We start from the raw sequence: 57,671 nt of genomic DNA, 5'->3' as shown, positions 1-57,671 counted from the left end.
GTAAGTGTGATACATGTTTAGTAGACAATGGCGATGGTAGTTATAGCTACACCTATCAGACTAATATTGCGAATATAACAGAGCCTTTAACCGTCACTTATAATGCAGACGCGACTCAAAGAGCTACGTTAGAACTTGAATTACCGCAATTAGCGGCAAATGCTCACTTAGATTGGCAACCATCAACAGGTAAAACAGAAGGCATTCAAACTCGCAATGTCGTTTCAATCCAAGCTTGTTACACCTGTCACCAACCTGAAAGTCTAGAATTACACGGTGGCCGTAGAGTTGATATTGAGAACTGTGCATCTTGCCATACTGCGACCTCAGGCGATCCAGAGTCAGGTAATAGCATTGAATTCACTTACATGATCCATGCTATCCACAAAGGTGGCGAACGTCATACCTTCGATGCAACAGGTGCAGAAGTACCAGCTCCTTATAAAATTGTAGGTTATGGTGGTAAAGTCATTGACTACGGCAATGTCGGTTTCCCATTAAAACCTGCGGTTGAGTGCTCAGCTTGTCACGTTGAAGGAACTGGTGCGCCAGCCAATGCTGATCTATTTAAAACCGATTTAAGCAATCAAGCCTGTATTGGTTGCCATACTGAAAAACCATCTTCACACCACAGCAGCACAGATTGTACGTCTTGCCACAATGCTACCGAGCCTTACGGCGGTACTGGTAGTGCGGTTAAGCGTCATGGTGATGTACTGAAAGCCTATTCTGAAACTAAAGCCATGGGCATCAAATTCAGTAATGTTGGCGTAAATGACACTGGTAAGATCACCTTTGATGTACAAGTTGTTGATAAAGATGGTAATGCTATCGATAAAGCCTTTGTAAACCAAGATTCACGTGTCGTAGTTGCATGGGATTCTGATAAAGATTACCCAAGCTATGCTGATGCATCTTACAGTGCTCGCCGTATTCAGTTGAAAACGGGCGTCTACAATGAGGCAACGAAAGTTTACTCTATAGTAGGAAGCAGTTTTAATTTACCTGCCGATGCAAACGGTAAAACATTCGAACTCTGGTCAGCATTAGAAGTATGTTTCAACAATGGTGGCTACGGTGTTGCAGATGTGGTTATGACTGATTGTGCTACAGCTGATGTACGTAAGGTTCCTGTCAAAGAAGCACCATATCACTTTGTCTGGAAAGATACTGGTGTTGATAGCTCTGCAACAGCCAAAACCCGCCGTGAAATCATTGACCCAACTAAGTGTCAAGGTTGTCACAATCAAGAAATCCACCATTATGACAATGGTGTAAACTGTCAGACTTGCCATACTTCGGATAAGACCTTGAAGACAGATTCAAACTATCCAGGTGGCAAAATTCCAACTAGCTTTGCTTGGAAGGCCCACGAGCGTGAAGGCCATTATCTGAAGTATGGTGGCGTTCAATCAGGTACTGTACTAAAAACTGATTGTTCAACCTGTCACACAGATAAAGGTATTACCTTAGGACGTGCTCCAGAACGTGCATGGCGCTACGGTGATATCAATAACAATGGCGCTGATATATGGGTATCCTCTGATGCTGGCGCTTGTTTAAGTTGTCACCAGAAATATCTGTCTGATTCTACTAAATCTCACATTGAGACTAACGGTGGTATCCTAAATGGTACCAGTGCAGCCGATGTTCAAACTCGTGCATCGGAAAGCTGTGCCGTTTGCCATACACCAACTCAATTACGTGAAGTTCACGGTAATTAGTCATAACACTTAATAAAGTAAAGTGACCATTTTAGAGAGAGGTTAACACCTCTCTCTTTTTGTTATTGCAACGCCAAAAACCGCTGTTTTTTTGATCTAAAATCATTTTTCCCACTTGGTTTAACTACCTCTTTAGAAATAGAAAGATCCAAGTCACACATTAGCAAAGGCCTTGAAGATTTTAAGTGCATGTTAGGTTAGCCTTTCCTTGGGGAATTCTATTTCCAGCATCAACTTAAGTCGCCTCTAGTGACCAAAAACACAGACATAGAATCTGTCGGATCTAGAACATAAAAACTTAAGCAATGCCAAACCTATGCAGGGAAAAAAATGATGAACGCACAAAAATCTAAAATCGCACTGCTGCTGGCAGCAAGTGCAGTCACTATGGCCTTAACGGGTTGTGGTGGCAGCGATGGTAAAGATGGTAATCCCGGTGAACCTGGTGGCGAACCCGCTCCAGCGATTCAAACCCTTAATTTTACCTTTAACAAATCAGTTGTGACTAACGGTGTGCCTAGTGTTGAGTTCACCGTCACCAACGAAGATGACTTACCTGTGGTGGGTCTGCAAAAGATGCGCTTCGCCGCAGCACAGCTGATCCCGCAAGGTGCTACGGGTGCGGGCAATGCCTCACAGTGGCAATACTTTGGCGATGAAACCTGTGATCTTGCCACCACTTGCCCAGGCACTTTTGTTGACCAGAAAAACGGTCACTACAGCTATACCTTCAATATGAACCTGACCGCAAACACTAAGGTCACCTACAATGCACAACTAGCCCAACGCGTCTTGATTCGTGCCTATAACACTCCATTGCTCGATGGTACTCAAGTCCCTAACAGTAATGCCTTTGTCGACTTCACCGCCGATACGGGTGCCGCCCCCACATACAGCCGCAAAATTGTCGCCACTGAAAGCTGTAACACTTGCCATCAGGACTTAGCTAATGTGAAGCATGGCGGTGCTTACTCAGATGTAAACTACTGCGCGACTTGCCACACCGCAGGCAAAGTGGGTGTAGGTAAAGAGTTCAATGTTCTCGTTCACGCTAAACACAAAGACCTGACCTTAGGTTCATTGGAAAGCTGCCAAAGCTGTCATGCTGCAAACGATGCCGCGCCAGATTGGGGTAATTGGTCACGTATTCCAACTGCCGCTACCTGTGGAAGCTGTCATAGCACAGTGGACTTCGCCGCAGGTAAAGGCCATTCACAACAGCTGGATAACTCCAACTGTATCGCCTGCCATAATAGCGATTGGACTACAGAACTTCACACTAGCAAGACCGCGGATAAAAAAGCAGTTATCGCTCAGTTAGGCATGTCAGCCACACTGGCGGGTCAAGCCGATGACACGGCAATATTAACCGTATCTATCCTTGATAAAAACGGTCAAGTCATGGATGCCGTAGCAGTTCAAGACAAGATTAAACGCTTAGAAACTATCACCAACGTCGGCCCTAACTTCCCAATCATGGGTTACAACAAGAGCCCAGGTAGTGGTGCGGCAAAAATCGCAAAAGACTTAGTCAAAGATGGTGCACTGCAAGAGGGTGTAACCTTAGTTGATGGTAAGTTCGTCTTCACCACACCTGCACTGCCCTTTGGCGCGGGAGATACAGATACCGCCTTTACCTTTATCGGTCTAGAGATGTGTAACTCTGGTACAAGCCTAAGCGCATGTACCGCTGATAGCGCAACGACCAGCATGAAAGCCGAGTTAGCGTTTGGTACTAAATCCGGTAATGCACCTAGCATGCGCCATGTAAACTCGGTTAACTTCAGCACTTGCCAAGGTTGTCACAGTGATAGCTTCGAGCTTCACAAGGGTCACCATGCTGGCTTTGTGATGACAGAACAAGTATCACATGCCAAAGATACCAATGGTAACCCCATAGTCGGTGTGGATGCTTGTGTGGCCTGTCATACCCCTGATGGTACCTATGCGAGCGGTGCAAACAAAGGTGGTTTCGAGATGAAACTGCATGTGGTTCACGGTGAGCAAGGCGTGATCAAAGAATGTACCCAGTGCCATAACGACTTCAACTTAGATGCATTCAAAGTGAAAGGTGCACTGGCAACATCGGCGGGTAAATACACCACCCCAATCACGGCAACTTGTACTTCATGCCACGCGCCAGAATCGATTGGCCACGGCTTAGAAAACATGGGCGCGATAGTGAATGGCGACTATGTTCAAGCCAACCAAGCGGCACAGTCAGAAACCTGTTTCTACTGCCATACCCCAACAGTTGCAGATCACACTCAAGTGAAAATGTAATTTGCCCAAGCAGGGGGAGCTCGCTCCCCCTTTCTGGAATTTTGTTGGGACAAATTGGGAAGCCTATTATGAAGAACAGCCACAAAATGAAAAACCTACTGCCGGCATTGGTCATGTCGATGGCAATGTCTGCCGTCATGGCATTATGCATCGCACCGAGTGCTCACGCCTCGAAGTGGGATGAAAAAATGACCCCAGAGCAAGTGGAAGCGACCCTAGATAAGAAGTTTGCTGAAGGCAACTACTCACCTAAAGGCGCCGATTCTTGCTTGATGTGCCATAAAAAATCCGAAAAAGTCATGGACCTGTTCAAAGGTGTCCACGGTGCCATTGACTCCTCCAAGAGCCCAATGGCAGGCCTACAATGTGAGGCCTGCCACGGCCCTATGGGTCAGCACAACAAGGGCGGCAACGAGCCCATGATCACTTTCGGTAAGCAATCGACCTTAAGTGCCGACAAGCAAAACAGCGTGTGTATGAGCTGTCACCAAGACGATAAACGTATGTCTTGGAATGGCGGTCACCATGACAACGCCGATGTTGCTTGTGCCTCTTGCCACCAAGTACACGTCGCCAAAGACCCAGTGTTATCTAAAAACACTGAGATGGACGTCTGTACCAGCTGCCATACCAAGCAAAAAGCGGATATGAACAAACGTTCAAGTCACCCACTCAAATGGGCGCAAATGACCTGTAGCGATTGCCATAATCCCCATGGGAGCATGACAGATTCCGATCTTAACAAACCTAGCATCAACGAAACCTGTTACTCCTGCCACGCCGAAAAACGCGGCCCAAAATTGTGGGAGCATGCACCCGTCACTGAAAATTGTGTCACCTGCCATAATCCTCACGGTAGTGTGAATGATGCCATGCTGAAAACCCGCGCACCGCAGCTGTGTCAGCAATGTCACGCCAGTGATGGACATGCCAGCAATGCCTACTTAGGTAACACTGGTTTAGGTTCTAACGTCGGCGACAATGCCTTTACGGGTGGAAGAAGCTGCTTAAATTGCCACAGTCAGGTCCATGGTTCTAACCATCCATCTGGCAAGCTATTACAGCGCTAAGGAGACGAGAAAATGAAATTTAAACTCAATTTGATCACTCTGGCGTTATTGGCAAACACAGGTTTTGCAGTGGCCGCCGATGGTTATGGCATCAGTAATGCCAATACCGACAAAGTCAAACTCTCCGCCTGGAGCTGTAAAGGTTGCGTCGTTGAAACCAGCACATCCGGCACCGTCGGTGTGGGTGTGGGTTATAACAGTGAAGACGATATTCGCTCGGCCAATGCCTTTGGTACCTCCAATGAAGTGGCGGGTAAACTCGACGCCGATTTAAGCTTCAAAGGGGAAAAAGGTTACCGTGCCAGCATTGAAGCCTATCAACTGGGCATGGATGGCGGCCGTTTAGAGGTGAATGCGGGCAAACAAGGCCAGTACAATATCAATGTTAACTACCGCCAAATAGCCACCTATGACAGCAACAGCGCGCTAACGCCTTACTCTGGTGTCGGTAGCGACCATTTGACCCTGCCCGATAACTGGATTACCGCCGGTTCGAGCGGCCAAATGCCACTATTGATGGATAGCCTGAACTCACTGGAGTTATCACTCAAGCGTGAACGCACTGGCTTAGGCTTTGAATACCAAGGCGAATCCCTGTGGAGCACCTATGTAAATTATATGCGTGAAGAAAAAACCGGTTTAAAACAAACCTCAGGTAGTTTCTTCAACCAGTCGATGATGCTCGCCGAACCTGTGGATTACACCACAGATACCATAGAGGCTGGCGTTAAGCTTAAAGGCGATCGTTGGTTCACTGCACTTAACTACAATGGTTCTATTTTCAAAAACGAATACAACCAGCTCAATTTTGATAGTGCATTCAATCCAACCTTTGGTGCCCAAACCTCCGGTGCTATCGCCCTTGACCCAGATAACCAGTCGCACACAGTGACATTAATGGGTCAATATAACGACAGCACTAACGTGTTATCGGGTCGCATACTGGCAGGGCAAATGAGTCAAGATCAGGCCTTAGTCACGTCAGGCTATGGCTATCAAGTGCCCACAGAAGCCGTGGATGCCAAAGTGGATCTGCTCGGGATGAACCTCAAAGTCGTCAGCAAAGTGAGTAACTCACTGCGCTTAACCGGTAGTTATGACTACCACGACCGCGATAACAACACCCAGATCGAAGAATGGACCCAGATCAGTATCAATAATGTCAACGGTAAGGTGGCCTATAACACCCCTTACGATAATCGCAGTCAACGCTTCAAAGTGGCCGCAGATTACCGTATTACCCAAGGCATGAAGCTAGACGGCGGTTATGATTTCAAACGTGACGAACGTGACTATCAGGACCGTGAAACCACGGATGAGAACACTGTTTGGGCACGATTTAGAGTCAACAGCTTCGACATGTGGGACATGTGGGTTAAGGGCAGCTACGGCAAACGTGATGGCTCGCAATATCAAGCCTCTGAGTGGACATCGTCTGAAACCAACAGTTTGTTACGTAAGTACAACCTAGCGGATCGTGACAGAACCCAAGTAGAAGCCCGCGTCACTCATACGCCGATTGACAGCCTGACCCTCGACTTCGGTGCCCGTTATGCCTTCGATGATTATACCGACACTGTGATTGGTTTAACTGAGTCAAAAGACACCAGTTATGATGCCAATATCAGTTATATGATCACCGCAGACTTACTGGCAACGGCCTTCTACAACCACCAAACCATTGAATCTGAACAGGCGGGAAGCAGCAGTTACAGCACCCCAACTTGGACTGGCTTCATTGAGGATAAAGTGGACGTCCTTGGCGCAGGTATCAGCTACAACAATCTGCTAGAGAACAAGTTACGCCTAGGACTGGATTACACCTATTCAGACTCCGACAGTAACACCCAAGTCAGACAAGGTATCACAGGCGACTATGGCGATTATTTTGCCAAAGTACATAACATTAACTTATACGCTCAATATCAAGCCACCGACAAAATGGCGCTGCGCTTGGATTACAAAGTTGAGAACTATAAGGACAATGACGCCGCCAATGATATCGCCGTTGATGGGATCTGGAACGTCGTAGGTTTTGGCAGCAATAACCATGACTACACGGCGCAGATGATCATGCTCAGTATGAGTTACAAACTCTAGCGCACGGTTCGCTGCAAGCCAAAAGCCCGCTGCTGCGGGCTTTTGTTTATTTAAGGATTATGCCAGTACAAAAGCTAAATTCTTGAATAAGATCAGACTCTGGTGCAAAAATCCGCCCATAAAAAGCTTATTCCTTGAATTTTAAATCACTTTAGCGGATCTTAATTCAATCTTTTCGTTAATCGTCTAAAACCATGTCGAATCATTTTTCGCACGCTCAAACTCAACGTTTGGCATCTATACCCGCATTACTCGGGCTAAGTTTACTCCCAGTGCCCGCCATTGCCTTCGATCCCTCGGGTGGCACCGCCAGCCTATTTGTCATTTTAGGCCTAGGTGGCTTTACCTTAATCAATCTTCTTTTACAGGGATTATTTTTCTTTGCCGGCTGCTATCGCAGCCGTACATTTGCCAAGCGCCATGTTCTCAGTGCCTTACTTGTGCCGCTGATTGCCCTCGCCCTTGCCATCTATGACCACAGGGGCTGGAGCGATTTCGCCCTCAATGTCGGCATTATCTGCATAGGCACAGGGCTGATCCTATTGCCACTGCAACTCAATCAACTCGATAAAACCGCCCATGCTAAAGCCGACTGGATCCTCAGCCTTGGGGCGTTAACAATGTTAGGCCTAAGCTATATCATTGCCCCTCTAGCACTTTTTACGATTATCGTTGCCCATATTGGCTTAGCCTCTACACCGAAACAAATACCTAAGCTTTTAAATTATTTAGCTTTAGTGAGTGGCTATGGCCTATTTGGCTACTGGCTATACCAAACGCTAGTCTTATTCCAATCCTAACTGGCTTACCTATTCATTATGGTGAAACAAACACAAAAGCGACCGCCGGATCCTATAGGCTTAACCGCCATGGACACGCTATTGCTAAAAATCAGGGCCTGCACACTCTGCCAGGCCCATTTGCCTTTGCCAGCTAAACCTATTTTGCAAGCCAGCAACCAGGCACGGATCTTAATTGCTGGCCAAGCACCGGGGATTAACACTCACCATAAGGGCATTCCTTTTGATGATGTCAGCGGTGAGCGGCTACGCAATTGGCTAAATGTCACCCGGGAGCAATTTTACGATCCCGCCCTATTTGCCATAGTGCCAATGGGGTTTTGTTTTCCGGGAAGCATAGAGAAAAACGGTAAGAAGCAGGGCGATAAACCACCGCGCCCCGAATGCGCCGCTATTTGGCATAGGCAACTACTGGCGCTGATGCCACAAATAGAATTAGTCGTGATCCTCGGCCAATACGCCATCGATTACCACTTAACCGCTAATCAGATTGATACCGCCGCTTTAGATACCCAGACAAAAATAAGCCCTGATGCCACGACTAATACTCAAGCAAAAACGAAGGCAAAGAGCATCACAGTGACTCAGGCAACGGCGCAGTGGCAGCAATATTGGCCTAAGTTTATCGTGTTACCCCACCCTAGCCCACGCAATAACCTCTGGCTTAAGCAGCACCCCGAGTTTGAACGCGATATGCTGCCAAGGCTGAGGCAAAGGATCGCGACATTGCTCGAGGTTTAACTTTCCCTATCTAACTAAAAAGCCTCGAGCTATTAACTCGAGGCTTTAGTCTTAGGCTAAGTAAAATCAACCCATTATTGGCAAATCACACCCACAGATGAAAATGCAGAACTCACATCGGCAACCGAGTAACCATAATCACTTGCCGCAGTTTGCACACCACAGGCAGCCTGATTAAAGTTTGATGTTGGATTCCAATACAGCTGGTTTGCTAATACAAATACATCGAACGCTTTACGGGTATTCCAGCCACTTTTGCTCGCTAACAGATAGAATGCTTTGTTATACACGCCGGATGAGTAATGCACATCCATACTGCTGGTATAATCGGCAGCATCACCGATAGAGCGACCATCCAGTGTGGGGTCATTCATATAACGTAGCGCCCCCGAGCTTTTAACTATGTCATAGCCCACCTTCCAATCGTTACTGCCGCGCATATAATACTCAGCCGCTTCACCCGCCATATCAGAAAATGCTTCGTTAATCCCGCCCGATTGGCCACTGTAATTCAAACCTGAGTTTTGCTCAGTAAAGCCATGACTCACCTCATGGGACGAGACATCTAAACTCACCAAGGGATAGAAATAACTGGCTCCATCCCCAAAGGACATGGCCGCCCCATCCCAGAAGGCGTTTTCATAGTTGCGACCATAATGCACCCGCATTTCTAACTGGAAAGTCAATGGTGCTGTGTTATACCAATCCTTATACATGTTGAAAATAACCCCACCAAAGTAGTGGGCATCGTTTAGCGGAGAATAGGCACCATTAGTCAACTTGTAGGTATTTTCAGGGCAGGTAAAAGAGTAAGTCGTGCCACGGCGAGTGGCATTCGCCATGTTGACTGTCTTCACATTGGTATTTTGCATAGTGCAAACACCATTAGACTCACTCACCTTAAGCGCACCAAAATCGCTACCGTAATAGTACTGGCCAATCTTACTGTTACCACCCGGTCCAGTTGCATCAAAAGGAATGCTGGTACCGCCACCCGAACCACCGCCGCCGGGCTTACCCCCTCCTTTGGCGGTCATGATCTCGTTCCAATGCCTAATGACATCACCCGTTTGTGCGTCCACAAAACCCGTGGGGCGCAAGAGAGTGTCATTTTGATCACTCAAATAAGAAACGCGATAAACCAGTCTAGGAATTGAATCTTCCATTAAAATAACCAGTTGTACGTCTTTTTTGCCTGATGCTGCAGACCCAGGGTACAACTTATTCAAGGCAGCAATTGCTTGCCCTTGGGTGATCCCCGCTTCCACGGAAAAATCATCCCCAATTTGCGCAACGTCGCCCATGGCGGTTTGCGCTAATCCCTCATGGCTCACAACCAAATGATGCCCGTAGACCAATACATCATTGTAATATTGTTGTTCTTTGGTTTTTTTCTGCCCGCGAGCCGTAGTAATCGCCTTAGTTTCTTTGAAACTATGCCCTTGGCTTAATCCTGCCGCAGACTGAAGCGATTGACCATGATTGACTTTTATTTCAACTGCTTGTGCTTGTAAGCTACTCGCTATGCAAATAGCCAGAGCCGAAGGTAAGGTATAGATCTTCATTATCATGTCCTTTGTCATTTTCCGATGCTGGATAAACGGCACTCAGCGGATACAAAGTGTCACAAATTAAACAGACTTACAAATTATTTTGTTACATTTGAGTTAAAATTTAACAAAACAAATACAAGCTAAGTATAGAAGATTATAAAAATACCTGCTTTTTTAAGGTGCTTGCTATTGACCTCGTTATCAGTAAATCTAGCCGTGCAGCGTTTATTAATAGATTGAAATCTAAGGTTAGTTATGTACGTTTTAGATCAGCAAATCGCCAAACAAATTGTGAGTCGCACGATGAAAATTATCGGCCACAATATCAATGTGATGAACGGTCAAGGGGTGATCCTAGGTTCAGGCGATCCTAAACGTATTGGCTCAACCCACGAAGGCGCGCTGCTGGCGATTGCCCAAAATCGCAATGTGGAGATCAGTCAGGAAGTCGCCTCAGGGCTGCATGGCGTTAAGCCCGGCATTAATTTACCCTTGCATTATCAAGGACAAATCATAGGTGTTGTCGGTATTACCGGTGATCCGAGTGAACTCACCCATTACGGTGAATTACTCAAAATGACCGCCGAAATGATTGTCGAACAAGCCAACCTGCAGGATAAATTGCAGTGGGAGAATCGCCAGCGTGAAGAGTTTATTCTGCAGCTTATCAAGGCGCAAACCGCCGACGATGAGCAGCTTTACCGCTGGGCCAAACAGCTAGAGATAGATATCAGCCTGCCACGGGTGGCGGCTATAATTGAAATCAGTGAAAAGCATCGACAGCCCATTGTAGAAACCAATAACCCTGTAAATAAGCTAAGCGGCGCTGAGCAAAGCAATGATGGGCAAAATCCCCGCGTGAGCGAAACGCTAAAGCAAGTGCTGCATCTACTGCAAAATCCGGATCGTGGCAACTTAATCGCCATGACATCCATGTCGCAGTTAGTGATCCTAAAGCCGGCTTTTTTAGATGGGAAACAATGGGATCCTGAACTTGAAAACCAGCGCATCGATAAGCTGTTGCAGCGCTTACCCGCCCAAATGGATTTAAACTTTAAAATTGCCTTGGGCCACTTTTTCCCCGAAAAAGGCGGGATAGCGCGCTCCTATCAAACGGCTCAAGAAACCTTAGCCCTAGGCAAGCAGCTCAATGCAGAAGGGAATAAATACCTGTTTGAAGATTATTCCCTGCAAGTGCTACTCGCTGGGCTTAAACATGACTGGCGTGGTCAGGCGCTGGCAACGCCCTATCAACAACTCACCAAGGCGGATAAAAACGGCCAGCTACGCAAAACCTTAGCCGCCTATATCACCCACTTTGGTGATGCGCAGCAATGTGCTAATGCCCTATTTATTCACCGTAATACCTTAAGATACCGATTAGATAAAATTCAACAACTCACTAAAACAGATATCCAATCCCTGCATGGGCTATTAAGCCTGTATCTGGGGCAATTGATTGATACTTCAACTAGCTCAACTTAACACTCGAATGGCTTAACAACTGACCAGATTAGCCATAAAAACAAACCAGCAGGTGATGGCGCTGGCGTTATTTCCGCACCATTGAGTAAAACTTGGCATTTATTAACAGATCGATTGAAAGATTTATACCGTATTGCCTTTCCTATAGTTTCTGATAACCGTTTTGCGTCGACATGTCGAACGCTCGACCCAGTCCATTGAAAGGAATTGCAATGACACCATTCCAACTGACTTTACTCGCCAAAGCCTGCATCATCACAGGCTTAGCGCTAACTTCACCCACATTAGTCGCGGCAGAGAAAACCATTCCTGAGCTAGTCGATGCCGTCAATGGCACGCCCGATGCGGCAAGTCGCGAGGCGGGTAAAAAAGTGAAACTGCGTAATCACACTAAGGGATTTTGCACCTCAGGCAGTTTTAAACCGGATCCGCAATTGCAACAAACACTGGCGATTCCGTTTTTTAATCAAGATGCCATTAAGGTTACAGCCCGTTTCTCCCTCGGCGGTACGAATCCACAGATCTCAGATAAAACTCCTGGGCGCTTCATGTCACTCAAAATAGATGGCGATAAAGAAAACCTTAACTTTGTCACCACTAACGTCCCCGTTTTCTTCGCCAGTAATCTAGAAGAGTTTTTTACCTTTCAGACCAAAGTGAAACAGGGCGCTGAAGGCAAACAGTGGCTTATCGACAATCAACCGAGCGCTAAAGCCTTTTTCGACTATGTCAAACAGCTGCCTCCCAGCCCAAGTTTTGCCAACAGCCGCTATTACGGCGTGAATAGTTTCCTGTTTAGCACCCAAAAAGGCAGCACTCAGCAAGGTGATACGGTTGCAGGTAAGTGGATTTTTGAACCCGTCGCAGGCACAGCTGCGCTATCAGCCAGCGAGCTTGCTAATCTCAGTGATGATTTTTTAAAGGCGGAATTACTCGAGCGCATTAAAACCCAGCCGGCACAATGGAACCTCTACATTCAACTGGCTGAAACGGGCGATGAGATTAATGACCCAACCGTGATTTGGCCTGAGACTCGCCAGCGTTTGCTGGTCGGCCAAGTGATAATTAACGGTGAGCGAGATAGCGATCCCCAAGTGCAACAGTGCGATAAAGGCATTTTCAACCCGCTGTTATTACCTAAAGGCATTGCCGCATCTGCCGATCCTATACTCAATGCCCGCACCGCAGCCTATGTCGAATCCTTTATTCGTCGTCAATAAAGATGTCGAGTTAAGTCCCTCCTGTTTAGGATTGGCAAATAGCCCTATTTGCCAATCCTTACCGACAAGCCCCCTTATCGACAAAACGCCTCCTCTTACATTCGAATTCACCTGAGCATTTTTGTGCGTGAGCACAAAAATGGCGACTTATAACGCGGTAATTCCGTGGATTTAGCCAAAGCTATTCAAGCATGCCTGCACAATAATAGGATGACTTTAAAATAGGATAACCTTAAAGCAGCCCTCATTTGGACTCAGGCCCAAATAAGCACTGCGCCCTACAATAGTAATCAAAAAACTCACTTAAGAGCTCACTTAAAAACTTCAGCCAAGAACTGAACGGGACATAATATGAACTTAGTGCTTATTCTCATCGGCGTGATTGCATTTATTGTTATCGCGACCTCAAAATTTAAACTCCATCCCTTTTTAACTTTAATTCTGGCCGCCTTTATTGCGGCCTTCGCCTATGGTTTACCGAGCGGAGAAATCGCAAAAACCATTACCACAGGTTTTGGCGGCATCTTAGGTTATATCGGCCTAGTGATCGTCTTGGGGACTATCATAGGGATCATTCTGGAAAAGAGCGGCGCCGCCATTACCATGGCAGATGTGGTGATCAAGGTATTAGGTAAACGCTTCCCGACATTAACCATGTCGGTCATCGGCTACCTAGTGTCTATTCCAGTCTTTTGTGACTCGGGCTTTGTGATCTTAAACTCGCTAAAACAATCGATGGCCAACCGCATGAAGGTCTCTAGCGTCTCCATGAGCGTTGCCTTAGCCACAGGTCTGTATGCCACTCACACCTTTGTACCGCCAACGCCTGGCCCTATCGCCGCCGCGGGTAACTTAGGCTTAGAGTCGAACTTGGGCTTAGTGATTGGCGTGGGTCTGTTTGTGGCCGCCGTTGCCGCATTAGCGGGCATGTTATGGGCGAACCGTTTTGCCGATGTTGAACCAGACGGTGAAGGCGCGCAGGAGCTTAAAGCGGAAGCGAGCGACTATGAAACTTTGAAAAAAAGCTATGGCACCCTGCCCAGCCCATTAAAAGCCTTCGCACCGATTTTTGTGCCTATCGTATTAATTTGTTTAGGTTCTATCGCAAACTTCCCTTCAGCGCCTTTAGGTAAAGCAGGATTATTTGACGCGCTAGTGTTCCTCGGCCAACCGGTTAACGCTCTGATGATTGGCCTATTCTTATCCCTGTCGTTATTAAAAGGTGAGAATAAGATCAGTGAATTTAGCGAGCGCATTAGCCAAGGTTTAGTCACAGCCGCGCCGATTATTTTAATCACAGGTGCGGGCGGTGCCTTTGGTGCTGTCTTAAAAGCCACGCCTATCGGTGACTTTTTAGGCATTTCACTGTCGGCACTCGGGGTCGGTATCTTTATGCCCTTTATCGTCGCCGCGGCGCTTAAATCAGCGCAGGGTTCATCAACAGTGGCGTTGGTCGCAACATCGGCATTAGTCGCCCCTATGCTCGGTGATATCGGCCTTGGCAGCGATATGGGCCGCGTACTAACGGTAATGGCAATTGGTGCCGGTGCGATGACGGTTTCCCACGCCAATGACAGCTTCTTCTGGGTCGTCACCCAATTTAGCCGCATGAGTGTGAAACAAGCTTACAAAGCACAAACCATGGCAACCCTTATTCAAGGTATCACCGCCATGTTGACTGTGTATGTGCTCAGCTTAATCTTGCTCTGATTGTGATTAGTAATTAGTGATTTAACCTTGATTCAAGCGTGTCCCTTGGGCGCAAACCGCGCCCATTTAGCTGTAGGATTTTTAATGAAAATAGTTATCGCCCCCGACTCATTTAAAGAAAGCTTAAGCGCACTCGAAGTGGCCAATGCCATCGAGCAAGGTTTGAGACAAGTGATCCCCGACTGCGACATAGTCAAAATCCCCGTTGCCGATGGCGGCGAAGGCACAGTGCAATCTATGGTCGACGCCACGGGCGGCAGTATTGTCAGCTTAGAGGTCATGGGGCCGCTCGGGCATAGAGTGCAAGCCCACTATGGTATTCTTGGTGAAGGTATTCTTGGTGAAGGCATTCTCGACAATAGATCAAATTCTAGCGCAAACAGTGGCTCAGCCACTGATATAAGTACTGGCGCGATTGCCGTGATTGAAATGGCCTCGGCGTCAGGGCTGCACCATGTGCCGAGGGAGCAACGTAATCCGTTGCTCACCACCAGTTATGGTACGGGCGAGCTGATTTGTGATGCGCTTAATCGGGGGATAAAGCACATCATTTTAGGCCTAGGCGGCAGTGCCACCAACGATGGCGGCGCGGGTATGGCCCAAGCGCTGGACATTTTATTGCTCGATAGCCAAGGGAAAACCTTACCCGCTGGCGGCGCGGCGCTGGCAGATCTTGCCCAAATCGATGTCTCAAACGCTCACCCGCTGTTACGTGAGTGCAGCTTCGAAGTCGCCTGCGATGTTGATAATCCACTGTGCGGCGAGCGTGGTGCCTCGGCGATTTTTGGTCCACAAAAAGGCGCAACGCCTGCGATGGTTAACCAGCTCGATACGGCGCTTGCCCATTATGCCGATGTGATTGCCCAAAGTGGCATTAGCGATCACCGCGATCATGCGGGTGCAGGCGCGGCGGGCGGTATGGGCCTTGGCGTAATGGCTTTTTTACATGCAGAGCTTAAACCCGGTGTCGAGATTGTAATGCAAACCGTTGGCCTTGCTGACAAAATCCGTGGCGCTGACTTAGTGATCACTGGTGAAGGCCGCATGGATGGTCAAACCGTGTTTGGTAAAACCCCGATGGGCGTGTTAAAGCAAGCCAAACTGCAGGGCATTCCCACTATCGGTATCGCTGGCTGCTTAGGTGAAAACGCCAATGCCATACTGGATCACGGTATGGCGGCAATTTTCCCTATCATCCCGCACTTAAGTCCGCTCGATGAGGTGCTGGCCAATGCCAAGCTAAACCTTAGTAATACCGCCCGAAATATCGGCGCGGTACTCATGTTAGGCCAGCGCTAATACTCAAGCTAATGCTTAAGTACTTCCCCAGTTTGAGGATTTAAATAAAGGCGCCATAACGGCGCCTTTGCTTATTTAGGCCGCAACGCTTTGGCAACCCAAAATTTTAGTGCTTGATGCCTAAAAGGCCTTGCAGTAAAGTGAGCTCCCTTTTTGGTATTCCGCTGATTGAACATTTTGAGAGTCACTGGTCCGTTATACTCTTCTAGCAAATTTGCGGTTTCACTATAAAAATTAATAGACGGCAAGCCCCATGACCCAGAAACTCCCTCGCCAAGCCACAGCATCCGAATCAAGTCTGCTGCGCATTTTTACTGCACCGGAAGATGCAGGATCAACGCTGAGTATTATCGAGCAGAAGCTCTCCGAGGACTTAGCAGGCTTTTTGGGTGACAGTATCGCCGCGCTCGAAAAACCCTTGTCGGAAATTGAAACCGATTTTCAAGCCTTTGAAATTCCAAGCCAGCCGCGTTTTGTCTCCGATTACACCGACGAAATCATGCAAAACTTGGTGGCGCATTCGGTCCATACGGCGGCACCCAGTTTTATCGGCCACATGACGTCGGCACTGCCCTACTTTGTGTTGCCTCTGTCGAAGATGATGGTGGGACTCAATCAAAATCTGGTCAAAATCGAAACCTCTAAAGCATTTACGCCCCTTGAGCGCCAAGTGCTCGGCATGATGCACCATTTGATTTACGCCCAAGATACGGATTTTTATCAAAGCTGGATGCACAGCGCCAATCATTCCCTCGGCGCATTTTGCTCCGGCGGCACGGTCGCTAACATCACGGCCCTGTGGATTGCCCGCAACCAACTGCTCAAGGCCGATGGCGACTTTAAAGGCGTCAGCCGCGAAGGCTTACTCAAGGCACTGCGCCACTACGGCTATGACGATTTAGCGATTTTAGTGTCGGAGCGGGGCCACTATTCGCTGGGCAAAGCCGTCGATCTGCTTGGCATCGGTCGTGACAATATCATCAGCATACCCACTGGCAGCGATAACAAGGTCGATGTCGCGAAAATGCGCCAAGCCGCCCTTGAACTTGCCCGTAAAAACATCAAAGTGTTGGCGATTGTTGGCGTGGCGGGCACCACTGAGACGGGTAATGTTGACCCACTGACAGAGTTAGCTGCGCTGGCAAAAGAGTTAAATTGTCATTTCCATGTGGATGCGGCTTGGGGCGGTGCGAGTTTATTATCCAATAAATACCGCCACTTACTCGCAGGTATCGAGCTTGCCGATTCGGTGACCATCGATGCCCACAAGCAAATGTATGTGCCTATGGGCGCGGGCATGGTGTTATTTAAAGACCCTGAGTTTGCCCACGCCATTGCCCATCACGCCGAGTATATTCTGCGCCGTGGTTCAAAGGATCTCGGCAGCCAAACGCTGGAAGGCTCACGCCCCGGCATGGCGATGTTAGTGCACGCTTGCTTGCAGATCATCGGCCGCGATGGTTATGAAATCTTAATCAACAACAGCCTTGAAAAAGCGCGCTATTTTGCCGAACAAATCAAAGCCCATAAGGATTTTGAGCTAATTACTGAGCCAGAACTTTGTCTGCTGACTTATCGTTATGTCCCCGCTAGCGTCCAAGCCGCCATGCAAGTTGCTATTGAGCAAGGTGACACGGCAAAACTTGCCCGCTTTAATGAACTGCTCGATGGGCTTACCCAGTTTATTCAAAAGCACCAACGCGAACAGGGTAAGTCTTTCGTCTCCCGCACCCGTATTCAGCCAGCCCGCTATTTTAGGCAAGCGACCGTGGTGTTTCGCGTGGTGCTAGCCAACCCCCTCACCAGCCATGACATCCTCAATCAAGTGCTGGTAGAACAACGTGAAATCGCCGCGCTAGATAACGAGTTTTTACTCGCACTTATGGCGATGGTGGCTAAATAGCGAGTTGTGAAGAGTGAATTTTCCAATAGCGGCTTTCAGATAAAAAGGTTCAAATAGTAAAACAGCCGCAAAGATCTTTGCGGCTGTTTTACTACGCGACAAAAAATTAGCTGAACGTTAAAGTGACAAGATTAATCAGTCCTAGCAACCTGCATATGATTAAACACTTAATATGTCACTCGTTTGTACGCCGAATTCAACTGCTTCCGTGACTCGCCGTGAAGCCATCCATGGCATCCGCGGCACTGCCACGATCACATGGAGATAAAATAGCCTGACACGGAATGATGAACAGCCTCGGTAACAATACTCTTTCAAGGGGTCTTCGAGGCATTTTATCTTGTATTATGACTTTTCTGACGCTTCCTATTTCTCTTCATTTCCTCCTCTACGGCTTCTTTTACCTCTTTTACATCGGAAAAATGATTAAATTGATATTGAACTAACTTTTTATATGAATGGCTTCTGATGAGGTAAAAAGCGCTGAATAGCATCAAACTATTAATGGCAAAAAACATCAATAAGTAGGCTGTTTTTGCCATTAACAATGAAGGAATTGAGATTAATGATAACAGCAACGCGTAGTATTCCAGCACTTTCCAGCAAACAAAAGATCCTCTTGTTACTCCAAAGTTTATCATGCTGAATAGAATGACTATGAATGATATAATACCAACCATCCACTCGGGGCCAAGATCTAAGTGTATCGAAAAAACTGTGATGCAAGACATCGCAGTGCCTAGAGTCAACAACATAGTTACCACTAAAAAAACAGCTATTAATCTTTTAGGTGGAAAAAAACCAACAATCTCATCATCTTTATTTTTCAACATTACTTTGCCAACTCTTCGTAAATACCTACAGCAAGTGAATTAACATTCCCCGATAATGCGCTACTGGTAAAACTCATAGACGCACCAACAGCATCTTTAAGTTGAAACTTTAATGCTTGGGTAATCTGTATCCCAGAATAACGCTTCGGATAGACACCACTTCGAACTAAGCTCTTGAGCAAAGAATTTGAAACACCTGGCTGATTCATTCGAATAATCTCTTGAGTAAGCCTTTTTTTCTCACTTCTTGATAATCCTTGAAGTAGTGCCGTTGTGGTTTTTAGACTATTAGCTTGCAATAACTTAATTGTTTTCAATGTAATTGCGCCAGCGGCTGCAGCACCGGCAAGCGATATAACATCTACAGCGAAAGCTGTATTCGTATACCATTCTTGCGAATCTAGAGCATCGTTCTTAAGAGGTTCATTAACTTCGTTGTAACTCCGATAGACACCATTAGCACATTGAGCCAAGCTAGCAGTACTCGCAGCTACTGCTAGGTAAGTAATAGCACTGCTTGCACCGCCTGTTAATGGAATAGTAGCACCGCTGCCAAAAACAACTATCCAGCCTAAAATGGCGGCACCGCAACTTAATGCTGTTCCCGCTACTTCTCCAACAAGCCTTGATTCTCTGACATTTCCTTGGCTCCCTTTTAAATGGGATGCAAATTGCTGTTGCCCCATCATTTGGGGTGGCTCCCGCAATATGACTTTAATTGGAGATAATTGACAAACTGAGGTGAAAGGCCTTAACTCGACAATAGTATAGTTACTATCGATGTAAATAATTGATGCACCTTGAAGTTCTGGAATAGCATCTATTTTGTTAAATAACTTTTGCTGATCAATATAAGACGAAAGCTTAGTTTTCAGTTGTTGTTCATGAAAATGAGTGGTGCCATATAAAGCCATAGTAAGTTCCTTCTTCTGTTAAACAATCCATGTTCTAGCTGTGCTATCTTACAAAAAAGGTTCTGTAGGCACAACTGATTACAGAAGCTAGCGTGTACACGAAAAGAAAAGTTGGACAAATAAAAGATAGGACAGGCAGAAGTCTTTTGGAACAGCAGTACCCTTTTGAGATTCACAATCAACACCAAAACCACAGGAGTTAACCTTCCCCTCGGAGTTGCCGCAGGGCATTTGCGTTCGTTGCGTGAGCGAGGCATCGATGCCGAGATAGCGTCAGTCGAATCAGGGACGAGCGTCTGACGCGATAGCATAAGGACGCTTAATGCCCAAGGGGCTTTCAACTCCGTTAGGGCGTCTTGGAGCATCCAAGGAGGATAGGATGAGCAGTCCTCCTTGGTCGGGTGTGGGGTGAAGCCCCACGACTTTGATTTAGCCTTTAAAAATTAACCATCAATCATCCCCGAAACCACATAGGAACTAAGGCCTTACATGCGAAAGATAATTCTCCCACTGATCATGCTAAGTCTTGGCGCATAAAAAAAGTGAGAAAAAAGTGAGGACACCCACATATATTTAAGGTTAAAAATGAACATATGCCCTGATGTGTCGACTTGAAAATGGAAATTGATAGTGCAAAAACTGGCTAAAAAGGTACACAGGAATTAACGAAATTAAGCACTCTCATGGAAGTGACCGTTGGCGGCATGGATGCCGCCGTCGAGCCCTCAGGGATGACTTTTTATGATTTAAGCAGGGCGTGTCACTGGAATGAGAGTGCTTAATTGTAAAGACGGACTTATAGCCTCAAACGACACCCACATGTTTCTAACATGAAAAATGTACCTCTAAAGCATCAATTTGAAAATGGAAGATGGCAGTAGAACGTCAATAGATTTGACAAATTAAGACCACAGGACTAAATTTGGTCTAGCCCATTCTGCACTATTAGTTGAGTAGGTAAGCAATTTTCAAATATCGCCACCCTATATTGGAATCGAAATCAGAGCAACGAGAGGAAGGTTAGTTTTTGGGTGACACATAATAACTAACTGAAAAGGTGGGAAAAATGCATGACACCAAAAGCAATGTAAAACCCATTAGTTACATGAAGGCGAATGCAGCCAGATTACGAGATGAGTTAGCATTTGAGCCTATGTTTGTCACCCAAAATGGTGAAGAAACATTAGTGGTTCAAACCGCAGAGGCTTATCACTTAATGCAGGAACAACTCGCCTTTATGCAATTGGTTATCGACAGTGAAAACAGCATCAAAGCTGGAAATGTAATGAGTCTAGACGATATGCTGTCCGACCTATAGGACTACCAAGATGCATACCGCCATTGAGATTTTGTACACCGACAATTTTAAAGCTGACGCACAAGTGGCAATTACTTGGAAATCAAAGCTGATTGGTAAATTAGCAGCGAGGGATGCGATTAAAGGTCTGTTGCAAGATATAGATAACCAACTGCGATTGTTTCCAGAGTCGGGCAAAAAAATAGAATTTGTATCTATCAATGTGCACTATTTAGAGCTGCTAAAAGGTGACTACAGAGCCGTTTATAAAATAGATAAACAGCCAAGTGGTAAGCTAACCCTCTATTTATTAATGTTTTGTCATCAGCGAATGGATTATCAAACGCTAATGCGGCAACGCCATATAATGAAAGTAATTAGCCGCTAAAATCAACACCATAATTTTTCATGTGAGAGTGAAATTCGTTTTTTATAATCAACCTAGCCTATGCAGTAGATGCCGCCGTCGAACCCTCAGGAATGACTTTTTATTATTTAAGCAGGGCGTGTCACTGGAATAAGAGTGCTTAATTGTGTCACTGGATTTATAGTTTCAACATCAAAACATCGCTATATTAAGGATCACTATATCAAGGAGCACTATGTACTTTATTGCAGCTTTTGGACTAGTGATGTTGTTATTAAGCCTAGTGATGGCGGTAAAACCTGCTTCTTTCTCTAAGGGGATCATTTCATTTAGTGAGCAGCCCTATTTCCATATTGTGGAAGTGTTCAGCCGAATTGTTGCTGGTCTCATTTTTATTAACTATTCAGCCAACACCCGGTTTCCACAGGCTATCTTTGCGATAGGTATGCTACTAGTTTGTGTCGGAGTGGGCTTGGCATTCACACCACCCAGATTACATAGAAAGTTTGCCCTATGGTCGGCGCACTACTTCAAAAATAAATTCCGTTTAATCGGTCTCCTTTCAGTTCCGCTATCATTATTATTAATTTATTCAGCTAGTTGTACTTAAAATATGGTTACCTTCTAAATTTAATCAAGGATGAGTTAAGCGACACGGCAACGCACTCGTCCACAAGCCCTAAACCATAGGCAATAAGATGCTTCCCCAACGAAAGTGGTTATCCCGCTGTTTATGCTAAGCCTAGGCGCATTGCCTTTATTTGCTCAAGCACAGTACCGCCGATTGATTGGGTAAAGCGCAGAACAAAATCCAATATGCGCAATTTTGTACAAAAGCGCGAAGGATTTCTGGGTTACTATCAGGCTAAAACCGCCCATTCATCTATCCAATAAAGGAGGCTTGATGAACACAGAACATGCGGCCTACCAGATTGCCGATGAATTAGGTGGCCTCGAGTTACTCAATGCCCACTACCATAAACAAAATTTCAGTCGTCATACCCACGAAGGTTACACAGTCGGCGTGATTGAAACGGGTGCCCAGCGTTTTTATCGCACCGGTGGCAACCATGTGGCGCCAAAGCACAGCATCATTCTCGTCAATGCCGATGAAGTCCATAATGGCTGTAGCGCCACCGAGGGCGGCTGGTCCTATCGAGCCATGTATCCAGTACCCGCGCAGTTTGCCAATATTCACAGTGAGCTAGTAGCAAATAGCGGTGCGCCCTATTTCCCAGATCCCGTAGTGTACGATCCCGAATTAGCCGAACTGCTGCGCCTCACCTTTGCTACCTTAGATACATCGGATAATCGCTTACTGCGCGAAAGTTTAGTCTATTCAAGCCTGATGCAATTGATGGCGCGCCACGGCAAGCATCGTCCAAGTGACAACCTCGCGGCAATGGCGAAGCCTGCGTTAGCGCTGGTGAAATCCTTTATCGACGATCATCCCACAGCCGATATCTCCCTTGAAGAGCTGGCAACACTGGCGGGATTAAGCCCCTACTATTTACTCAAGCAATTTCAGCGTTATTACGGCTTACCGCCCCACGCTTACCAAATTCAGGCCAGAGTCAGGCTGGCCAAGGGAAAAATCAAGCAAGGCACACGGCTGCTCGATGTCGCCCTCGATTGTGGTTTTCACGATCAGAGTCATTTGAATCGGCATTTTAAAAAGACCGTCGGCGTAACGCCGGGGCAATTTGCCAAAGAAATAGGCCGCAATATTATCCAAGCCTAAACAACCACTTTAGGTTAATCTGCCATGCTCATGCTTGCTTACTATCCCTAATAACAGGCCTGCTAATAGCAGGTCTGCCATGACTAAACACTAGTCTCTAAGAAAGAGTCGTAACTGAGCGGAATAACTGAGCAAGCAACCTTATCCAAGCATTCATTGTTGAACCGCGACCTAGCGTCGCCACTATTTTTAGGAGCCAAAGTGATAACAGATAAACAAATAGAACCTGATGTTTATCCCGCGCATCCCACAAAAGCTAAGGCTTTTTTAAAAGGCACCTTGGCCATAATGCCACTGACGATAGCAGTCGTGCCTTGGGGAATTTTAGCGGGCTCCTTCGCTATTGAGGTCGGGCTCACGCCCATTGAAAGCCAAGCCATGTCGGCGATTATCTTCGCGGGCTCGGCTCAATTAGTGGCGCTCGGCATGGTCAAAGCCGGGATTGGCCTGTGGAGTATCTTGATTACTACCTTGCTTATCACCTCGCGCCATCTGTTATACGCCATGGCGATGCGCAGTCAAATCAGTCCCTTGCCATTAAAGTGGCGCCTGACATTGGGATTTTTGCTCACAGATGAACTATTTGCCATCGCCAATCAAGGCAAGCTACATAAGTTCGACCCTTGGTATGCCCTCGGTGGCGGCTTGAGTTTCTATATCGGTTGGAACCTAGCGACCCTACTTGGCATAGTGGCGGGCAATGCTATCGAGAACTTAGGCGAACTCGGGCTCGATTTCGCCATAGCCGCCACCTTTATCGCACTGGTCATGCCCACGGTAAAAAAGCCGTCGATTCTCGTCTGTGTATTAGTCTCGCTCACCCTTGCCGTGGTATGCGCCTTGTTTGAGATTCAAGCGGGATTACTGATCGCCGCCATAGCCGGAATGACAGCTGGCGTGCTTTACGCCAAAGTGACCCAGGAAGCGGAACGCGCACAACAATCCGCAAATCAGTTAGCAAACACACAGGCCCAAGCAAGAGCAGGGACTGAAAGTCAGACTGATACTATGACCGAGACGAAATCAATATCAGGAGAAAAAGCATGATTTGGCTAATGATCTTCTCAATGGCGGCGGTTGTATTTATCAGTCGTCATTTACTGCTCGAACCTAAATTACCGCTGCGATTAAGTAAGGGCACCCAAACTTTTTTAAGTTACTCAGCCCCTGCAGTCCTCACCGCTATCTTCGCGCCCATAGTGTTTGTGCAAGAAGGTCAGCTCGATCTGAGCTTAGATAACAGCTATCTTATCTGCGCCGTGGTCGCGACGATACTCGCACTCGCCACCCGAAATACCTTGCTAACCACAGTGTTGAGTATGGGGCTGTTTTTCGTTATTCATTAGTCATAACGATTGTTGGCGACCTAAGCTTCGACGTTAGTTTATGGCCCCAAATGGCATAGTAGAAAATCAAACCATAGCAAGGTAATAGTAAAACATACGCCATTTGACTATCGCCTTGGCTATGGGCGATATAACCATAAAGCAAAGGTAAAATCGCCCCACCAGCAATACCCATAATCAGTAGTGCCGAAGCCGTGGCAGTGAGTCGTCCAAGCCCTTGCAATGCCAAAGGCCACACGGCTGGCCATACTAAAGCATTAGCGAGCCCCAATAGCGCAAGATACAGCACGGGATCTGGCACAGGTAATACGCCTAACCAATCCAATAAGAACTGCGACACACTTTGACTTTGGCTATCACTAAACAGTATCCCTAATGTAAAGCTAAGTCCCGCTAACGCTGATCCTGTCAACGCCGTTTGCTGGCTAATGACTTTGGGGATCAGCAAAATCCCTAGCACATAACCTAAAACCATAAATCCCATAGTGTAGGAGGTCATCATTCCATAATGCTCGACCCCAAGACCTTGGCTAAATAGCCCGATACTGTCACCGGCTATCACTTCTACCCCAACATAACAAAAGAGAGTTAAGGCACCGAGGATCACCTGCGGATACTGTAAAATGGCTTTCCAATCGGCTTGAGAACGTTCAGCCTCCTCGCCTAAATCAGGCTCCGGCAAGGGTGAGAGCAACACAAAAAGCATCAAACCTATGAGCATCACCACCATCAACAGATAGGGCAGCACTAAGCGATTGGAAAGTTCGACCAACGCCAGTTGTCGTTGCTCCTCCGACAAACTCGCTAGCACCTGCTCACTATAGGGTTCCATGCCCGTTAAAATCCATGCAGTAAACAGGATAGGAACAATAAACCCCGCGCTTTTATTGACTATCCCCATCAAACTGATGCGCATCGCCGCACTTTCCCGGGGCCCAATACAGACGATATAGGGATTCGCCGCCGTTTGCAGTAACGTCAGTCCAGTCCCAAGAACAAACAGTGCTAACAAAAAGGTAGCAAAGTGGCCAACAAAGGCCGCAACAATAAAAAGCCCTGCGCCGACAGTCATAGTTGCCAGCCCTAGGGTCATGCCCATTTTATACCCCACCCGCGTGAGTATGGATGAGGTCGGCAGCGCCATCACAAAATAGGCAATATAAAATACAAAGGTGACCAAATAAGCCTCAAATTCATTTAATTCGCAGGCAATTTTTAAAAATGGGATCAGAGCACCATTAAGCCAAGTCACAAAACCAAAGACAAAAAATAAAATACCTATTAATAACATAGGAATAAAACTGCCTTGAGGTGGCGCAGATGCGGGTATATGGGCATGGTCGGATGTGAATTTCATCGGTTCACCTTATTGTTATTTTGCTTGTTGAATGGGCGATGAGTTGAGTACTTAGCTCACCCCAAATTAATGCCACTTTAATTATTGTTTTAATTGATATATCGGTAACTTACGCAAACCGAGCATGCTCGGCTTGATACTGCAACTCCCCAGCAATCCAGACCGCTAAGACCCTCTGCTCGTCATCGAGCCAGACCCAATCTGCCTGTTTACCTTCGGCAATATCCCCCAATTGCGGCCGCTGAATAAAGTCGGCGGGCGTGCGTGTCGCCATCTGCACTGCGTTGCTAAGGCCAAGATGGAGTTCGGTGGCGGCATAACGCACCGCGCTTGCCATATCCAGCACTGAGCCCGCTAAGGAGCCATGCTGATCCCTAAGCGTCATCCCTTCGCGAACCACTTTGCCATCGAAGAATTGAAATTCCGTTTGCTCGCTCCCTAAGGGCGACATGGCATCGGTGACTAAGATCAGGTGCTCAGTTCCCTTTGCTCGCCAGGCCACCAGCGCCGAGATGGGATGCACATGTTGACCATCGAGAATAATCCCGCAGTAAGTGTTTTCACTGGCAAATGCCGCGCCCACCATTCCTGGTTCGCGGGAAGTCAGTGCCGACATGCCGTTGTAGAGGTGGGTAAAACCCGATGCGCCGGCCTCAATGGCCTTAAAGACTGTGTCGCCGTCGGCATTCGAATGCCCAAGACTGACAATGGCGCCGGAGGCAACGAGGCGTTTGATTTGTTCTGGGGTGACAGATTCTGGCGCTAGGGTGATGAGCCTGACACCGAGATCTTGCCTTAAGTAAAGCTGCCACTCGCGCTCAGTGATGCTGCGTAAATGTGCGGGAGGGTGACAACCGCGTTTTGCGACCAACAAATGCGGGCCTTCAAAGTGGATACCGATAATCCCAGAAACTTGGCAAACAATCGCCTCGGCCACCGCATCGGCCGCCGCCTGCATCACCTCAATATCGTCGGTGATCACCGTCGGTAACATGGCCGTGGTGCCAAACTGGCGATGGGCCTGCATCATCAACCTTAAGGTTTCCAGCGTCGGTACATGATTGAACATCACGCCCCCACCGCCATTGACTTGAGTGTCGATAAATCCCGCCACCAGCGTGCCAGAGGTCAGTCGGTAGCATGGTTTATCCGATGTACACTCTGCCGATATTGAGGATTTAAGACCGCAAATAATGCCATCCGACACCTCAATCGCGCAGTGCTCAGTGAGTTTGCCTTGAGTTAGCACCTTAGCGCCGTCGGCTATCAGCATAAAATCCGTATTAGGCTTCATAGCTTATCCCCGCATCGAGTCCATGACCAAGCAACGCCGCACCGCGTACCCCGCTAGCGGAGCCAAACTCAGCCACCTTAAATTGCGGCAAGGTCACGCCATCGAAAAGATGCGCCTTGGTCGCCTCGGGTAAAGCCGCGAGAATATCTTCGACTTCGGATAGCCCACCACCGAGCACTATAATGTCGGGATCCATAGTGAGAATTTGCGATGCCATCACACTGCCAAGCACATCCATATAAGTGGTAAAGGTTTGCAGTGCGGGAGGTTCTTTGCGACGTAACGCATTAAGCCACTCAAAGGTATTGGCCGTTTGCCCTGCGATGTCTTGATAGAGTCTGCCAAGCCCTGTGCCAGACACATAGGTCTCAGCGCAGCCCTCAAGGCCACAGCCACAGGCATAGAGGGGTAATTGATGTTGAAGTGCAACTCGCGCGCTCACGGCTTGATGTCCAAACTCCCCTGCCAGTCGATTCGAGCCAAGATACAGTTTGCCGTCAATACATAAGCCGCCACCAGTGCCCGTGCCTAAAATGATGCCCAATACCCGTGAATAGCCTTGGCCGACACCGAGTACCGCTTCGGACAGGGCAAAACAGCGGCAATCGTTGCCAATAGCCACGGTTCGACTGAGTAGTTGGGCTAAATCATAGGCAACTCGGCGCTGATTTAGACACGGCACATTACTGGAAATCACAGTGCCATTCGCCTTTATCACCCCAGGCAGGGCGATGCCGACTGTGCCACGCCTGCCACATAGCATGTCGGCCTTTTCAACTTGCTCAGCTAACGCCGTCATAAATGCGGCATAGTCCTGCCGCGGTGTACTTAAACGCCACTTATCCTGTAGTTGTAATTGAGTATCGAAAATCGCCAACTCAATTTTAGTTCCACCTATGTCTAAGCCGTAATACATATGCTCACCCCTGATTCACTAGGGGATACAGACTCACCCCCTGCACCACTCGATTCACTTGCCCCGTTGGACAGGGATTATCGGGGGAAATACCCAACTGCATTGCTTTATAGAAGGCTAATATCTGACACCAGAGAATAAATGGTAGACCGAGCCAAACTTCTGCTAAGGCGCTGTTCTTGGCAAGGTATAACTCGGACAACGTCAGCACAGACAATGCCTGATTATCACGCTTAAGCTCCTGAATTAAGTCATTATCATATTGGCAACTATAGGGATTAGATGACGTCATAACGAACACTTGAGTGCCACTGTCTATTAAGGATTTTGGGCCATGACGAAATCCGAGTGGACTCTCAAAGGCGCTAATGATCTGCCCCGCGGTTAACTCGAGATATTTAAGCGCCGCTTCTTGAGCGATAGCTTTTAATGGACCGGCCCCCAAAAATACCACACGTCCGCAGGGCTGCTCGGCTTGGGTACGGATCTCAGTTAAATGCTCGGAGAGGATCCTATCTGCCATTTGACAGATTTGGGTGAATGCCTGCGGCTCTGGAGAAAAAATCAACAGTGTCGCCAAATACATGCAAGTAAAACTGCTGGTCATAGCAAAACTCACATCGTGGGTTTCATCGGGCAGCCTATAGAGATAGCAATGGGACTTATCGGTGCAATATTGGGCAAGCTTCCCTTGGCCATTGCAGGTAATCACCAAGTGATAACACTCATCGATCAGCTGTTCGGCCAAACTGACCGCCGCCATGCTCTCAGGACTATTGCCCGAACGCCCGTAGGAAATGAGTAAAGTGGGTATTTTAGGACACAGATATAATGCTGGGTGACTCACAAGGTCCGTAGTGCTGATAGCTTCCACTCTTTGGGTAGCTAGGGGCACATGTTGCTGAATATGGGCCGCCAGCGCTTCACCTATATAGGCAGAGGTTCCCGCTCCTGTGAGAATAATCCTCAGCTGCGCCTTAGCAAGAATCGGACTTAACCAAGCTGCTAATGAGCTATTATCAAGATGTTGCTCATTGACTTGATGCCACATCTTCGGCTGTTGGCTAATTTCCTTGGCTGTCCATATTGCACCATACTGAGTTAATTGTTCAGTGTTCAATAAAAGGGTTGTATCCTGCTGTTCGAAGACTGGAATAGAACTGGTTAACATCAAAATTTCATCCCTTCTAATATGATTTCATCACGGGAAGCTGGCAAGCTGCGGCATAATCGGCCAAGACTTCGGTAATTTTATGTAACACTAACTCACGGGCATTGGGGGCAATCTCCCCCGCTAGCACAGCCGTATATTGATTGGGCAAATATTGGCTGATCAGTGGTAGCGGAATGCTCTGGGCAAGGTTAGTGAGCAGACGCTCAACCTTGGCCTGTAAACTCGGCCAGTAATAGCGAATCCGATCACTAAAGCTGAATCCCAATTGCCACTTTAATGCCTCGTTATCGGCATAAAATCCTTGCCAATACTTAGGGTTATCCCGCATTAATTCGAAACAGCTTTGGCGTAGATTCGAACAGAGTTCAGCTTCACACAGCACATTTTCGATATGAGATAGGGCAAATAAGGCCTCTCGAAGTGCAAAGGTCAGCTGGGGACCGACTTTTAAAATCGCAAAATGCTGCTGCACTAAGGCCCGATAACCTTCGGATAGTTGATAATCAGTCGAATGGGCTTCAAACACTAACCTTGGATAGGAGCGAATAAACTCACTTTGTGCCATAGTGCCTGCGGGTTCAAAAAGATGTACCTGACTGTTATCAAACTCCACGCCAGGCTGTACCACTAGGGCAATCACTTTTTGCCACACTTCATAGCCTAAACCTGTCGCAATAAACGCTTCACGGTGGCAATGTAAGGTATGTTCAATGGCGCTCACTGGGGTGACAGCAAGTTCGGCCTCCATCTCACTCACGCCGCCGGGCGCCGGCACTTCGGTACCTATCACGTAGCAGAGTTGCTGCCCTGGAGCACAATGGGCTTCGGCCACAGCGCAAAGACGCGCCGCTCGCCGAGCAATGACTTCATCACTTAATGGCAACACATCATCGGCACAGGCCATGCTGGTATCGAGATGGATTTTCGTGAATCCCGCTTTCACAAACTGGATGATCAACACTTCGGCCAGTTGCATGGCTTCTTCGGCACCTTGCTTACACCATACAACTGGGCCTAAGTGATCACCGCCAAATAAAAGCTGCGATTTATCCACCCCAAGCTCCATGGCCATAGATGTCACAAAATCAATAAAATCCTTTGGATTCATTCCAGTGTAACCGCCAAACTGATTCACTTGATTCGCGGTCGCTTCGATTAATAGCGGAGTACTATTAGCTTTGGCCTGCAATAGAGCAGCCTGTAACACCAAAGGCTGGGCCGAGCAGACAGCAAAAATGCCCGCCTGCTGCCCTGCTCTATTGGCGTCAATGATAGCGTTAATCACTGACATAGTGACTTACCCCACAATGCCAAGTGGTTTTGCCGTTTGCCATACACCACGGGTAAAGTCAGGGAAATCCTTGGAATTACCGCGGTCACTCACCGATGCCACAGAGAGTGGGAAGACCGCCGACCAGGCGGCGCCGTCATACACATCTTGATCTAACGCCTCACCGTTCCGTAGGCAGTAAATCATCCGCCAACACATCAAGAAATCCATGCCGCCATGGCCGCCATTCTCCTCGGCCTCTTTCCCCATACGAGTCCATAAGGGGTGATCATATTTGGCGTACCAAGCGTCCATGTTTTCATCCCACTCGTGATAGCTGCCAGTGCCACCGTTTTCGAGGGCAATCCGATTTGGGAAGCCGGCAAACACGCCGTTAGTCCCTTGGATAAGATTATGGCGACTGTAGGGGCGCGGCGTCGTCGTATCGTGCTGCACCATAATGCTGCGGCCCTTCACAGTCTTGATCAGACTGGTATTCATATCGCCACCGATATATTTCAACTGGTTACGTTGATGATCCGCGGGGAATTCACGTTTAGCGTAGGCGGCGCGGCCTAATGAAGGAGAGCTAACAGAGGTGAGATAGTCTAAACGGTCACCGCGGTTAATATTCATATACTGGGCAACGGGGCCTAATCCATGGGTGGGATAGAGGTTACCATTATATTTGGCATGGTAAGCGGTACGCCAAGAGCCTGTTTTATGGTCAATTTCCTTCATCTGCCAGCGCAGTTCATGGATATAAGCCGCCTCACCGTGGAGCAGTTCACCAAACAGGCCTTGGCGCACCATGTTGAGCACCATGAGTTCATCACGGCCGTAACAGACGTTTTCCATCATCATGCAGTTACGTTGGGTCACTTCGGCGGTATCGACTAAGTCCCAAAGTTCTTCTATCGTGCCAGCCATCGGCACTTCAACGAAAGCGTGTTTGCCCGCTAACATAGCCTCTTTTGCCATGGGGTGATGCCATGCCCAAGGGGTCGCAATCACCACAATATCCACATCATCACGATTGAGTAGATCGCGATAGGCATGCTCGCCCTTGCTAAAATACACAGGTTTATCACGTCCATATTCGTTAATGGCCTTCTCTGCGCGGGCCAGCACTAAGGTATCGGTATCGCAAATGGCGGTAATTTTTGCGCCATCGATACGGCTAAAGTGATGCACAAAACCAATACCACGCTCACCCACACCGATTAATCCCACCCGCACTTCATCCATGCTAGGGGCCACAAGCCCCATCACGGATTGACCCGCTGCTTTAGGCGTTGTGCCTGTTGCACGTTCCGCTGTCGCGCAGGCCGCCAGAGCCGTTGCCGCAGCAGTCACCATGGAAGCCTTTAAAAACGAACGACGATCAAAACCCGACATAGTAATTCCCCGTTATAGATTCGCTTTCTCAATGAGGTGTAGTTGCACACCTTGTTTAGTTAATTCATCAACATAGCGCTCTGGGATCCCTGTATCTGCCACCAGCCGCGTGATACGACGACTGCTGCAAATCACATGGAATGCTTGTTGATCAAACTTTGATGAGTCAGTCACAACGATAATTTCACTCGCTATCTCACACATCACTCGATTGAGGCTGGCTTCTTTTTCAAAGTGAGTCGTTAAACCCGCCCGTAGATCGAAACCATCCACCCCTAATATCAACTTGTTAAAGTTGTAATCCCGCAAACTGTTCTCGGCGATATTGCCGTAGAACGAGAGCGACTTTTTACGCAAAAGCCCACCAGTCAACATCACTTCAACTTCGTCAGCCTTAGCTAATTCGGTGGCGATATTGAGCCCATTGGTCATCACAATCAGGTCTTTATGCTCCATCAGATTAGCCGCCACTTGTTGTGTGGTTGTGCCTGAGTCGAGCAGTAAACGGTCACCGTTATAAACCAATCCAGCGGCGACTTTGCCTAACTCTTGTTTCAATACCGAATGGCAGCTGCCCTTCTCCTTGAGTGACAGTTCACGGATCAATTCACTGTTGACCATGGCGCCACCACGGGAACGAACCAATAACTGTTTCTGATCTAGCATGGCTAAATCACTGCGTATCGTGACCTCAGATACCCCAAAATATTCGGCCAATGCGGCAACAGAGACCTTTCCCTGTAACTGCGTCATACGCACAATTTCCTGCTGCCTCTCGATCGTGTTCAAAGTGCTCACATGAATCCTCATTCTTTCGATTAACCGTCAACTGAAAGGTAACACGCGCAATACAACTTTCAAACACTTTCGAAATCAATTTCAACGAACAATCTAGTCAAAATATTAAATAACAATAAGTTAAGTAATTAATTCTGCTTGATTGTGGCGTTTGTGATTTTAATAATGCATGAATGTGAAATCATTTGAAAGTATTTTTACATTTTTTTATTGATCGAATATGGGAATTAACGCTATAAATAAGACTTCGAAAGGTTTGCGTAGTTTCTTTCGCTTTCGAAGCTGTATTAGAAGACACGGTAATGACCGTGCATCACACTCATGCGGGGATACTATGAAATTCTTAACCACACAACCTGCCGCAATCGCCCTAGCGATCGCAGCAGCACTGACAGCAATGAACAGCGCAGCCAATGAACAGGAGTCCAAACCGGGTACTGAAGCTAAAGAACAGCAAGTCCAAACCACGGAAACAACACAGAACAATGCTGCGCAAACCAATGACGCCGATGTTGAACGCATTCAGGTCACGGGGATCCGAAGCAGCATCAAAGAAGGCATGTTTTTAAAACAGAATGCCGTGAGTGTAGTCGACCTCGTTGTCGCCGATGATATTGGTAAATTTCCCGATGAAAACTTAGCCGAAGCGCTGCAACGGATCCCAGGGGTGACCATTACCCGTAATGGTGGAGAAGGGCAGAATATTCTGGTGCGAGGATTAGGTGATGGTTATAACGTCACAACGCTCAATGGCCGCAAATTAGCCTCTGAAAATGCTGGCCGCGACTTTAACTTTGACACTATCGCCTCAGAACTGGTGAATGTGCTAGCGGTATACAAATCCCCCGAAGCGAGACTCACCGAGGGAGGTATCGGTGCCATTGTCGATATCCAAACCCGCAAGCCCCTCGACTTAGACGGCCAAACTATTCAAGCATCGGCCAAAGGAATTTATGAATCCCGAACCGAGGATATTCATCCCCATGCCTCTTTAATCATTGGCGATAAAACAGATGATGATAGCTTTGGCGCCCTATTATCAGCGGTATATTCCCGTAAAACCCTAAGGGCGGATACTTATTCTGCCGAAGGCTTCTTCGATGAAGATGAGGGCTGGGGGGTTGATAGTGCGGGGGTTCCCGTCGATACCAATAACAATGGTGTAATCGATGCGGGGGAAATCTATGCCTCAAAAATCCCAAGTTATATGTACTTTGCGAATGCCCAGGATGTCCGTGAACGCTTAGGTGGGACACTCGCATTGCAATGGCGACCGATGGATAACCTTGACGTTAACTTTGATGGCCTCTATTCCCGCTATAATACCGATGGTAATAAATACCAAATCGGCTTTGTAAACTATGACGAAGAATGGACGCCAGGCACACCATTATTCACCGAGGCAGAATTCGATGACCAAGGTCGTGTCGTCAGCATGGATCAAACGGGTGAAAATACTATGGTTGAATTACTCAACCTAAGTACACCAAGAAAAACAGATACTTATCAAGTAGCTCTCAAAACTGATTGGTATGTACAGCCCCAGTGGTCTATCACGGCTGACCTTGCCTATTCCGCCGCAAAAAATGCCAATAATGGTGATAACCGCTTTGTGGTTGCCCGTGGCTTTGTCGATAGTATCGATATTGACTACACCAAAGGCAATATGCTGCCCGATGTCGTGATAAGCCCAGGCCTTACCCCTGAGCAAAAATATGGTGCCCATTACAGCCGCAACAGTGGCGTCGATGTGGATGATAAGGTCACGGATATTAAACTCATAAGCCAATATATCCCAGACGAAGGTATCATCAGTAAGGTCGATTTCGGCGTCAACTACGTTAAACAAGTGAAAAAGCAAACGGAATTTGCCTCTTCAAACTCAAGCCAGTTTAGTCGAGGGGGTTATTACCTCACCCGTGACGGTTATACCTTCGATAACAGCACTGTCTTTACCCAAGGTGAATTTGAACTATTCCAAATCCCCTCTAACGTCTTTGTGCCTGCAAATTTCGATAACTTCCTCGATGGTGAAAACAGCATTTCCCCCGAGCCTTGGCCAAGCTTTGACTATGACAAATTACTCGAGTACTACCGCAGCATCAATCAAGAAGCTGCCGACAAGAGTATTGTTGCAAGCCTCAATAAAGCGGGGAGCTATCAAGTCACTGAAGCGGTCAGCTCAGCCTATGTGCAAGTGAATATTGAAGAAGAAATATTCGACTTACCCTATTTACTCAACTTGGGGCTAAGAGCCAGCCAGACAAAAGTGACCTCCAACGGTTATGGCTATGATCTGTCAAAAGTAGCACTAGACAGTGCGGGGCAACCCATCAACAACGATTGGAAAAATGTTGTCGAAGTCGGTTATAACGACAGCTACAGCAACATTCTACCTAGCCTGAACTTCAAGCTGGATCTGCAGGATGACTTGTTGCTCAGAGTGTCGGCGGCTGAAGTATTAAGTCGACCTTCCCTCTACGATCTACGCGTATGGGCCGCACCAAATTTCACGACCCGTGAGCAAGGGTTACCCACTCTCATCCGTGGAAACCCAAGCGTTGCCCCAGAAAAAGCCCGTCAGGGGGATATTTCCCTCGAATGGTATTTCCACGAGAGCAGCTCTTTAAGTGGCGCTATCTTTATCAAAGATATTGAGTCCTTTATCACCGAGGATAAGAGCGTACAAACCATCGCAGGCAATGATTACTTCGTCACTCAACCCGTGTCCGGTAAATACGGCGCTAAAGTTCAAGGAGTGGAAGCCGCATGGCAGCAGTCCTTCGATGAATACCTACCTGAGCCCTTTAATGGCCTAGGTTTTCAACTTAACTATACCTATGTGGACAGCAGTTATGATGATCCAGAACTGGCCGAAAAGGGGTTGCCTTTTAAAGGCATGTCGAAAAATTCCTATAACGCCGTACTTTACTATGAGCAATACGGCTTACAAGCTAGGGTTGCCTATAACTGGCGCAGCGAGTTCCTCGTTGATCCAGAGGCGTGGGGCGGACCCGCTTGGATCCAAGACTATGGTCAGCTCGATGCCAGCGCGAGTTACGACATCCTAGAAAATGTGTCGATTTTTGCCGAAGCCTCAAATCTCACCAATAGCCGCTACTCGGGTTATGTAAAGCATGAGGACCAAGTGAATTACCTAGAGCGCTTTGGCACTCAAATCGCCCTAGGGATCCGTGGTAGTTTCTAGGCGAACAATAAAATAAGTTGTAATAACAAGCCACTATTCGAGTGGCTTTTCTTTTTCCTGCTCTCTGATGCTTATCTGCTGCTCCATCAGGCAAATATAATCTTCTAACTCTCGTCCCGGCGTTAGCTCAAAATGGCGGTTGAGTTTTAATAATCCTGTGATGCGATCGACCCTAAAATTACGAAAATCGGCCCGCAATTCACACCAGGTCAGCAGCGTCCAAGTGCCGCGCCAAAAATAGATGGCGAGCGGCCGCACTTCCCGCTCGGTGACATCAAGTTTCACATCTTGGTAGAAGAGTTTGACATATTCGCGGCGCTGGGCGGCATTGCGCAGGGGATCGAGGAATTGAAACTCATTGGAATCTAAATAAAAATCCGGCGAGAACATCAAGGATTGATAGGCTTGCAATCGTTTTGGTAGTACGGCTTCCACTTTAATCATCGCCTGCCTCGCGGCGCTACCGAGTTCTTTTCCACCCCAGGTTTGCACCATACGCATGCCGACTTGAATCGCTTCGAGTTCGGCTTCGGTGAACATTAACGGTGGCACATTCACCTCGTGGCGCAATAAATAGCCCACGCCCGCCTCCCCTTCGATGGGAATGCCACTTAAACACAAATCCTGCACATCACGGTAAATCGTACGCGTGGAAACCTCTAACCGTTCGGCTAGTTCCAAGGCTGTGGTCAGGCGTTTATGTTTAAGAATTTGCACTATTTGAAATAGGCGATCGGCACGGCGCATGGACAGTTATTAACCCCTTATATTGAGGTGACGGGCAATAGTTGGGATCTTAACCGCTTACACTCGCGTATCCAAATGTTAAGATAAGCTCAAGATCTGCTTTATAAAATCCCGATATAGATCTCGACGTCAGTGGCACCGAGATACAGTTCAAAATCCGTTTGATAGCGCCGCTGATACGGGCAATCCGTAGCACTAAAATAGCCCCACACCCGTCCCCAAAGATCGATAACACACTGGGGCATTTCCCCCTGGGCCGTAAATTTAAGGTACTTGCCCGCTTCGAGTTCCAGCGGTGTAAAAGGGTTGGTATCGACAGGAGCATCGATGGCCTTACCCACCAGCACAGAAAACTCGCCATTCATATCTGACGCATAATCATAGTACACGCCGTACATAGGCGAATTGAGCATAGCCGTGAGCTGGGATGATTCAAAAAAGGCTTGCCACAGGCCGCCAATTTTAGCGCTGTCGACGGACATTTCAGCCCTATTGTTGGTGCGGCAGCTCAACCCAAGTAGTGGTCGAGCATCAATATAAACCAGGTCCATCATTGTTTCTTCCCTATATACCTAAACCAATACGTTAATCAGAGTCGTGCCCTTAGGCACGGCTCTGGCAGGTTAAAAAATCGACTACTTATCCTTAGACCACAGACCCACTTTATTGCCTTCACTGTCGACAAAGAGGGCAATATAACCACATTCCCCTTCTTTGATCGGGGTCACTGGCAGCAGAATATTGACATTAGCCGCGCTGAGTTTATCCACTAAGGGTTGCAATTGGGTGCTGAAATGCAAATACACAGTGCTGCCCTGCATCGACGGTTGGCTCATGCTGCATTTGACTAACCCAATACTGGCGGCGCTAACGTCTTCGGTCACTATGGTGGCGTATTCCATGTCTTCCATATCGTCACGCTTAAACTCAACCCCAAAATGCTGCTGATAAAAGGCAACGGCGCGGTTCATATCACTGACAGGAATTTCACCCCAAACTAACGGTGCAATAGATAACATTTTCACTTTCTCCTTGTTGAAAAATACCAATGATCCATAAGGTTATTAATCTGGACCACCAGCGGGCAACAACAAGAATAAAACAAGGCTACTGACAGCATTATGTCAGTAGCCATTTTATAAAAGTAAAAGAATAACAGCGGATTTTTGACTTAAAACAGCCCAGCCTATTTTGGCAAACTGGCTTGGTGGGCCGCGATAAATGCCTCCATGGCCTGGGTTGCCCGGTTTTGGGCGCTGATGAGGGTGTCATCCGCCATCATGGGCTCAACCACTTCGTAGTAACATTTGATTTTGGGCTCAGTCCCCGAAGGTCTGACGATCACCCGAGCGCCACCCGCTAAGCAATAGGTCAATACATCACTGGGGGGCAAGTCGATTCTCTCGACCCGGCCATCGGCAAAACGGCGCTCAAGTGCCTTTAAATCATCGGTTGAGAGCACATCTAACTCACCAATCTTCAGCGGTGGATGCTCACGCAAATAGGCGCCAATCTTGGGCGTATCGGGTTTTAAGGCAATACTCACCTGCGCATTTAAGTGGAATCCATGTTCACGGTAAATGTGCTCGAGTCTATCCCAAATGGTTTGCCCATTGGCGGCAAGCTCGGCGGTTAATTGGGCAAAGGCCACCAGCGCCGACAGGCCGTCTTTATCCCACACCATGCTACCGATGGTGTAACCTAGGGCTTCTTCATAGGCAAACAGGAATGGATTATCGGGCTGATTCTTCATTATTCCCACATTCATCAACCATTTAAACCCAGTGAGCGTGGTATAACTTTGCTGGCCAAAGCCCTTGGCGATCTTAGATAACAGGCTAGATGAGACTATGGTCGTCCCGGTTAGGCCGCGATGTTCTGGGGCATGGCTCAGCAGATAATGGCCAAGGAGGACGCCAACTTGATCCCCCGTCAACATTTGGTATTCGCCCGCTCCCTTATGCACCGCCACCGCAAAACGGTCGGCATCGGGGTCATTAGCACAGGCGAGCATAGCGCCGTGTTTTTTCGCCTCGGCGATGACGAGATCCATCGCGCCCTTTTCTTCCGGATTGGGAAAGTTAACCGTCGGGAAAGCCCCGTCGGGCTCGCGCTGGGCGGCCACTGAATACACTTGGGTAAAACCCGCATCCTTGAGCACAGTTTCGGCCATTTCGGCACCGACTCCGTGCATCGCCGTATAGGCTAGGCTGACTTTTTCAGGGGCGGTATGGTTTTGTAGTACAGGGGATTGCCTTACGCCGCTCCGATAGGTTTCGTAGTAATCGTCCTTAAGCCAAATCAACTTGCCCTGTGCCACCGCCTCGTTATGCGCTAAAAACGGAATGGCCTTAGTGGCTGCCAATTCAATTTGTGCGGCAATACCCGAATCGTGTGGTGGAATAATCTGGGCGCCATTCTCCCAATACACTTTATAACCATTGTATTGCGGTGGGTTATGGCTCGCGGTCACGACAATGCCCGCCGCCGCATTAAAATGCTTCACCCCAAAGGCCACTAGGGGAGTCGGCGCCACCTTGCTAGTGAGCCGCACCTTAAGCCCCATGGCGGTCAACACGCTGGCCGTATCATGGGCAAAGGTACGTGAATCGTGGCGGCCATCGTAACCTATCACCACGCCACGCTCGGCGGCATCCTTAATCTGTTCTAGTAAATAGGCGCCAAGACCTGCCGAGGTTTGGCGGATCACCAGACGGTTCATGCCCATGGGCCCTGCGCCCACCACACCCCGTAATCCGGCGGTGCCAAACTCTAACCGCCCGGCAAAACGGGCCTTGAGCTCCGCCTCATTCTGGGTATCCAGTAGGGTTTGTAACTGCGCCTGTGTAGCGGGATCGGGATCATTTTCGAGCCAATGTTTAACCTGTAATTGCAGTGGGGTATTCATAGCACGCCTCAGTGAAAATCATTTGCAATTACCTTAGGAAAAAGTACACCGAAGAACAAGTGAATTTGCATTTTTCAGCGTCAATTGTGTGTAAAGACTGACTAACTCAGGGGACAAATGCGATGCCAAAACGCATCAGTTCATAGTGAATATCATTGACAAACACGAGCGAAAAATTTTGGCGCCCGGTCAGCTGATTGATATCCTCCCTTGTCAGACTAACGCCCTTTTCAACACCTTCGAACCGTTTCATTAACCAATAGGCAAATTCCTTCGCACTCACCATAGACATGATATTTCTCCTCATTATGCTAGCCAACACGCTAGGCTATTGGATCACTTTTACCAAGAACCAAGGCGGTGAACGAAAATGTTGCATAAGAGAATATAGGAAAGGCACTTCTTTGCTATATAAAATCAACCATCGCATTAATTTCTAATATATTCAAATTATTATAGAGTGGCAGTCGAACAGATTGAGGTGACAAATAAATCGCAGAAAAGCAAAAGGGCTCAATATGAGCCCTTTATCATTGAGAATACTTACAAAAATAAACAACAAATGTTAATCCGGATTGCGCACGTTAAATACCATGAGTAACACAAACCTCGGATTAACGGGATGGTAAAGTGCCATCGAATACGCGCACTTTAATATTTTTCTTCAGGTTGTCCTGATCCTGTTGCCACTCTTGCCACTGGGTAAGACTGATACTGAGTTGCAGTGAAAAATCGGTCGAGATCCACTGTGTCTGCCCTTGGGTATATTGAGGTATCGGCACAATATTTTTAGGGCCGCTGAAGGATTCAGAACACTGGAAGGACTTAAAGTACACTTGGTCAATCGCGAGATCGAGTTTACTGGGTGAGGTTAAGCATTGGCCACTGCCCGGCTCTTGATACGAGGCAAACTGGTACATGATTGCCGGTGTATTATTAGTACTATCGGGCACTGATGCGGTTTGATGGCAAGATAAACAGCTACTTAATGCGTTATCCGCGGGGCCGTTTAAACGGCCATTACAGCCTAAATGCCCCGCATTGGTTTTTTCATTTAAACGCCCAACAACCTCTTGAAATACCGCGCTATTCTTAAGCCCTGTAACAGGATTTTGCGGGAAAGCTGCGGCCCCTACAGTGGCAGGCGGTGTATCATTCCCCCACATGAGTCCTAGGGGAGAAATACGATCCCAAGGATTGTTCTCCTGTGCCTTAAACTGACCATCGGCCACAAAAGTGCCATAGGCCCAGCCCACGGGCGAGCGGCTGTCACGCACCGCGATATCAAACTGCAATAAGTACACATCGGCAACGGAGCGTGGGCATTGCTCTGTTTCCTGTTGGAAACTGCAAGCACTGCCATCGGCATTTTTACATTCGCAGAAATCACTGGCACTGATATTGGCTTGCCATACGGGTACGTTTTCGAGGAAAGGATAGTTATTAGGCGTTGCGGTAGTGAACAGTAACTTGCCAATCACACTACCTTCATTAAATGCAAAATTTTGCTGGGGCATTACAGGTGATGGCGCTCCCGTCCACACGTTACCAATACTGTTGGCCGCTTGCGGATTATAAAAACCCACCGCCCACATAGTGGTTTTCAAATCGCCTTGGCCTTTTATCTCCATAGTGACGGGGGCTTCGCGGGTCAATCCATGCACAAATTCTCGACCACTCATGGGATCATAGGTTTGATAAGGAATGTGATACCAAGAGCGGACTTTGTTATTACACAGATCCCAATCATTATTCACATCCCCGTTATTGACATTCCCTTCTTGGATATATTTCATTACCGCCCAAAGATAGTTCCATGCTTGGGTATTTTTATCTTTTTCACTCAGGTTTTTATCGAAGGGATTAAACTTAAGCCAAGGGGCTTCTTTATCGGGTTTAGCACTCGTGTACGCATCACTTAAACGAAAAATAGGACCTTTCCAACCAGGGTAAGCCTGATTAATGATCACTTGGTTGTCCCACATTCCCGTTTTAGTAAAAGCGGGATCTTGAAAGTAACTCGGGTAGGCACCAGTACAAGTGGAATTTGGATTCGATTTAGCGCTGTTAGGTTGGCTGTCTGCAGCTTCTGCACTGGCAGCGTTTAATGTACAAACTGAGAAGATGAGTATGGCGGCAATGTTGAGTTTCATAATATCATCCTTGATGAAGGTTAATCTAAAAAATCCCCTGAGTTCGACATAAATGGCAGTACCATTTATATCAATCGTATTCAAGCATAGCCTAATTTTTAAATTTTTATTTAAGCGTAATTTTTTATTTAAGCGTATAGCGTATAAGCGTAATAGTTAAGTCGCTTTACTTTTCGGCTTCTTGCCCACGGGTTTTCCAAAGTGAATAGAGTACTCCTGCGACTAACAGGCCAAAGGTCACCCCTAAGGAAAGTGCCGTTGGGATGGTAAAGCCCACTAACCCTATATGATAGAAATACACTAAACCGACCTTAGTACCGATAAAGATCAACACCACTGACAGGGCATATTTAAGGTACTCGAAACGATGCACCATGGCCGCTAAGGCAAAGTACAATGCTCGCAGGCCCAGAATGGCGAAGATATTAGAGGTATAGATAATAAAAGGGTCTTGAGTGATGGCAAATATTGCCGGAATACTGTCAACTGCAAAGACTAAATCCGCGGTTTCAATCAGAATTAACGCCAAAAATAACGGTGTCGCCCACCAGCCCTTACTTAGCTGGTGATCCTCGCCACGTACCCCAAATTTTTCCCCATGCAGAGTTGGCGTAAAACGCATTCTAGTGCGTAACCACTTGTACAGCTTATTATCTTGAATATCTCTATGTTCCTCCTGCGAGAACAACATCTTCACGCCGGTGAAAATCAAGAACAAGCCAAACAACACCAGAACGCCTTGATACTTGGCCACAAGTACGGCCCCGAGGCCAATCATGATGGCGCGTAACACAATCACGCCGATAATGCCCCAGAACAGCACTCGATGTTGATATAGGCGTGGAATACCTAAGCTACTGAAAATAAGTGCGATAACAAATATATTATCCATAGACAGTGACTTTTCAATCAGATAACCCGTCAGGTATTCCATCCCCGCCGTGGGTCCCCGATACCACCAAAGCCAAACGCCAAATAACATCGCCATGCAAATATAAAACGCTGAGAGTTTTAAGCTTTCAGAGACAGTGATTTCATGTTGATCCTTATGCAATACACCTAAATCAAAGGCCAGCAGGGCTAATACAAAGCCAAAGAACATTAACCAAACCCAAACTGGGTAGCCCACAAATAAGGTGGTAAAAAGCACCATGTCACTCCTTAAAAACTAAAATGCCGACAAATTTCGGCCTAATCGCAGTGGGAGATCTTACTGCCGACTTAAACCAAGAACAGTGAAACAGCATAAAACAACTAAAATGCCAGCTTAAAATTCATTTAGGTTGAACTGGGTTTAAGGCATCTATTCTAGGAAGAGGGTCCTGCGCCGCAGTGAGACCGCTTACCGCTCCCACCATTAAACAGAATACGATTAGCACAGTGTTGAAAACGCGCTTTCCTGAAAACCGCTTCAACTGGCCTCGCCTTAATAGGTTTAACGCTGTCAAATCCTTTATCTTGATATTGTCCACTGCCGAAATTCCTTGTTAATCATATGAATGATCATTTGCCCCTTAAACTACCCCGATAAGGGTGCAAGTACAATCAAGGTATTCCCTTATGAAAAATTCCCAGCGCTAAAATGGCATAAAATACCAAACAGAAATGTGACCAATGGCAACCACTCGCCACTATCAAGGATAATGAAATGCGTGGGCAGGCTAAACTTAAACGGACGGCATGTTAAGGAGGGGGTCTATTTGCGTCCTTGGATCCGACGCACAGCTAACACAACAAGATGCAGTAACAACAAGCCAGTAAAGGTCGAGCAGAAAAACAATAATGCGATGGAGTCGACTTGCCGCGGAGTTTCCCAATAAAGAAACCACCATAGCGGCCAGCCTATGGCCGACAAAACCGTAAGCTGCCACATACAGCGTTTACAGCGACCCATTTTTTGCCTGAAAATCGACGTTTTACAATCACCGCAACCCATACATCCCCAATTAACTTATGGCAATAAGAGCCGGCACATTTTATGCCGAACACACTAAAGTGATGCTTTAAGCCTTGTCATCCCTTCAGCGATAGAGATCAGCGGACGATAGCCTAAATCCTGTTTAGCGGCGCTAATATCAAAATAATGGCTGCAGGATAGCTGACGAGCCACAAAGCGTGTCATTAGCGGTTCCTGTTGTTTTTTAAACAGAAGATATACGCCCTCGAGGACTGCCCCCACAATATAAGCCACAGATTGAGAAACCCGTTGAGTGACTGGTGGTAAAGCATCGCAGGCCAAAATGAGATTGAGCATCTTAGCCATAGTGATAGGCTCATCGTTACTCAAAAAATAGGCTTTCCCCTGACACTTGGACTGGGGCTCACAGAGTGCGAGTGCCGCAAGTGTATGGGCATAGGCGGCGTTATCGATATAGATGGTATCGACCAGTTTATCCTCACGTCCCACTAACTTAAGTCTACCTAAACGGCCACGGGCTAGCACCCGAGGCACAAGGTGGGGATCATTAGGGCCCCAGATTAAATGTGGCCGCAGAGCGACGGTTTTTAATGCATAGGATGTAGAAACTTGAGTCGAGGCAGGAATAGCGACTGGGATAGCATCGACATTTTCAAGCGGCATCTCAGCTAGTTGATTTGCATCGAGCACCATCTTCTCGGCGATAGACTTGGAATGGGCGTAATAATTGAGAAACTTAGCCGCATGGGGCGTGGACTCATCGATGCCTGACTCATCCTGTCCAGCAAAGGTCACACTCGGCGTGCTGGTATAGACTAATTTATTAATTTTTAATGCCTTGCACGCAGCTATCACATTAGCTGTTCCCTTCACATTCGGGCAAAAATAACTGTCCCTATCCCCCCAAACGCCGGCTTTTGATGCCACATGGAACACGATATCGCAGCCCTGCATCGCCTGTTGCAGTTGGTCTTTATTGACTAAATCCCCCTGCACCATCACAACGCCTAGGGAGGTAAGTTCAGGATAATCTCCACGGGCAAAGCCCGTCACCTTAATGCCTGCGGCTAACAATCTTAAACATATGGCCTTACCTAAAAAGCCCCCCGCGCCCGTGACAAAAGCATGGCTTACCTTTATGGCAAGCTGAGTGAGTGCAGTTTGTTCAGCCGCATCAAATTGCGCCAGCGTCGTGCTCTTGATTGAGTCTATCGTCATTTAGGTATCAACCTTTCGTCTGTGATTGCGCCCAAATGGCTAATTTTTCTCTAAAAATCTTGGCATTATGCCGCACATCTACGGGAAAGTCAGGGTGGATAAGAAACCGTCTTATGCCCTTAGTCTGGGGAAATTGTTCGGCGATAGCGATCAAATCTTGATACAACTGTTGGCTCTTATTGCACACCAATGATTGGTCGAGTTCGATACAAATTAACGGCGCTATCTCGTTCGCCACTGTTATACCCACAAGGGCGGAGCGCTTCACATTGGGATGGGTATTGAAAATGCGCTCACAGGGGATCGAATAATATCGCTGAGCAAATTGACCATTACGGGTCGCATCGACCCTATGGGCCTTGCGACCGCACATCCACAGTTGGCCTTGATCATCGAGATACCCCAGATCGCCCATGCGGTGTCTAACGCTATTGGTAGCCGGATCCCAAATCTTAGCCGCCGCAGTTGCGCTATTCCGTTGACTATCGTTTAGATAATAGGACTGGCTCACCATAGGCCCCCGCACGACTATCTCGCCGATGTCACAGTTATTTAGCAGTAAGGCATTATCCCATTGAGGGATAATCTCTTCAGAAATCGCGATAATCCCTATATCGACGCCCTTAATCCCACGGCCAACACAGATGCCACCCCCGTTATCGGTAATCTCTGTGGTGGCAAATAACGCCTCGCTGGCGATCATGCTAATGGGTAAGGATTCGGTCGCACCGTAGGAGTTTAAAATCGGCACGCCTTGGCTCAGCATCTTGCTAAACCGAGCAATAGAGGCGATGGTCGCAGGCGCCCCCGCCGAAATCACCCGCTGTACGCTAGGCAATTTATGCTGTTTTAGTTCCCCCGCACGGCCTAAGCGCTCAAGTAAAGCCGGATTAACAAAGATATTGCTGCATTGATATTTCTCAATCGCGGCAAACAAAAACTCGGGATTGGCGGTAATAGGCTTGCTCGCATCCATTTCAGGCACAATCGAGGCCATTCCCAGTGCCGGGCCAAAGAGGGAAAATAACGGGAACGTGGCTAGATCGCGCTCACCATGGGCAATCCCATAATCGTTTTTTAACGCTTGAATTTGCGCCTCAAACATCCCATGGCTATAGACCACGCCCTTTGGAGTGCCCGTGCTGCCACTGGTAAATAGTATCGCCGCCATCTCATCGGGTTTTAGCATGACCATGGGATATTCAACCTGCTCGCTTGGCCACCCCAGCCCACTTGGACGTCTTAGCCGCGACGCTAAGCTAGGTGCGCCCACCACCATTTGCGCTAACTTGGCTGACAGACCCGGCTTACCGCTATCGACATTGAGCAAGCATTTCACACTGCCCTTACCCCAGCCAAATAATCGTCTGGCAATATGGGCCTTAGGGATGCCGATAAAGGCATCGGGGGCGGCTTCGGCAAAGCACTGCTTAAGGTTATTAATCCCCATGCCTGGGTCGACGAGAATGGGGATAATTCCCGCCTTAAAGAGTGCGAAGGTGAGCGCAAAAAAATCGAGGCTCGGCGTCACCATCAACACCGCCTTCATGCCACGCTTTATACCATGGGCATTGAGGGCAAAGGCAATGGCATCGCTTTGTCTATCTAAACTGACAAAATCGAGTTCTTGATAACTTAGCTTGCTAAGGGCGCCGCTTTGATTGAAAAGCCCAGAGCCCTTGGCCTTTTGGACTGCTACCGCTAAGTGATGGGGAATGACATGGGCCGCTTGCTTAAGATGACGGCAAATATTGGCATCATTGCCCACCATAGATATAGAAGAGTCATCACAGGACGAGGTTGGCAAATCGGCCCCAAGCAAGCCTGACATTAGCCCGCAACCTGTTCGAATTGCGCCCTTGCAGGCACATCATCGGCCATAAAGTGTTTGATATGCGCAATCACTTCATCGCTGGCATCTTCGAGGATATAGTGGCCGCAGTCGGCAAATTCATGCACGGTCGCATGGGGCATATGCTCGCGCCATTTGGCTAAAAAGTGCTTATCGAACACAAAGTCCTTGAGGCCCCAACAGATCAGGGTCGGCACCTTAGCAAATTTAGGTAAACTCGCTGCAATATCAGAGACTAATTGATAGTTTCTGTCCCCTTGTTTCAGCGGAATATCCTGCACAAAACGCAGCGTCGAAATACGATTGGCCCAAGAATTAAAGGGTGCAACATAGGCCTCACGAATGTATTTCGACATCGGCTGGCGCTTCACGCCCACATAGGAGGCGATAGACGAAAAGGCATTGAAGCCGCGCACTAACACAGTACCGAGCATGGTATTACGGCAGATCCACAGCGCCAGCGGCAGGAGTTTTGTTTTGGGTAAATGAAAAGCCCCGGTATTTAAAATCACCAGGCGTTTAATCCGCTCAGGATAGCGCGCCGCATAACCCATACCTATCATGCCACCCCAGTCGTGGACGACTAAGGTAATGTTTTCTTTAATATTTAGACTATCGAGTAAGGCTTCGAGATCATCGATACGATTCTTTAGGGTGTAATCGTAACCGCTATCATCTGGCTTATCCGACAGGCCACAGCCAATATGATCCGGCACTATGCATTGATGCGTGTCTTTTAAGGCGCTAACAAGATTGCGGTAATAAAACGACCAGCTAGGGTTACCGTGAACCATGACCACAGGTTCACCTTGGCCTTCGTTGATATAGTGTAACTTGTTGCCATTAAGGCTCAGAAAATGACGTTTAAAGGGCAACAGAGTGTCTAACATGACGCTTCCTATCTTTTGTTTATTCGAGCTTATGCGAGTGAGAAGTTTGTGAGTGAGCTATGTGAGTGAGCCACCCAGGCTTATCGGCGCTATGATTAGGGCAACTGGCACACTAATTCAGGTAAAAGTGCAGGTAAAATCGCGAGGCGCCTTTACCACTTAATGCCTAACATCATGCAATTTAAACCACTGCCGATACCTAAAAAGCTCACCTGATCCCCAGGGCGTAAAAATCCCTGATCGTGGGCCATGGCGGCGGTCACGGGCAAAGAAACCGTGCCCATATTGCCCAGCAATTGATAGGTCGGAAACTCTTTCTCTGGTGGGATATTGAGTGCACTCAACACTTGCTTGCGGTTCGATGCGCCCACTTGGTGGCAAATCACCTTATCCACTTGCTCGACCAACCAATTACGCTGCTCGAGGAAATGCTCCCAAGTGTGTTTCGCCAGCTCGACCCCTTCTTTGAGGAGTGTCACCGCATCGGTACGCATAAACTCGCGGTAAATATTATGGCCGACTTCCTGCAGCCCCCACTGGCACAACTGGTGATGCTGCGGCGCAGAGAGGTGTGATGCCCCAAGTAATTGATGTTGACGCACATTCGCAAGCGGTAAGCTGCCATCGGTCAAGATCACGGCAACGGCGCCAGAACCACCGGTTAAGGTCGCAAGGGATTGCGCAAAATTCTGCATAGTGGGATCGGCCAACATATTATCGATAGTCACATCGACAATGTCCCGCGCCGACTCACAGGACACCACCATACCCGCCTTGATTTGCCCGAGTTCAATCCGGTTAGCGATATCTAAAATGCCCGATAGCACCCCAAGGCAAGCATTACTGATATCGTAAATCGCGGTGTCCTTTGACACGCCAAGTTCGGCGGCGATGCGGCATGCCGTCGCAGGTTCGTGCTGATCGCGGCACACTCCCGTGTACACCACAGCCCCTAAATCGGCGACATCTATTCCCGTTTCAACCATGGCTTTACGGGCCGCTTTAATCGCCCCGTCGGACAATTGATGTCCTTTGGGCCACCAACGGCGCTCTGTGATGCCAGTCAATGCTGCCAACTGTCCCATAGGAATACGGAACTTTTGATATAGAGGCGCAAGACGAGACTCTAGCTCGCTACTGGAAACCACCACAGGTGCCAGTTCATAGGCCAGGCTATTAATAAATACGCGGGAATATTTCATGAAACTGTTTTATTCGCTCACTAGAATGGCTGACTTAAGGGCCAGCTTTCAGTTGTTATTCGTCATTAATGCGACATTTGAACAAGAAAAGCCCGATGATTCAATAAAAAACCATCTTCAGCGTAAGACTTGTCTCACACTGACTCACATCAGCCTAGGGACACAGGCGCTGACAAGATCAATTTCAAATTTACTAATACAGAAATAATTCATAAAAAACATTGCTGTACAGCACATTTTAAGACGCTACTTTTTAATCGTCCGATTTTAATGCCAAAATCAGCGCATTTCTCGGCGTGACGCTGTTTGCACAAAATTCGCCCACACTAACCCGATAGCCATGCTCCTGCAAAAAACAGCAGCGATCGAGGATTAGCCAGCGCTCGAGTAGACTGCGAAATAAATGCGCCACTAAATCGATACGCCGAGTCAATCTTTGCCTTTGCCGCCCACGTTCGAGCCAAGCCGCAAAATCACAATGTTGCGGTATGAGGACGGATTTTTGCTGCGCAGCCCACAGGCAAAAATCGGCAAAACTGCCACTGAGCTGGCTTTGTTTTAATGAGGGTAAAGGCAAATATTCATCAATTTGTCGACATTGGCGTTGCAACGCATCAAAACCTAAGCGCCAAGCGATTTCTTGATGGCGCAGCGCCTGTTGTTTCGCATTAGCAATCACACTCTGCTGCAGCGGCAACTGCAAGTCGTGACGGCTGAGCTTCAGTGTGCTCTGCTTCGCAACTGTCGATAACGGCTGATAATGGCTCGCTTGAATTAAATGATAACAACAGGGGGAAATTGCCAGCGCCCGCGTGCCCGCTTCGGTGGCAAGTTTCAACAGACGCACATGCAAATCGCCACAGGCATGGAGCGCAACCGCCTGTTGCTGGCGCGTCAACGGATTTTCATTAGCACTATGGTGGCTTTTCTCCTCCTCATTTAACCCAGCATCAGTTCCAATAGCAAAGGCATCGGCACAGATAAAACGTTGGGATAACTGCCATTGCTGCGCAAACGCCTGTCCCTCTTCACAGAGCTTTGCTTGCCACTCGAGGCTAACCACATCCACACCGCGGGTCTTAGCAATCAATCGACCTAGGTGGCCCTTGCCCGCGCACCACTCCAGTACGGGTAAATCAAGATCAGGAATATTCGCGACAAAGGCGGTAATTTGCGTCCACTTACGCCCCTTAATATTGGCGCTGAAATGTGCGCTGCCATCAAATTGCATCTCAGGCGTTTGCACTAATGCCGCGCCGCTTACCACAGGAGTCGCCGTCAACAAAGACAGATCCCAATCTAGCCCTAGCGAGTGAAGATCTTGATTTAACGCGGGTAATAGGGCTTTGACTAGCCTAGCTTGCTCGGCATCTAGGTTATCGAGATCGTCATCACTGATGTCCCACAGCCGCTGTGCTAAATAAGGGAAATCCGCCTGCCATGGCAGGACGTTGGCCTCAAAGGCACGCACCTGCCATAGGGGGCGGCTCTGCTCGAGCAATTGATTAATCTGGTTAAATTGCTCTTTATGGCTAGAGGTATTTTGAGGATTTGTTTGATTCACTAGATGCCCGGTATAAAAAATACGTGTGATGGTTCAAGAAGACTAAGGCTGACTTTCACAGCTGAGTTTAACGGCTGACTTTAACTGCTGACTTTAGCAGAGAATCTGCTAGTATTTCGCGCCTTAACCTAACTTTACCACTCCCGCTATTGGCCGCGAACAAAGCACACCAAGGGATAGACGAAGAAGATACCCATGCTTTCACCCTGCGTTGCCCGCTGCGGCTTAAACGATGAAGACTATTGTATGGGCTGCTTTCGCCATATTGACGAAATTGTTGCCTGGCGCGATGCCAGTGAAGCCGAGCAGCATTCAATCATCGATAAACTTCCGGCCCGCAAGGCGCATTTCGAAGGCATTGAAAACCAACATATTCTGAGCCGAGCCAAATGGTTAGAAGCCGAGGCGCGCTTAGCTAAAAAATAATAGAACGCTCAGTGCTTACCCCAGTTTATTTTTTCATCATGGCCTTTAAATCGGCAAAGGGATTATAGGTCGCCGCCGCTTGCTTCGTTTCTGTGGTGTTACCGTAACGGATCAGTTCTTCGAAGCGGGAATGTTCATTGTCGTGACAATACAGGCACAGTAATTCCCAGTTCGAGCCGTCGGATGGATTGTTATCGTGGTTATGGTCCCTGTGGTGAACGGTCAGCTCGCTCAAATTTTTCGGAGTGAATTCACGAGTACAACGGCCACACACCCAAGGATACAGTTTTAACGCCTGTTCGCGGTAGCCGCTCTCGCGTTTGGCTTTGTATTCCCGCGCCTCGGCTAACACTTGGTCTAACTTACTCTGGCCTTGATTTGTTGACATGCTCATACCTAACCTAAAAACAACCACTGATAATTTCCCCAAGGATAATCCGAGTTATCGCTTGGGGCAATATGTCCCGTTTTAGCAAAAAAACGCAGCGTCTATGCGACATGTCCTTGGTCGGCATTAGAAAGATGCAAATAGTGCAGGTACTTTTCGTACTGGGTCACCACATCCGCCAGGATCTGCTCCTCGGTATAACCCATCACATCATAATGCTGGCCGCCCTGCTCTAGGTACACTTCGGCGCGGTAGTACAAGGTATTGCCCTGCTCTAACTCTTCACCTATGGGATTTACAATCTCAAAGCAACGCATACGTACCCCGTATACAAAGGGCAAGTGGACTTCATTGCTGATCACTAGCCGTACTTTACCGTCTAAATATTCGAGATCGGCCACTATGCCCTTAGTCATAAAGTGCTGGCACACCTTAGATAATGCCGGTGTTGCTACATTATTAAGAAATATCCGCGCTTCTTCCTCGGTTGGGTGCGCAACGAGCACCTCAATCCGCTCTTCCCAACTGATATTGGTTTTAGCGTACTGCACACTGGTGGTATGGAGTTGCACGCTGTTGATCTTCAGCCAATCGTCTTTCAAGGCTTTATAAAGCCCCAAACACATCAATAACATCACACATAAAAACGGCAAAGCACTGGCGATGGCCGCCGTCTGCAGCGCCTGTAAACCTCCCGCCAATAACAGCACCGAGGCCACCACACCTTGGAGTAAGGCCCAAAATACCCGCTGCCAAACGGGGGCATGATTATCCCCACCCGAAGTCAGATTATCGATCACCAGCGATCCCGAATCAGACGAGGTAACAAAGAAAGTCACCACTAAACAAATCCCTATCCCCGACAATAGGCTCGGAAAAGGCATATGCTCAAAAAATGCAAATAAGGCCACAGGCACATCGGTATTCACGGCATCGGCTAAATAAGTCGCGCCTTGATTCATAATGGCGTCGATGGCGGAGTTGCCAAACACTGTCATCCACAGGAAGGTCAGCGCAGATGGCACAAACAATACACCTACTAAAAACTCACGTATGGTACGGCCACGGCTGACTCGCGCAATAAAAGTCCTCACAAAAGGTGACCAGGAAATCCACCAGCCCCAATAGAGTAAAGTCCAGCCACCGAGCCAATCTTCCTTGTGTTGATAGGCATATAAATTAAAGGTTTTATTGACAATATCACTTAGATAACTGCCGGTATTTTGCACAAATGCCTGCAAGAGCATCACTGTTGGGCCAAGGATTAAGACGATAAGCAGTAGGACAAGCGCTAGCCCAAGGTTAAGCTCGCTCAGTCGTTTAACGCCCTTATCTAACCCAGAAAACACCGAAAGGGTTGCAAGTAATGTAATACCAACAATCAAAGCGACCTGCACTAAGGTGTTATTGGGAAAGCCTTTAAACAAATAACTTAGACCCGAATTGACCTGTAACACGCCAAAACCTAAGGAGGTTGCCACCCCAAACATAGTGCCCAGCACCGCGAAGGTATCGACACTATGGCCAATCGGTCCATGAATACGCTCACCGATTAAGGGATACAAAGCACTGCGGGGTAATAGGGGTAATTTATGGCGATAGGCAAAATACGCTAGACTCAGGGCAACCACAGCATAAATGGCCCAGGCGTGGATCCCCCAATGGAAGAAAGTGATCTTCATCGCCTCTTTGGCGGCGGCGAGGCTTTCTGGTGTGGCATCGGGCGGCGCCAAATAGTGCATCACTGGCTCGGCCACCCCAAAAAACATTAAGCCTATGCCCATACCAGCGGAAAATAGCATGGCAATCCAGCTTTTATAGCTATAGTCAGGCACTGAATGATCTGGCCCGAGTTTGATATCACCAAAGCGACTTACCATCACAAAGATGATGAAAATCATAAAAATAGCAACGCTCAAAATGTAAAGCCAACCAGCTTTAACTTCTATCCATGACTGCATTGACTTAAAAAACAAGTTGGCCTCGGTTGGCCAAATGGCACAGATCATCACCATTAAGATGATAAAAAAAACCGACGAATAAAATACCGGTGGATTGATACTCGATTTAATCGACATGAATACCCCTAGTGGTGATAGGTTTCCGATGGATGACCTCCGGCATAAGCTCCTAAGCTTTAGCCAAATGGTCAACTCACGATCATTCCAACACTCGCGGTATTAAGCACACCCAAAAGCATCAATAACAAAGGCTTAATCTCTGCAATACCTTGTTATCTCATACTTATATCCAACCGACCTCAATATACGAAGACGTGTAATAAGGTTGTTTGGGTATAGATATTTAAACGATAAAAACCTGCGCGTAGCACACTGGATAACGCTAAGAGCACATATGGCGTTCAATACCACAACATAATGCTGAGTTTAGCTGGAATAATCAGTATAAAAAATGGCGACCAACATGGTCGCCAAGCGATTATACCACAAAAGAAGGTAATTTTAACTTTTAATACCAAAACAGTAGTTAAGCTGGTTTAGCGTTAACCGCAGCCGAATTGGGTGTCTGTGAAATGCCCGCCGTTAAATTAAAGCGCATTGCCTCTTCAAAGGACCAATCGACAAGGATCAAATCATCCCGCTTCACAAGGCTTGTCACCCCCGCCATCTGATAACTTAACTGGAATAATACTGGCACCCAATCGCCCTCCGGCAAAGCATCGAGCAAGGGCTTAGGCGGTGTGTCCGTCATAATAAAACCCACCACATAACCACCATTGGCTTGCTTGACCAACACGGTTTGCTGAGTATTGGTTTTGCCCTCACGATTCATTAAGGAAGCGATATCACGAATACTGCCATAAACAGATTTAAACAGCGGAAAACGCATCAACTGACGTTCAATCCAGCCATAGAGCCACACAATGGGACTCACCGAAAACAACAAGCCCACCGCAAACACTATGGCCACGACTAAGATAAAGCCCGCGCCAACGAAATGTTGGTTAATCCCTACCAACGCTAAAATAAAAATCCCTAAACCATCTAAAGATACAAACAATGACCAAAACAACCACAGGCTTAAAGCCATGGGCAGCAGGTTCATTAAGCCACGGGCTAAGGTTTTCTTCATTGCAGTCTCATTTAATCAATGGGATAAAAAAAGGCATAAAATATTTACGCCCAAAAGGCGTTAAATGCTACCACAGAGTCACTCTTGCACCAGCACTTGATGTAAGGTATCTGACACTTATAGTCTCAAGCATAGAAATAGCGTTCAAATTCAGGCCATCTCCGAGCCATTGAACCATTCTAAGGAAAGTAAGATGCGCGTAACCCGCTTAGATCATTTGGTCTTAACCGTAAAAGATATCGAGGCCAGCGTCGCCTTCTATCAAAGCGTATTAGGGATGAAAAAGTCCGTGTTTGGTCAAGGCCGCATCGCCTTAAGTTTTGGCGATCAAAAGATTAATCTCCATCAAGTGGGCGCCGAATTTGAACCTAAAGCCGCCCTCGCCACGCCCGGCAGTGCCGATCTGTGTTTTGTGGTCAGCCACAATATCGAAGAAGTGATCGCGCATTTAAACGCTCTTCAGATTGAAATCATTGAAGGCCCTGTGCTACGAACCGGCGCCACAGGCCGGATTAACTCTGTCTATATCCGCGACCCAGATTGTAATCTGTTGGAATTATCCGAATACCTGCCCGCCTGCGCACAGTAGGTAAAGTGTCATCTGTCAGTTCTGCGAGCTGGATGCGATCAGAACTGCAGGTGGTTTTGATTGGGTTGCTCCCACGAGGGATATAGGTATCGTCAGTTGAACGGCATTGATAGCCACTATCTCCCTAGTGACACGCCGTCCCTTTATTTAACAAGAAGCGTCCCTAAGAACTCTACTAAAACATCCATGTTTTAGAAAGTCACTGGTGCAACAATGCCAATCCTCACTAGCCCTTTAGCTGTTCGTTCAGCTAAAAAGCTATTGCCCCAAAGCAAGATAACTTTATCGTCAGTTTGCAGCATGAATTGTCATTGTTTCCCCTGTGACTCGCCATAAACTCGTCCCTGAGGGCTCGACGGCGACATCCATGTCGCCAACGGTCACAGTTGCAACAATGCCAATCCCCACTAACCCTCTAGCTGTTCGTTCAGCTAAAAAGCTATTGCTCCATTGCAGGATAGAAACAACCATCATTTAGATCTTGTGATACATCTCGTTGACCAAACTTTAGTAATGCACAAAGTGAGTAGAGTAACGGTGGTTATTCAGTACGAGCTCAGACCTAAGCTAGTATTATGAATAACACAACTCAAATACTTGGCGAAACATCACTATTCAAATCTTTCATCTGTATTTCGAGCTCGTTCTTCTTCCCATTTTCGTTCTGCGCCTATCCAGCTTCGTAAAGACGCTTTCTTTAAACTAGCCCATTGCTGAACTTTTGAATCGCCAAAATTTTCTAATTCAACATATATGCTGAGGCGAGCCTCAAGGAAATTCGCATGCGACCCAGAAATCACGCTAGGTCTGCGGGTTATATCCATTTTTTCCAGTACCTCTACGGTATTGGGGCTGATGTCCAAAAGCAATCTCGCTTCTTTGCTCAGTTGGTACACTTCGCTTTCTTTTCTATACGGCGATATGATCTCGGCAACGATAGGGCATCGTTTTGATGGGTTACTTCCACACCATTCAGAAATAAGTTCAAGTGGTATTGATGGTGTTTGGTTGCATTTAAAAAATGTGACTGCACGTTCCTGACAATTCCCTTCTTCATCGAGTAAGCTGTCAAGAACTGCCTTAGGATTGGACTTCATTAATACATCCATTGTCTTAGGAAGATGATTCCCAATGTTAAATAGAGGTTGTTGCTCAATCATACGTTCGAGAATTATACGAGTTGCTTCATAGTTATTTGGGGTTGTAAGGGCAACTCTCGCCACAATATGCATCGCGTGATCTTTATGGCCATTGAAATTTTCTTTTGAGAAGTCAGCAAGGAGGAAGGTTTGCTGAGCTAGTTCTTTTATTTCATTTGAAGGAGCATATGCATTTTCAGCTCTTAAACCGTGGAATCTCATAGACAGGATTTCAATTGAAACCATTACACCATCAGGTTGCCTGTTGATTAGACTCAGTATTTTACCAAGATCGTTATCAGAAAGTGCTTCATGGACTCTTCCATACCCAAGAGATTGGTAAAAATGAATTGGCGATTGCTGCATTTCAATAGCCAGTATTAGCCTAGTTACAGCAGTGGTATCGAGAGTTGCGCAGAACTGTATATAAGGGAACAATTTGTTTGCGCGCTTATCATGCAACAGACTATCGAGAATCGAGTTAGTTAGCTCAGGCTTGATTCTGCTTAGGTGGCGAATAAACCCGCGCAGTACATTGATTGTCTGCTTCTCCAACGGGATTTCTGATAGGTTGGCGAGAAGCTTTTCCCAGAAGTTTGAGTGATCATCTACACCTTTTGCACACCCAATGCCAAAAGTATGGTGTAGGCTGCTATCTCCTGAGTAGACAGTATTTCACGCAGTTTTGATACAAGGTATGGCAGGTGTAACTTAGATAAGTCTTTTCCTAGTTTTTCTGTGTTTTCTTCAACAATCTCATAACCGTTTAATTCACTTTCGCCATCCTCACCTGTGGTCTCCAAACAATAAAAATTATTGTGGATTGATAGCAAATAGGAAAGCGAGGACAGGAAATAGAGAGGACAGGCATATCTTTTTGTGTTTTTCAGCACCTTCAACTAGGCTTTAAATTATCCTGATTTTGTCTGTGTGGAGTTTGCTATGACTTCGGCCAGAAGACAGCTAATTGATGCTAATGCAACGCCATTCTATCATGTGATAAATCGCTGTGTTAGAAGGGCTTTTTTATGTGGAGAGGATAAACTCACGGGGCGCAGTTACGAGCATCGACGCGGTTGGATTGTTGATAAAATCAAAACCTTGTCCGCGATATTTTGTATCGATATTTGCGCTTACGCGGTGATGAGCAATCACTATCATTTGGTGCTTAAAATTGATGTCGACAAGGCCAAATCGTTAACGCAAAAAGATATTATCAGCCGTTGGTGCCAAATCACTAAAGGCCATGTAATTGCCACTAAGTATATGAATGGTGATGCTTTAATCGACGGCGAACGTGTGTTACTTGATGGGTTAATTACCGAATGGCATGAGCGATTGAGTAGCATCTCCTGGTTTATGCGCTGTTTAAACGAAGAAATTGCCCGCAAGGCTAATCGAGAAGATAAGTGTAAAGGCGCGTTTTGGGAAGGTCGTTTTAAATCACAAGCGCTGTTAGATGAGCAAGCACTACTGGCCTGTATGATGTATGTGGATTTAAATCCCATTCGAGCAGGTATTGCCGATTCTTTGCAATCCTCTGATTTTACATCGATTCAGGAGCGAATTAACTCGCTAAATTCCCCAAATCATCCATTAACCCTCCCTGTGCCACAAACTGACTTCTCAACTAATGAAGCTTATATTCCCCACAAGTCACTCGTCCAATTCGATGGTGCAGCACACCTGAATGAACAAACGGGCATTCCGTTTCATTTTGCTGATTATCTCGAACTTATTGATTGGACTGGCAGAGCCATTCGCCTTGATAAAAAAGGCTATA

At 47.3% G+C, this 57,671-nt stretch carries 49 protein-coding genes (1 of these 49 running past the window's edge); 21 read left to right on the top strand and 28 right to left on the bottom strand.

Going from position 1 to position 57,671, the window contains the following annotated elements; genetic code table 11:
* From COW15_RS13365 to COW15_RS13340, 6 genes are all read left to right on the top strand, one after another.
* Positions 1-1,724, top strand: the 3' portion of a protein-coding gene (locus tag COW15_RS13365; RefSeq protein ID WP_293633021.1) for an OmcA/MtrC family decaheme c-type cytochrome. Its footprint begins 451 nt before the window's first position; only the last 1,724 of its 2,175 coding nucleotides appear in the window; the start codon falls outside the window, past its left edge; the stop codon is at positions 1,722-1,724.
* Positions 1,725-2,054: 330 nt separating this feature from the next.
* Positions 2,055-4,007: an OmcA/MtrC family decaheme c-type cytochrome gene (locus COW15_RS13360; RefSeq protein WP_293633020.1), complete on the top strand. Its 1,953-nt coding sequence runs from the start codon at positions 2,055-2,057 to the stop codon at positions 4,005-4,007.
* A 68-nt stretch (positions 4,008-4,075) separates the two neighbouring features.
* Entirely contained in the window at positions 4,076-5,077 is a 1,002-nt protein-coding gene (gene mtrA, locus COW15_RS13355; RefSeq protein ID WP_293633019.1) for a decaheme c-type cytochrome MtrA, read from the top strand.
* Positions 5,078-5,089: 12 nt separating this feature from the next.
* A complete protein-coding gene (locus tag COW15_RS13350; protein ID WP_293633018.1) occupies positions 5,090-7,177 on the top strand; it encodes an MtrB/PioB family decaheme-associated outer membrane protein in 2,088 nt (695 codons plus the stop codon).
* A 194-nt stretch (positions 7,178-7,371) separates the two neighbouring features.
* Positions 7,372-7,977 (top strand): hypothetical protein, encoded by a 606-nt coding sequence (locus COW15_RS13345; RefSeq protein ID WP_293633017.1) that lies wholly within the window; start codon positions 7,372-7,374, stop codon positions 7,975-7,977.
* 69 nt (positions 7,978-8,046) lie between these two features.
* Positions 8,047-8,718, top strand: a complete 672-nt coding sequence (locus tag COW15_RS13340) for a uracil-DNA glycosylase family protein (protein ID WP_293633049.1) — start codon at positions 8,047-8,049, stop codon at positions 8,716-8,718.
* Positions 8,719-8,792: 74 nt separating this feature from the next.
* On the opposite strand, the gene COW15_RS13335 is transcribed toward COW15_RS13340, so the two are convergent.
* Positions 8,793-10,283: a M4 family metallopeptidase gene (locus COW15_RS13335; protein ID WP_293633016.1), complete on the bottom strand. Its 1,491-nt coding sequence runs from the start codon at positions 10,281-10,283 to the stop codon at positions 8,793-8,795.
* Between the two features lie 243 nt (positions 10,284-10,526).
* Between COW15_RS13335 and COW15_RS13330 the strand changes: the two genes are divergently transcribed.
* The 5 genes from COW15_RS13330 to panP all read left to right on the top strand — a co-directional run bounded on the left by COW15_RS13330 (position 10,527) and on the right by panP (position 17,888).
* A complete protein-coding gene (locus COW15_RS13330; RefSeq protein WP_293633015.1) occupies positions 10,527-11,756 on the top strand; it encodes a sugar diacid recognition domain-containing protein in 1,230 nt (409 codons plus the stop codon).
* A gap of 212 nt (positions 11,757-11,968) precedes the next feature.
* The gene (locus COW15_RS13325) at positions 11,969-12,976 is read left to right on the top strand and encodes a catalase family peroxidase (protein WP_293633014.1); all 1,008 of its coding nucleotides are present in this window, start codon (positions 11,969-11,971) and stop codon (positions 12,974-12,976) included.
* A 351-nt stretch (positions 12,977-13,327) separates the two neighbouring features.
* Positions 13,328-14,686, top strand: coding sequence for a GntP family permease (locus COW15_RS13320; protein WP_293633013.1), 1,359 nt, complete (start codon positions 13,328-13,330; stop codon positions 14,684-14,686).
* Positions 14,687-14,770: 84 nt separating this feature from the next.
* Entirely contained in the window at positions 14,771-15,985 is a 1,215-nt protein-coding gene (locus COW15_RS13315; RefSeq protein WP_293633012.1) for a glycerate kinase, read from the top strand.
* Positions 15,986-16,238: 253 nt separating this feature from the next.
* Positions 16,239-17,888, top strand: coding sequence for a pyridoxal-dependent aspartate 1-decarboxylase PanP (gene panP, locus COW15_RS13310; protein WP_293633011.1), 1,650 nt, complete (start codon positions 16,239-16,241; stop codon positions 17,886-17,888).
* A 335-nt stretch (positions 17,889-18,223) separates the two neighbouring features.
* On the opposite strand, the gene COW15_RS13305 is transcribed toward panP, so the two are convergent.
* A complete protein-coding gene (locus COW15_RS13305) occupies positions 18,224-18,721 on the bottom strand; it encodes a hypothetical protein (protein ID WP_293633010.1) in 498 nt (165 codons plus the stop codon).
* Positions 18,721-19,635 carry a hypothetical protein gene (locus tag COW15_RS13300; protein ID WP_293633009.1) on the bottom strand — a complete coding sequence of 305 codons (915 nt, stop codon included), beginning with the start codon at positions 19,633-19,635 and terminating at the stop codon, positions 18,721-18,723. The genes COW15_RS13305 and COW15_RS13300 overlap by 1 nt, the downstream gene beginning before the upstream one ends.
* Positions 19,636-20,701: 1,066 nt before the next feature.
* Between COW15_RS13300 and COW15_RS13295 the strand changes: the two genes are divergently transcribed.
* The 6 genes from COW15_RS13295 to COW15_RS13270 all read left to right on the top strand — a co-directional run bounded on the left by COW15_RS13295 (position 20,702) and on the right by COW15_RS13270 (position 24,386).
* Positions 20,702-20,953: a type II toxin-antitoxin system Phd/YefM family antitoxin gene (locus tag COW15_RS13295; RefSeq protein ID WP_293633008.1), complete on the top strand. Its 252-nt coding sequence runs from the start codon at positions 20,702-20,704 to the stop codon at positions 20,951-20,953.
* A 10-nt stretch (positions 20,954-20,963) separates the two neighbouring features.
* Positions 20,964-21,320, top strand: a complete 357-nt coding sequence (locus COW15_RS13290) for a type II toxin-antitoxin system RelE/ParE family toxin (protein ID WP_293633007.1) — start codon at positions 20,964-20,966, stop codon at positions 21,318-21,320.
* Between the two features lie 214 nt (positions 21,321-21,534).
* Complete coding sequence (locus tag COW15_RS13285) at positions 21,535-21,909, top strand: hypothetical protein (RefSeq protein ID WP_293633006.1); 375 nt, start codon at positions 21,535-21,537, stop codon at positions 21,907-21,909.
* A gap of 294 nt (positions 21,910-22,203) precedes the next feature.
* Positions 22,204-23,040: an AraC family transcriptional regulator gene (locus COW15_RS13280; protein ID WP_293633005.1), complete on the top strand. Its 837-nt coding sequence runs from the start codon at positions 22,204-22,206 to the stop codon at positions 23,038-23,040.
* A gap of 201 nt (positions 23,041-23,241) precedes the next feature.
* Complete coding sequence (locus tag COW15_RS13275; protein ID WP_293633004.1) at positions 23,242-24,087, top strand: AzlC family ABC transporter permease; 846 nt, start codon at positions 23,242-23,244, stop codon at positions 24,085-24,087.
* Complete coding sequence (locus COW15_RS13270; protein WP_293633003.1) at positions 24,084-24,386, top strand: AzlD domain-containing protein; 303 nt, start codon at positions 24,084-24,086, stop codon at positions 24,384-24,386. The genes COW15_RS13275 and COW15_RS13270 overlap by 4 nt, the downstream gene beginning before the upstream one ends.
* Here COW15_RS13270 and COW15_RS13265 read toward each other — a convergent pair.
* The 7 genes from COW15_RS13265 to agaR form a co-directional block, all read right to left on the bottom strand.
* Positions 24,376-25,743: a sugar MFS transporter gene (locus COW15_RS13265; RefSeq protein ID WP_293633002.1), complete on the bottom strand. Its 1,368-nt coding sequence runs from the start codon at positions 25,741-25,743 to the stop codon at positions 24,376-24,378. The two genes, COW15_RS13270 and COW15_RS13265, sit on opposite strands and share 11 nt — an antisense overlap.
* Before the next feature lie 109 nt (positions 25,744-25,852).
* The gene (agaAII, locus tag COW15_RS13260) at positions 25,853-27,037 is read right to left on the bottom strand and encodes an N-acetylgalactosamine-6-phosphate deacetylase AgaAII (protein WP_293633001.1); all 1,185 of its coding nucleotides are present in this window, start codon (positions 27,035-27,037) and stop codon (positions 25,853-25,855) included.
* Positions 27,027-27,953: an ROK family protein gene (locus COW15_RS13255; RefSeq protein ID WP_293633000.1), complete on the bottom strand. Its 927-nt coding sequence runs from the start codon at positions 27,951-27,953 to the stop codon at positions 27,027-27,029. The genes agaAII and COW15_RS13255 overlap by 11 nt, the downstream gene beginning before the upstream one ends.
* A 4-nt stretch (positions 27,954-27,957) precedes the next feature.
* Positions 27,958-29,124 (bottom strand): D-galactosamine-6-phosphate deaminase AgaS, encoded by a 1,167-nt coding sequence (agaS, locus tag COW15_RS13250; RefSeq protein WP_293632999.1) that lies wholly within the window; start codon positions 29,122-29,124, stop codon positions 27,958-27,960.
* A gap of 16 nt (positions 29,125-29,140) precedes the next feature.
* Positions 29,141-30,418 carry a class II D-tagatose-bisphosphate aldolase, non-catalytic subunit gene (locus tag COW15_RS13245; RefSeq protein ID WP_293632998.1) on the bottom strand — a complete coding sequence of 426 codons (1,278 nt, stop codon included), beginning with the start codon at positions 30,416-30,418 and terminating at the stop codon, positions 29,141-29,143.
* Between the two features lie 6 nt (positions 30,419-30,424).
* Entirely contained in the window at positions 30,425-31,795 is a 1,371-nt protein-coding gene (locus COW15_RS13240) for a Gfo/Idh/MocA family oxidoreductase (RefSeq protein ID WP_293632997.1), read from the bottom strand.
* A 12-nt stretch (positions 31,796-31,807) separates the two neighbouring features.
* Entirely contained in the window at positions 31,808-32,593 is a 786-nt protein-coding gene (agaR, locus tag COW15_RS13235) for a transcriptional repressor AgaR (RefSeq protein ID WP_293632996.1), read from the bottom strand.
* 334 nt (positions 32,594-32,927) lie between these two features.
* On the opposite strand from agaR, the gene COW15_RS13230 reads away from it, so the two are divergent.
* Positions 32,928-35,801 carry a TonB-dependent receptor gene (locus COW15_RS13230; RefSeq protein ID WP_293632995.1) on the top strand — a complete coding sequence of 958 codons (2,874 nt, stop codon included), beginning with the start codon at positions 32,928-32,930 and terminating at the stop codon, positions 35,799-35,801.
* A 33-nt stretch (positions 35,802-35,834) separates the two neighbouring features.
* Here COW15_RS13230 and COW15_RS13225 read toward each other — a convergent pair whose 3' ends face one another.
* The 13 genes from COW15_RS13225 to COW15_RS13165 form a co-directional block, all read right to left on the bottom strand.
* Positions 35,835-36,548 carry a YafY family protein gene (locus COW15_RS13225; RefSeq protein ID WP_293632994.1) on the bottom strand — a complete coding sequence of 238 codons (714 nt, stop codon included), beginning with the start codon at positions 36,546-36,548 and terminating at the stop codon, positions 35,835-35,837.
* 101 nt (positions 36,549-36,649) lie between these two features.
* Positions 36,650-37,099 (bottom strand): GyrI-like domain-containing protein, encoded by a 450-nt coding sequence (locus COW15_RS13220; protein WP_293633048.1) that lies wholly within the window; start codon positions 37,097-37,099, stop codon positions 36,650-36,652.
* 84 nt (positions 37,100-37,183) lie between these two features.
* Positions 37,184-37,567, bottom strand: a complete 384-nt coding sequence (locus COW15_RS13215) for a VOC family protein (RefSeq protein WP_293632993.1) — start codon at positions 37,565-37,567, stop codon at positions 37,184-37,186.
* A 167-nt stretch (positions 37,568-37,734) separates the two neighbouring features.
* Positions 37,735-39,456 (bottom strand): phospho-sugar mutase, encoded by a 1,722-nt coding sequence (locus tag COW15_RS13210; protein ID WP_293632992.1) that lies wholly within the window; start codon positions 39,454-39,456, stop codon positions 37,735-37,737.
* Between the two features lie 106 nt (positions 39,457-39,562).
* Positions 39,563-39,748: a hypothetical protein gene (locus COW15_RS13205; RefSeq protein WP_293632991.1), complete on the bottom strand. Its 186-nt coding sequence runs from the start codon at positions 39,746-39,748 to the stop codon at positions 39,563-39,565.
* Between the two features lie 322 nt (positions 39,749-40,070).
* A complete protein-coding gene (locus tag COW15_RS13200; RefSeq protein ID WP_293632990.1) occupies positions 40,071-41,609 on the bottom strand; it encodes a hypothetical protein in 1,539 nt (512 codons plus the stop codon).
* A gap of 166 nt (positions 41,610-41,775) precedes the next feature.
* Entirely contained in the window at positions 41,776-42,762 is a 987-nt protein-coding gene (locus tag COW15_RS13195) for a TerC family protein (RefSeq protein ID WP_293632989.1), read from the bottom strand.
* A 543-nt stretch (positions 42,763-43,305) separates the two neighbouring features.
* Complete coding sequence (locus COW15_RS13190) at positions 43,306-43,545, bottom strand: DUF3624 domain-containing protein (protein ID WP_293632988.1); 240 nt, start codon at positions 43,543-43,545, stop codon at positions 43,306-43,308.
* A gap of 54 nt (positions 43,546-43,599) precedes the next feature.
* On the bottom strand, positions 43,600-44,745 hold the full coding sequence (gene oleD / locus COW15_RS13185) for a 2-alkyl-3-oxoalkanoate reductase (protein WP_293632987.1): 1,146 nt from the start codon (positions 44,743-44,745) through the stop codon (positions 43,600-43,602).
* A 7-nt stretch (positions 44,746-44,752) separates the two neighbouring features.
* The gene (gene oleC, locus COW15_RS13180) at positions 44,753-46,576 is read right to left on the bottom strand and encodes an olefin beta-lactone synthetase (RefSeq protein ID WP_293632986.1); all 1,824 of its coding nucleotides are present in this window, start codon (positions 46,574-46,576) and stop codon (positions 44,753-44,755) included.
* Positions 46,576-47,487 (bottom strand): alpha/beta fold hydrolase, encoded by a 912-nt coding sequence (locus COW15_RS13175; protein WP_293632985.1) that lies wholly within the window; start codon positions 47,485-47,487, stop codon positions 46,576-46,578. Before COW15_RS13175 ends, oleC begins: the two co-directional genes overlap by 1 nt.
* Before the next feature lie 152 nt (positions 47,488-47,639).
* The gene (locus COW15_RS13170) at positions 47,640-48,689 is read right to left on the bottom strand and encodes a 3-oxoacyl-ACP synthase III (RefSeq protein WP_198782951.1); all 1,050 of its coding nucleotides are present in this window, start codon (positions 48,687-48,689) and stop codon (positions 47,640-47,642) included.
* Positions 48,690-48,942: 253 nt separating this feature from the next.
* Positions 48,943-50,253: a methyltransferase gene (locus COW15_RS13165; RefSeq protein WP_293632984.1), complete on the bottom strand. Its 1,311-nt coding sequence runs from the start codon at positions 50,251-50,253 to the stop codon at positions 48,943-48,945.
* 195 nt (positions 50,254-50,448) lie between these two features.
* Here COW15_RS13165 and COW15_RS13160 point away from each other — a divergent pair, with 195 nt between their 5' ends.
* Positions 50,449-50,679, top strand: a complete 231-nt coding sequence (locus tag COW15_RS13160) for a DUF1289 domain-containing protein (protein WP_293632983.1) — start codon at positions 50,449-50,451, stop codon at positions 50,677-50,679.
* Positions 50,680-50,704: 25 nt separating this feature from the next.
* Here COW15_RS13160 and COW15_RS13155 read toward each other — a convergent pair whose 3' ends face one another.
* From COW15_RS13155 to COW15_RS13145, 3 genes are all read right to left on the bottom strand, one after another.
* On the bottom strand, positions 50,705-51,067 hold the full coding sequence (locus tag COW15_RS13155) for a YajD family HNH nuclease (protein ID WP_007647030.1): 363 nt from the start codon (positions 51,065-51,067) through the stop codon (positions 50,705-50,707).
* Between the two features lie 101 nt (positions 51,068-51,168).
* Positions 51,169-53,145: a BCCT family transporter gene (locus COW15_RS13150; RefSeq protein WP_293632982.1), complete on the bottom strand. Its 1,977-nt coding sequence runs from the start codon at positions 53,143-53,145 to the stop codon at positions 51,169-51,171.
* A gap of 409 nt (positions 53,146-53,554) precedes the next feature.
* Positions 53,555-54,160 carry a DUF502 domain-containing protein gene (locus COW15_RS13145; RefSeq protein WP_293632981.1) on the bottom strand — a complete coding sequence of 202 codons (606 nt, stop codon included), beginning with the start codon at positions 54,158-54,160 and terminating at the stop codon, positions 53,555-53,557.
* Between the two features lie 193 nt (positions 54,161-54,353).
* Between COW15_RS13145 and COW15_RS13140 the strand changes: the two genes are divergently transcribed.
* Positions 54,354-54,749 (top strand): VOC family protein, encoded by a 396-nt coding sequence (locus tag COW15_RS13140; protein ID WP_293632980.1) that lies wholly within the window; start codon positions 54,354-54,356, stop codon positions 54,747-54,749.
* Between the two features lie 288 nt (positions 54,750-55,037).
* Here COW15_RS13140 and COW15_RS13135 read toward each other — a convergent pair whose 3' ends face one another.
* On the bottom strand, positions 55,038-55,223 hold the full coding sequence (locus COW15_RS13135) for a hypothetical protein (protein WP_293632979.1): 186 nt from the start codon (positions 55,221-55,223) through the stop codon (positions 55,038-55,040).
* 137 nt (positions 55,224-55,360) lie between these two features.
* Entirely contained in the window at positions 55,361-56,443 is a 1,083-nt protein-coding gene (locus tag COW15_RS13130; protein WP_293632978.1) for a hypothetical protein, read from the bottom strand.
* 387 nt (positions 56,444-56,830) lie between these two features.
* On the opposite strand from COW15_RS13130, the gene COW15_RS13125 reads away from it, so the two are divergent.
* A partial coding sequence (locus COW15_RS13125) for a transposase (RefSeq protein WP_293632977.1) occupies positions 56,831-57,671 on the top strand: 841 nt, incomplete at its 3' end.

Origin of the sequence: Shewanella sp. CG12_big_fil_rev_8_21_14_0_65_47_15, from assembly GCF_002783505.1 — a bacterium.
In the GTDB taxonomy this organism is placed as follows: Bacteria; Pseudomonadota; Gammaproteobacteria; order Enterobacterales; family Shewanellaceae; genus Shewanella.
Note: the sequence above shows the minus strand (reverse complement) of the source record. Positions and strands in the feature narration are given on the sequence as shown.

What these genes read in the sequence shown, in the direction of transcription:
- COW15_RS13240 (WP_293632997.1), bottom strand. Translation starts at nt 31,795, where the DNA reads ATGTCGGGTTTTGATCGTCGTTCGTTTTTAAAGGCTTCCATGGTGACT.
- COW15_RS13285 (WP_293633006.1), top strand. Translation starts at nt 21,535, where the DNA reads ATGTACTTTATTGCAGCTTTTGGACTAGTGATGTTGTTATTAAGCCTA.
- COW15_RS13325 (WP_293633014.1), top strand. Translation starts at nt 11,969, where the DNA reads ATGACACCATTCCAACTGACTTTACTCGCCAAAGCCTGCATCATCACA.
- COW15_RS13280 (WP_293633005.1), top strand. Translation starts at nt 22,204, where the DNA reads ATGAACACAGAACATGCGGCCTACCAGATTGCCGATGAATTAGGTGGC.
- panP (WP_293633011.1), top strand. Translation starts at nt 16,239, where the DNA reads ATGACCCAGAAACTCCCTCGCCAAGCCACAGCATCCGAATCAAGTCTG.
- COW15_RS13145 (WP_293632981.1), bottom strand. Translation starts at nt 54,160, where the DNA reads ATGAAGAAAACCTTAGCCCGTGGCTTAATGAACCTGCTGCCCATGGCT.
- COW15_RS13190 (WP_293632988.1), bottom strand. Translation starts at nt 43,545, where the DNA reads ATGGGTTGCGGTGATTGTAAAACGTCGATTTTCAGGCAAAAAATGGGT.
- COW15_RS13135 (WP_293632979.1), bottom strand. Translation starts at nt 55,223, where the DNA reads ATGATGGTTGTTTCTATCCTGCAATGGAGCAATAGCTTTTTAGCTGAA.
- COW15_RS13245 (WP_293632998.1), bottom strand. Translation starts at nt 30,418, where the DNA reads ATGTCAGTGATTAACGCTATCATTGACGCCAATAGAGCAGGGCAGCAG.
- COW15_RS13155 (WP_007647030.1), bottom strand. Translation starts at nt 51,067, where the DNA reads ATGTCAACAAATCAAGGCCAGAGTAAGTTAGACCAAGTGTTAGCCGAG.
- COW15_RS13205 (WP_293632991.1), bottom strand. Translation starts at nt 39,748, where the DNA reads ATGTCTATGGTGAGTGCGAAGGAATTTGCCTATTGGTTAATGAAACGG.
- COW15_RS13345 (WP_293633017.1), top strand. Translation starts at nt 7,372, where the DNA reads ATGTCGAATCATTTTTCGCACGCTCAAACTCAACGTTTGGCATCTATA.
- COW15_RS13290 (WP_293633007.1), top strand. Translation starts at nt 20,964, where the DNA reads ATGCATACCGCCATTGAGATTTTGTACACCGACAATTTTAAAGCTGAC.
- COW15_RS13210 (WP_293632992.1), bottom strand. Translation starts at nt 39,456, where the DNA reads ATGAATACCCCACTGCAATTACAGGTTAAACATTGGCTCGAAAATGAT.
- COW15_RS13360 (WP_293633020.1), top strand. Translation starts at nt 2,055, where the DNA reads ATGATGAACGCACAAAAATCTAAAATCGCACTGCTGCTGGCAGCAAGT.
- COW15_RS13265 (WP_293633002.1), bottom strand. Translation starts at nt 25,743, where the DNA reads ATGAAATTCACATCCGACCATGCCCATATACCCGCATCTGCGCCACCT.
- COW15_RS13270 (WP_293633003.1), top strand. Translation starts at nt 24,084, where the DNA reads ATGATTTGGCTAATGATCTTCTCAATGGCGGCGGTTGTATTTATCAGT.
- COW15_RS13320 (WP_293633013.1), top strand. Translation starts at nt 13,328, where the DNA reads ATGAACTTAGTGCTTATTCTCATCGGCGTGATTGCATTTATTGTTATC.
- oleD (WP_293632987.1), bottom strand. Translation starts at nt 44,745, where the DNA reads ATGACGATAGACTCAATCAAGAGCACGACGCTGGCGCAATTTGATGCG.
- COW15_RS13315 (WP_293633012.1), top strand. Translation starts at nt 14,771, where the DNA reads ATGAAAATAGTTATCGCCCCCGACTCATTTAAAGAAAGCTTAAGCGCA.
- agaS (WP_293632999.1), bottom strand. Translation starts at nt 29,124, where the DNA reads ATGTTAACCAGTTCTATTCCAGTCTTCGAACAGCAGGATACAACCCTT.
- oleC (WP_293632986.1), bottom strand. Translation starts at nt 46,576, where the DNA reads ATGTCAGGCTTGCTTGGGGCCGATTTGCCAACCTCGTCCTGTGATGAC.
- COW15_RS13230 (WP_293632995.1), top strand. Translation starts at nt 32,928, where the DNA reads ATGAAATTCTTAACCACACAACCTGCCGCAATCGCCCTAGCGATCGCA.
- agaAII (WP_293633001.1), bottom strand. Translation starts at nt 27,037, where the DNA reads ATGAAGCCTAATACGGATTTTATGCTGATAGCCGACGGCGCTAAGGTG.
- COW15_RS13340 (WP_293633049.1), top strand. Translation starts at nt 8,047, where the DNA reads ATGGACACGCTATTGCTAAAAATCAGGGCCTGCACACTCTGCCAGGCC.
- COW15_RS13225 (WP_293632994.1), bottom strand. Translation starts at nt 36,548, where the DNA reads ATGCGCCGTGCCGATCGCCTATTTCAAATAGTGCAAATTCTTAAACAT.
- COW15_RS13255 (WP_293633000.1), bottom strand. Translation starts at nt 27,953, where the DNA reads ATGTATTACGGCTTAGACATAGGTGGAACTAAAATTGAGTTGGCGATT.
- COW15_RS13140 (WP_293632980.1), top strand. Translation starts at nt 54,354, where the DNA reads ATGCGCGTAACCCGCTTAGATCATTTGGTCTTAACCGTAAAAGATATC.
- COW15_RS13330 (WP_293633015.1), top strand. Translation starts at nt 10,527, where the DNA reads ATGTACGTTTTAGATCAGCAAATCGCCAAACAAATTGTGAGTCGCACG.
- COW15_RS13220 (WP_293633048.1), bottom strand. Translation starts at nt 37,099, where the DNA reads ATGGACCTGGTTTATATTGATGCTCGACCACTACTTGGGTTGAGCTGC.
- mtrA (WP_293633019.1), top strand. Translation starts at nt 4,076, where the DNA reads ATGAAGAACAGCCACAAAATGAAAAACCTACTGCCGGCATTGGTCATG.
- COW15_RS13335 (WP_293633016.1), bottom strand. Translation starts at nt 10,283, where the DNA reads ATGAAGATCTATACCTTACCTTCGGCTCTGGCTATTTGCATAGCGAGT.
- COW15_RS13295 (WP_293633008.1), top strand. Translation starts at nt 20,702, where the DNA reads ATGCATGACACCAAAAGCAATGTAAAACCCATTAGTTACATGAAGGCG.
- COW15_RS13305 (WP_293633010.1), bottom strand. Translation starts at nt 18,721, where the DNA reads ATGTTGAAAAATAAAGATGATGAGATTGTTGGTTTTTTTCCACCTAAA.
- COW15_RS13175 (WP_293632985.1), bottom strand. Translation starts at nt 47,487, where the DNA reads ATGTTAGACACTCTGTTGCCCTTTAAACGTCATTTTCTGAGCCTTAAT.
- COW15_RS13200 (WP_293632990.1), bottom strand. Translation starts at nt 41,609, where the DNA reads ATGAAACTCAACATTGCCGCCATACTCATCTTCTCAGTTTGTACATTA.
- COW15_RS13215 (WP_293632993.1), bottom strand. Translation starts at nt 37,567, where the DNA reads ATGTTATCTATTGCACCGTTAGTTTGGGGTGAAATTCCTGTCAGTGAT.
- COW15_RS13300 (WP_293633009.1), bottom strand. Translation starts at nt 19,635, where the DNA reads ATGGCTTTATATGGCACCACTCATTTTCATGAACAACAACTGAAAACT.
- COW15_RS13160 (WP_293632983.1), top strand. Translation starts at nt 50,449, where the DNA reads ATGCTTTCACCCTGCGTTGCCCGCTGCGGCTTAAACGATGAAGACTAT.
- COW15_RS13195 (WP_293632989.1), bottom strand. Translation starts at nt 42,762, where the DNA reads ATGGTGCTTTTTACCACCTTATTTGTGGGCTACCCAGTTTGGGTTTGG.
- COW15_RS13170 (WP_198782951.1), bottom strand. Translation starts at nt 48,689, where the DNA reads ATGAAATATTCCCGCGTATTTATTAATAGCCTGGCCTATGAACTGGCA.
- COW15_RS13150 (WP_293632982.1), bottom strand. Translation starts at nt 53,145, where the DNA reads ATGTCGATTAAATCGAGTATCAATCCACCGGTATTTTATTCGTCGGTT.
- COW15_RS13350 (WP_293633018.1), top strand. Translation starts at nt 5,090, where the DNA reads ATGAAATTTAAACTCAATTTGATCACTCTGGCGTTATTGGCAAACACA.